The organism is Janthinobacterium sp. Ant5-2-1 (genome assembly GCF_001445815.1).
Taxonomy (GTDB): domain Bacteria; phylum Pseudomonadota; class Gammaproteobacteria; order Burkholderiales; family Burkholderiaceae_D; genus Janthinobacterium; species Janthinobacterium lividum_E.
Window position 1 is genome coordinate 1 of sequence record NZ_LNCE01000033.1, and the last position, 57,117, is coordinate 57,117.

The 57,117-nt window shown below is 63.1% G+C and carries 51 protein-coding genes and 1 tRNA gene (1 of these 52 only partly in view); 19 read left to right on the forward strand and 33 right to left on the reverse strand.

The genetic code is table 11. The annotated features are described in order from the left end of the window. Positions 1–153 precede the first annotated feature (153 nt). The 4 genes from ASN89_RS11585 to ASN89_RS11600 form a co-directional block, all read right to left on the reverse strand. A tRNA-Ser gene (locus ASN89_RS11585) sits at positions 154–243 on the reverse strand. A gap of 77 nt (positions 244–320) precedes the next feature. Beyond that, the gene (gene serS, locus ASN89_RS11590; RefSeq protein WP_058049376.1) at positions 321–1,610 is read right to left on the reverse strand and encodes a serine--tRNA ligase; all 1,290 of its coding nucleotides are present in this window, start codon (positions 1,608–1,610) and stop codon (positions 321–323) included. Between the two features lie 147 nt (positions 1,611–1,757). After that, complete coding sequence (locus tag ASN89_RS11595; RefSeq protein WP_058049377.1) at positions 1,758–1,961, reverse strand: hypothetical protein; 204 nt, start codon at positions 1,959–1,961, stop codon at positions 1,758–1,760. 149 nt (positions 1,962–2,110) lie between these two features. Beyond that, a complete protein-coding gene (locus ASN89_RS11600) occupies positions 2,111–3,532 on the reverse strand; it encodes a PLP-dependent aminotransferase family protein (RefSeq protein WP_046682542.1) in 1,422 nt (473 codons plus the stop codon). A 180-nt stretch (positions 3,533–3,712) separates the two neighbouring features. Between ASN89_RS11600 and ASN89_RS28990 the strand changes: the two genes are divergently transcribed. Then, positions 3,713–4,003: a DUF2917 domain-containing protein gene (locus ASN89_RS28990; RefSeq protein WP_052755530.1), complete on the forward strand. Its 291-nt coding sequence runs from the start codon at positions 3,713–3,715 to the stop codon at positions 4,001–4,003. Continuing rightward, on the forward strand, positions 4,000–4,737 hold the full coding sequence (locus tag ASN89_RS11610; protein ID WP_046682498.1) for an NAD-dependent epimerase/dehydratase family protein: 738 nt from the start codon (positions 4,000–4,002) through the stop codon (positions 4,735–4,737). The genes ASN89_RS28990 and ASN89_RS11610 overlap by 4 nt, the downstream gene beginning before the upstream one ends. A 2-nt stretch (positions 4,738–4,739) precedes the next feature. On the opposite strand, the gene ASN89_RS11615 is transcribed toward ASN89_RS11610, so the two are convergent. The 3 genes from ASN89_RS11615 to ASN89_RS11625 form a co-directional block, all read right to left on the reverse strand. After that, on the reverse strand, positions 4,740–6,047 hold the full coding sequence (locus ASN89_RS11615; protein ID WP_058049378.1) for a replication-associated recombination protein A: 1,308 nt from the start codon (positions 6,045–6,047) through the stop codon (positions 4,740–4,742). Positions 6,048–6,118: 71 nt separating this feature from the next. Next, positions 6,119–6,775: an outer membrane lipoprotein chaperone LolA gene (gene lolA, locus ASN89_RS11620; RefSeq protein ID WP_046682496.1), complete on the reverse strand. Its 657-nt coding sequence runs from the start codon at positions 6,773–6,775 to the stop codon at positions 6,119–6,121. A gap of 5 nt (positions 6,776–6,780) precedes the next feature. Continuing rightward, entirely contained in the window at positions 6,781–9,141 is a 2,361-nt protein-coding gene (locus ASN89_RS11625; RefSeq protein ID WP_046682495.1) for a DNA translocase FtsK, read from the reverse strand. Between the two features lie 215 nt (positions 9,142–9,356). Here ASN89_RS11625 and trxB point away from each other — a divergent pair, with 215 nt between their 5' ends. The 3 genes from trxB to ASN89_RS11640 all read left to right on the forward strand — a co-directional run bounded on the left by trxB (position 9,357) and on the right by ASN89_RS11640 (position 11,745). Continuing rightward, a complete protein-coding gene (trxB, locus tag ASN89_RS11630) occupies positions 9,357–10,310 on the forward strand; it encodes a thioredoxin-disulfide reductase (RefSeq protein ID WP_034758671.1) in 954 nt (317 codons plus the stop codon). A 7-nt stretch (positions 10,311–10,317) separates the two neighbouring features. Next, positions 10,318–10,992, forward strand: coding sequence for a Smr/MutS family protein (locus ASN89_RS11635; protein ID WP_058049379.1), 675 nt, complete (start codon positions 10,318–10,320; stop codon positions 10,990–10,992). A 123-nt stretch (positions 10,993–11,115) separates the two neighbouring features. Continuing rightward, entirely contained in the window at positions 11,116–11,745 is a 630-nt protein-coding gene (locus ASN89_RS11640; RefSeq protein ID WP_034758680.1) for a trimeric intracellular cation channel family protein, read from the forward strand. A 143-nt stretch (positions 11,746–11,888) separates the two neighbouring features. Here the strand turns inward: ASN89_RS11640 and ASN89_RS11645 are convergent, their stop codons facing one another. After that, a complete protein-coding gene (locus ASN89_RS11645; protein ID WP_034758685.1) occupies positions 11,889–12,227 on the reverse strand; it encodes a P-II family nitrogen regulator in 339 nt (112 codons plus the stop codon). 41 nt (positions 12,228–12,268) lie between these two features. Next, positions 12,269–13,885, reverse strand: coding sequence for an NAD+ synthase (locus ASN89_RS11650; RefSeq protein WP_058049380.1), 1,617 nt, complete (start codon positions 13,883–13,885; stop codon positions 12,269–12,271). Between the two features lie 91 nt (positions 13,886–13,976). Here ASN89_RS11650 and ASN89_RS11655 point away from each other — a divergent pair, with 91 nt between their 5' ends. Then, positions 13,977–15,110 carry a GNAT family N-acetyltransferase gene (locus ASN89_RS11655; protein WP_058049381.1) on the forward strand — a complete coding sequence of 378 codons (1,134 nt, stop codon included), beginning with the start codon at positions 13,977–13,979 and terminating at the stop codon, positions 15,108–15,110. 51 nt (positions 15,111–15,161) lie between these two features. Here ASN89_RS11655 and ppa read toward each other — a convergent pair whose 3' ends face one another. Continuing rightward, a complete protein-coding gene (gene ppa / locus ASN89_RS11660; protein WP_034786159.1) occupies positions 15,162–15,704 on the reverse strand; it encodes an inorganic diphosphatase in 543 nt (180 codons plus the stop codon). Between the two features lie 611 nt (positions 15,705–16,315). Between ppa and ASN89_RS11665 the strand changes: the two genes are divergently transcribed. Next, the gene (locus ASN89_RS11665; protein ID WP_058049382.1) at positions 16,316–18,751 is read left to right on the forward strand and encodes a membrane-bound PQQ-dependent dehydrogenase, glucose/quinate/shikimate family; all 2,436 of its coding nucleotides are present in this window, start codon (positions 16,316–16,318) and stop codon (positions 18,749–18,751) included. A gap of 65 nt (positions 18,752–18,816) precedes the next feature. Here ASN89_RS11665 and ASN89_RS11670 read toward each other — a convergent pair whose 3' ends face one another. The 4 genes from ASN89_RS11670 to hemC are packed head-to-tail and all read right to left on the reverse strand — an operon-like array spanning position 18,817 to position 22,942. Next, positions 18,817–20,013 (reverse strand): heme biosynthesis protein HemY, encoded by a 1,197-nt coding sequence (locus ASN89_RS11670; RefSeq protein ID WP_046682490.1) that lies wholly within the window; start codon positions 20,011–20,013, stop codon positions 18,817–18,819. A gap of 4 nt (positions 20,014–20,017) precedes the next feature. Then, positions 20,018–21,166: a uroporphyrinogen-III C-methyltransferase gene (locus tag ASN89_RS11675; protein WP_058049383.1), complete on the reverse strand. Its 1,149-nt coding sequence runs from the start codon at positions 21,164–21,166 to the stop codon at positions 20,018–20,020. Beyond that, on the reverse strand, positions 21,163–21,945 hold the full coding sequence (locus tag ASN89_RS11680; RefSeq protein WP_058049432.1) for a uroporphyrinogen-III synthase: 783 nt from the start codon (positions 21,943–21,945) through the stop codon (positions 21,163–21,165). Before ASN89_RS11680 ends, ASN89_RS11675 begins: the two co-directional genes overlap by 4 nt. Next, positions 21,938–22,942: a hydroxymethylbilane synthase gene (gene hemC, locus ASN89_RS11685; RefSeq protein WP_082654532.1), complete on the reverse strand. Its 1,005-nt coding sequence runs from the start codon at positions 22,940–22,942 to the stop codon at positions 21,938–21,940. Before hemC ends, ASN89_RS11680 begins: the two co-directional genes overlap by 8 nt. 243 nt (positions 22,943–23,185) lie before the next feature. Here hemC and ppc point away from each other — a divergent pair, with 243 nt between their 5' ends. The 3 genes from ppc (at position 23,186) to ASN89_RS11700 (ending at position 29,202) form a co-directional block, all read left to right on the forward strand. Beyond that, positions 23,186–26,035 carry a phosphoenolpyruvate carboxylase gene (ppc, locus tag ASN89_RS11690; protein WP_058049384.1) on the forward strand — a complete coding sequence of 950 codons (2,850 nt, stop codon included), beginning with the start codon at positions 23,186–23,188 and terminating at the stop codon, positions 26,033–26,035. Positions 26,036–26,210: 175 nt separating this feature from the next. Beyond that, positions 26,211–28,007, forward strand: a complete 1,797-nt coding sequence (locus tag ASN89_RS11695; protein WP_058049385.1) for a PAS domain S-box protein — start codon at positions 26,211–26,213, stop codon at positions 28,005–28,007. 55 nt (positions 28,008–28,062) lie between these two features. Further along, positions 28,063–29,202: a hypothetical protein gene (locus tag ASN89_RS11700; protein ID WP_058049386.1), complete on the forward strand. Its 1,140-nt coding sequence runs from the start codon at positions 28,063–28,065 to the stop codon at positions 29,200–29,202. 57 nt (positions 29,203–29,259) lie between these two features. Here the strand turns inward: ASN89_RS11700 and rpoD are convergent, their stop codons facing one another. Beyond that, positions 29,260–31,818, reverse strand: a complete 2,559-nt coding sequence (gene rpoD, locus ASN89_RS11705; RefSeq protein ID WP_058049387.1) for an RNA polymerase sigma factor RpoD — start codon at positions 31,816–31,818, stop codon at positions 29,260–29,262. A gap of 569 nt (positions 31,819–32,387) precedes the next feature. On the opposite strand from rpoD, the gene ASN89_RS11710 reads away from it, so the two are divergent. From ASN89_RS11710 to ASN89_RS11720, 3 genes are read left to right on the forward strand one after another with little or no spacing between them, the layout of a single operon-like run. Beyond that, entirely contained in the window at positions 32,388–32,897 is a 510-nt protein-coding gene (locus ASN89_RS11710; protein WP_058049388.1) for a ProQ/FINO family protein, read from the forward strand. 9 nt (positions 32,898–32,906) lie between these two features. Beyond that, on the forward strand, positions 32,907–33,554 hold the full coding sequence (locus tag ASN89_RS11715) for a 3'-5' exonuclease (RefSeq protein WP_058049389.1): 648 nt from the start codon (positions 32,907–32,909) through the stop codon (positions 33,552–33,554). Positions 33,555–33,574: 20 nt separating this feature from the next. Then, on the forward strand, positions 33,575–34,000 hold the full coding sequence (locus ASN89_RS11720; protein ID WP_058049390.1) for an SMI1/KNR4 family protein: 426 nt from the start codon (positions 33,575–33,577) through the stop codon (positions 33,998–34,000). Positions 34,001–34,021: 21 nt separating this feature from the next. On the opposite strand, the gene ASN89_RS11725 is transcribed toward ASN89_RS11720, so the two are convergent. Next, complete coding sequence (locus ASN89_RS11725) at positions 34,022–34,369, reverse strand: DUF4870 domain-containing protein (protein WP_046682483.1); 348 nt, start codon at positions 34,367–34,369, stop codon at positions 34,022–34,024. A 90-nt stretch (positions 34,370–34,459) separates the two neighbouring features. Continuing rightward, on the reverse strand, positions 34,460–35,881 hold the full coding sequence (locus ASN89_RS11730) for a PLP-dependent aminotransferase family protein (protein ID WP_046682482.1): 1,422 nt from the start codon (positions 35,879–35,881) through the stop codon (positions 34,460–34,462). A 152-nt stretch (positions 35,882–36,033) separates the two neighbouring features. Between ASN89_RS11730 and ASN89_RS11735 the strand changes: the two genes are divergently transcribed. Further along, entirely contained in the window at positions 36,034–36,735 is a 702-nt protein-coding gene (locus ASN89_RS11735) for a c-type cytochrome (protein WP_235501953.1), read from the forward strand. Continuing rightward, entirely contained in the window at positions 36,732–38,006 is a 1,275-nt protein-coding gene (locus ASN89_RS11740) for a c-type cytochrome (RefSeq protein ID WP_058049392.1), read from the forward strand. Before ASN89_RS11735 ends, ASN89_RS11740 begins: the two co-directional genes overlap by 4 nt. A 52-nt stretch (positions 38,007–38,058) precedes the next feature. Here the strand turns inward: ASN89_RS11740 and ASN89_RS11745 are convergent, their stop codons facing one another. Further along, positions 38,059–38,694, reverse strand: a complete 636-nt coding sequence (locus ASN89_RS11745) for an SAM-dependent methyltransferase (protein WP_046682538.1) — start codon at positions 38,692–38,694, stop codon at positions 38,059–38,061. 186 nt (positions 38,695–38,880) lie between these two features. Between ASN89_RS11745 and ASN89_RS11750 the strand changes: the two genes are divergently transcribed. Next, positions 38,881–39,675: a head GIN domain-containing protein gene (locus ASN89_RS11750; protein ID WP_058049393.1), complete on the forward strand. Its 795-nt coding sequence runs from the start codon at positions 38,881–38,883 to the stop codon at positions 39,673–39,675. 60 nt (positions 39,676–39,735) lie between these two features. Here the strand turns inward: ASN89_RS11750 and ASN89_RS11755 are convergent, their stop codons facing one another. From ASN89_RS11755 to ASN89_RS11765, 3 genes are read right to left on the reverse strand one after another with little or no spacing between them, the layout of a single operon-like run. Next, positions 39,736–40,278, reverse strand: coding sequence for a YaeQ family protein (locus ASN89_RS11755; RefSeq protein ID WP_034786185.1), 543 nt, complete (start codon positions 40,276–40,278; stop codon positions 39,736–39,738). Positions 40,279–40,317: 39 nt separating this feature from the next. After that, on the reverse strand, positions 40,318–41,199 hold the full coding sequence (purU, locus tag ASN89_RS11760) for a formyltetrahydrofolate deformylase (RefSeq protein ID WP_034786194.1): 882 nt from the start codon (positions 41,197–41,199) through the stop codon (positions 40,318–40,320). Positions 41,200–41,237: 38 nt separating this feature from the next. Beyond that, positions 41,238–41,456 (reverse strand): hypothetical protein, encoded by a 219-nt coding sequence (locus ASN89_RS11765; RefSeq protein ID WP_058049394.1) that lies wholly within the window; start codon positions 41,454–41,456, stop codon positions 41,238–41,240. Positions 41,457–41,558: 102 nt separating this feature from the next. Here ASN89_RS11765 and ASN89_RS11770 point away from each other — a divergent pair, with 102 nt between their 5' ends. The 3 genes from ASN89_RS11770 (at position 41,559) to ASN89_RS11780 (ending at position 43,176) form a co-directional block, all read left to right on the forward strand. After that, entirely contained in the window at positions 41,559–42,056 is a 498-nt protein-coding gene (locus tag ASN89_RS11770; RefSeq protein WP_235432830.1) for a phasin family protein, read from the forward strand. Positions 42,057–42,104: 48 nt separating this feature from the next. Next, positions 42,105–42,485 carry a KGG domain-containing protein gene (locus ASN89_RS11775; protein WP_058049395.1) on the forward strand — a complete coding sequence of 127 codons (381 nt, stop codon included), beginning with the start codon at positions 42,105–42,107 and terminating at the stop codon, positions 42,483–42,485. A 178-nt stretch (positions 42,486–42,663) separates the two neighbouring features. Then, on the forward strand, positions 42,664–43,176 hold the full coding sequence (locus ASN89_RS11780) for a YgjP-like metallopeptidase domain-containing protein (protein WP_058049396.1): 513 nt from the start codon (positions 42,664–42,666) through the stop codon (positions 43,174–43,176). A gap of 198 nt (positions 43,177–43,374) precedes the next feature. Here the strand turns inward: ASN89_RS11780 and ASN89_RS29485 are convergent, their stop codons facing one another. The 12 genes from ASN89_RS29485 to ASN89_RS11840 form a co-directional block, all read right to left on the reverse strand. Continuing rightward, a complete protein-coding gene (locus ASN89_RS29485) occupies positions 43,375–43,971 on the reverse strand; it encodes a PEP-CTERM sorting domain-containing protein (RefSeq protein WP_052755526.1) in 597 nt (198 codons plus the stop codon). A gap of 347 nt (positions 43,972–44,318) precedes the next feature. Continuing rightward, complete coding sequence (locus ASN89_RS11790; RefSeq protein WP_058049434.1) at positions 44,319–44,864, reverse strand: TIGR00730 family Rossman fold protein; 546 nt, start codon at positions 44,862–44,864, stop codon at positions 44,319–44,321. Positions 44,865–44,875: 11 nt separating this feature from the next. Further along, positions 44,876–45,649 carry a hypothetical protein gene (locus ASN89_RS11795; RefSeq protein ID WP_058049397.1) on the reverse strand — a complete coding sequence of 258 codons (774 nt, stop codon included), beginning with the start codon at positions 45,647–45,649 and terminating at the stop codon, positions 44,876–44,878. 41 nt (positions 45,650–45,690) lie between these two features. Then, entirely contained in the window at positions 45,691–46,362 is a 672-nt protein-coding gene (locus tag ASN89_RS11800; protein WP_034758777.1) for a TetR/AcrR family transcriptional regulator, read from the reverse strand. Positions 46,363–46,500: 138 nt separating this feature from the next. After that, positions 46,501–47,118: a phasin family protein gene (locus ASN89_RS11805; RefSeq protein ID WP_058049398.1), complete on the reverse strand. Its 618-nt coding sequence runs from the start codon at positions 47,116–47,118 to the stop codon at positions 46,501–46,503. Positions 47,119–47,269: 151 nt separating this feature from the next. Continuing rightward, positions 47,270–50,908 (reverse strand): EAL domain-containing protein, encoded by a 3,639-nt coding sequence (locus tag ASN89_RS11810; RefSeq protein WP_058049399.1) that lies wholly within the window; start codon positions 50,906–50,908, stop codon positions 47,270–47,272. Positions 50,909–51,209: 301 nt separating this feature from the next. After that, on the reverse strand, positions 51,210–52,166 hold the full coding sequence (locus ASN89_RS11815) for an esterase/lipase family protein (RefSeq protein ID WP_058049400.1): 957 nt from the start codon (positions 52,164–52,166) through the stop codon (positions 51,210–51,212). After that, the gene (locus ASN89_RS11820; RefSeq protein ID WP_058049401.1) at positions 52,163–53,803 is read right to left on the reverse strand and encodes a GMC family oxidoreductase; all 1,641 of its coding nucleotides are present in this window, start codon (positions 53,801–53,803) and stop codon (positions 52,163–52,165) included. Before ASN89_RS11820 ends, ASN89_RS11815 begins: the two co-directional genes overlap by 4 nt. 7 nt (positions 53,804–53,810) lie before the next feature. Next, the gene (locus ASN89_RS11825) at positions 53,811–54,338 is read right to left on the reverse strand and encodes a hypothetical protein (protein WP_058049402.1); all 528 of its coding nucleotides are present in this window, start codon (positions 54,336–54,338) and stop codon (positions 53,811–53,813) included. 72 nt (positions 54,339–54,410) lie between these two features. After that, positions 54,411–55,607: an MFS transporter gene (locus ASN89_RS11830; protein ID WP_235501954.1), complete on the reverse strand. Its 1,197-nt coding sequence runs from the start codon at positions 55,605–55,607 to the stop codon at positions 54,411–54,413. Between the two features lie 91 nt (positions 55,608–55,698). After that, a complete protein-coding gene (locus ASN89_RS11835; protein WP_058049403.1) occupies positions 55,699–56,601 on the reverse strand; it encodes a LysR substrate-binding domain-containing protein in 903 nt (300 codons plus the stop codon). Next, positions 56,598–57,117, reverse strand: the 3' portion of a protein-coding gene (locus tag ASN89_RS11840) for an RNA methyltransferase (RefSeq protein WP_034758797.1). It continues 245 nt past the right edge of the window; the window shows 520 of its 765 coding nt (coding positions 246–765); the start codon falls outside the window, past its right edge; it ends in the stop codon at positions 56,598–56,600. Before ASN89_RS11840 ends, ASN89_RS11835 begins: the two co-directional genes overlap by 4 nt.

Here is a 57,117-nt window from a genome sequence, read left to right on the forward strand (position 1 = left end):
CAAGTAAATCAAAACCTAGTTGGACGATTCGGAGAGCCCCGCGCAAGTATGCGCGGTGCTTCGAATCCCACGCGTACGCCCCGCAGGGGGCGTACTCCTTTCCGCCGCCACAAATAAAAAAAGCTCCCTTTCGGGAGCTTTCTCTATTTGTTCTGGCGGAGAGGGTGGGATTCGAACCCACGGTACGATTTAACGTACGCTTGATTTCGAGTCAAGTACATTCGACCACTCTGCCACCTCTCCATTTGCTGCGGTCTTTCCCCGCATTGCTGCGAGAAGGCAAGATTATAGCAGCCCGCGGCGAAAAGAAAAGGACTATTTTAGGCCTTCAGATGCGTCAGACCGCCCATGTACGGGCGCAGCACGGCCGGGATCTCGACGCTGCCGTCTGCCTGCTGGTAGTTTTCCAGCACGGCCACCAGGGTGCGGCCCACTGCCAGGCCGGAGCCGTTCAGGGTGTGCGCCAGTTCCGGCTTGCCGGCGGCGTTGCGGAAACGCGCCTGCATGCGGCGGGACTGGAAGGCTTCGCAGTTCGACAGCGACGAAATTTCGCGGTAAGTGTTTTGCGCCGGCAGCCACACCTCCAGGTCGAAGGTCTTGGTGGCGCCGAAACCCATGTCACCCGTGCACAGCGACATCACACGGTATGGCAGGCCCAGGCGTTGCAAGATGGCTTCCGCATGGCCGACCATTTCATCGAGCACCTGGTACGAGGTGTCCGGATGCACCACTTGCACCATTTCGACTTTATCGAACTGGTGCTGGCGGATCATGCCGCGCGTGTCGCGGCCATAGCTGCCCGCTTCCGAACGGAAGCATGGCGTGTGCGCCGTCATTTTCAGCGGCAGTTGGTCGAGCGCGAGGATTTCATCGCGGGCGATATTCGTCAGCGACACTTCCGACGTCGGGATCAGGTAGAAGGTCTCGCCCTCGCCTTCCGCGCCGCCTTTTTTCACCGAGAACAGATCGGCTTCGAATTTCGGCAGCTGGCCCGTGCCGCGTAGCGAATCGGCGTTGACCATGTAAGGGGTATAGCATTCCGTATAGCCATGCTCGTCCACGTGCGTGTTGAGCATGAACTGCGCCAGCGCGCGGTGCAGGCGGGCGATGCCGCCCTTCATGACGGAGAAACGCGAACCGGTCAGCTTGGTGGCCACTTCGAAGTCGAGGCCCAGCGGGCCGCCCACGTCGACGTGATCCTTGACTTCAAAGTCAAAAGTCCGCGGCGTGCCGACCTTGCGCACTTCCACGTTGCCCGACTCGTCCGTGCCCAGCGGCGACGATTCATGCGGCAAATTCGGCACGGCCATGATGAAGTCGCTCAGCTTGGCTTGCACCACGCTCAAGGCCGCTTCGTCGGCTTTCAATTCATCGCCCAGGCCGGCCACTTGCGCCATCACGGCCGAGGTGTCTTCCCCCTTGCCTTTCAACATGCCGATTTGCTTGGACAGCGCATTGCGCTTGCCCTGCAGCTCTTCGGTGCGCGTCTGGATCGCCTTGCGTTCGGCTTCGAGGGCATTGAAACCTGCCACGTCGAGCTGGAATTTGCGCGTCGCCAGGCGTTCTGCGACGGTGGCGATGTCTTTACGGAGAAGTTGGATATCTATCATGGGTGGATGGCGGTGCCGATGTATCGAAAGCACTCATTGTACCAAGACCCGTTCAGTTCTTTAGGAGTTTTGCACATGGCTGGCCATCGTCATGGCGGTATGGCCGGGCACTCGCGCCCGCTTTGCGGCGACTGCTTAGTTTAATACTTAGATAAAGGCGGCTTTTTCGGCGGCGCTCAAGCGACGGGCGCTGACGGTGACGACAGGCATCGTGCTGTCGGCAGCCTGGGCGATCACGGTGCTGCTGGCGCTCACTTCCACGGTACTCGCGCCGGCGGTGGCGAAGCTGGCGCCGATGGCGATGATGGCGGCGGCGACAAAGGTGATTTCCATGTTTTTCAGTGCGTTCATGATGTGACTCCTGGTTGGTTTGTTTCGTTGACTGCTGCTGGTATGGTGGTACTTTAGCCAACGGCCACAAACAAGGCCACCGGCTTGCGACCAGCGGCGAAAAACAGGGAGCGAACGGTGAAAAACGGGGACTGAAGCGCGCAGAATAGTTACAAGGCGTCCTTGACGAGGCGACCAAGGCGGCTGATAGCCTGCTCGATGCGCGGCGTCCACGCATTGCCACAATTGAGGCGCAGATAATTGCCGAACTTGCCCGAGGCCGAGAACAGCTGGCCCGGCATATACGCCACGCCGTCCGCGATGGCAGGGCCATGCAGGGCCAGCGCATCGATTTGCGGCGGCATCTGCACCCACAGCACGAAACCGCCCTGCGGCTCGGACAGCATGCAATCCGCCGGAAAGCTGGCCGCCACGGCGTCGGACATGCGGGCGATGCGCTGCACCAGGGTGCGTCGCATCTTGCGCAGTTGCTGGTCGTAGCTGCTGCCCTCCAGAAAATCGGCCAGCACGGCCTGGAAGAAATGGCTGGTGGCGCCGCTCGACACGGTTTTCAGCAAAGCCACTTCCTGCGCGAAGCGCCCGGCCAGCACGTAACCGACACGGGACGCGGGCGTGATGGCCTTGGAAAATGAGGAGCACAGCAACACGTTGCCGCTCGTGTCGTAGGCTTTCACGGGCCACGGCCGCTGCGGCGCAAAGCACAGGTCGCCATATACATCGTCTTCCACCAGCGGAATATTGAATTCCGACAGCAGCCCCGCCAGCCGCTTCTTGTTTTCCTCCGGCATGACGCAACCGAGCGGGTTATTTGCGTTCGGCACGAACAAACACGCTTGCACGAGGCCGGCGCGCAGGGCCAGCTCGAGCGCATCGAGCGACGGCCCCGTCTTCGGGTCGGTGGGAATTTCCAGCGCCTTCATGCCCAGGCTTTCGATCATCTGCAGCAGCACGAAATACGTGGCAGACTCGATGGCAATCGTGTCGCCGGGCTTGGCGACGGCGCGCAGGCACAGGCTGATCGCCTCCGTGCAGGAATTCGTCACGACGATCTCGTGCGGGTCCAGCTTGCCCCAGTCCAGCGCCCGGCGCGTCACCTGGCGCAAAAAATTGCTTTCGCTGACGTCGTAACAGCTGACCTTGCTCAATAAAGCGGGCTCGCGCCGCGCCACGGCGCTGATGGTGCGCTGCATGCGTTTGATGGGTAATATCTCGTCGGGCGGCCAGGCCGTGCCCAGCTGCACGATATCGGGCGCCTCGTTTTCCTTCAGCACGCGCATCAACAGATTATTGATGCCGACAAAGGCCGGCTCCTTCAAATGCTGGGCGTCGGCGCTGCACGGCCGGCGCGGCGCGCGGTGGCGCACGAAATAGCCGGACTGGGGCCGCGCATCGACCTGCCCCCGGTCTTCCATCAGGCGCAAGGCTTGCATCACGGTGCTGACGGAGATGCGCTTTTGCTGCGCCAGGTGGCGGATCGACGGCAGGCGGTCGCCGGGCGCGAACACGCGCGAGTCGATCAAGGCGCCCAGCTCGTTGGCCAGGTGCTCGTACAGATTCAAATGCGCGCTCATGTTCATCCCTTCAGTATGCGGCTGGCGCACGTGGCCGGCACAGATACAGTTGCCGAGTTTTTTGACAAGCACAGTGTACGACAAGGGACACTGTATGCATCACAATTTCGTTTTCCTGCATCTGTCATGGTTCACCGCAAGGGCCTAAGCTGTTCCTGTCAGCACAACAGGAGCGATGCCATGCATACCGACCACGAATTACGCAGCGAACGGCCTTTGCGCCTGGAAAAAGCGCACGCCAGGGTCATCGAATGCCTGTCCGGCACGGCGTGGATCACGGCCTACGCCCAGTTCGAGGATTGCGTGCTGCGCAGCGGCGAACGCTATACGATACCGAATGACGGCCTGGTGCTGGTCGAAGCCGTGGGTAGCGGACACATCCGTGTGCATGGCACAGCCGCCCCCCGACCTGCCCTGCTGCGCTGGCTGAACCTGGCACGGCCCCACACACTGATCATAAGGAATACATGACACAAACTCTACTGCGCGTCCTCGTCACGGGCGCCGCCGGCATCATCGGCACCGCTTTCTGGAAGAGCCGGCACGGGGAATTCTCCCTGCGCCTGGCCGACCTGCACACAGGCAAGCTGGCCGAAGCGCCCTGCCCATCCATTCAGCTTGACGTGGCCGACTATGCCGCCTGCCTGGCCGCCTGTGCCGATATCGATGTGGTGCTGCACCTGGCCGGCGTGCCGCACGCCAGCGCCGATTTCGATGCGCAATTGCTGCAGCCGAACATTGTCGGCACGCACAATATCTTCCGCGCGGCACAGGAACAGGGAGTGAAAAGAGTCGTGCTTGCCAGCAGCGCGCAAGCCATCGAAGGCTATCCGCTCGACGTGCAAGTGCAAGAGCACATGCCGGCCCGGCCCGCCAACATGTATGGCGCCAGCAAGGCGTTTGGCGAAGGCGTGGCCTCGGCCTTTGCGCACCAGCATGGCATGACGACGATCGCCGTGCGCATCGCCAATGTGGCGCAGTTTGAACAAGGCCAGCAACACAGCGCGCGCGACATCGCCGCCTTCATCAGCGAACGCGACGTGGTGCAACTGCTGGCCCGCTGCGTGACGGCGGACGTGCCAGCCGGCTACCACGTCGTGCATGGGGTGTCGGACAACCGCTACAAGCGGCTGTCGATTGCCGCGACGCGCCAGCTGGTGGGCTATGCGCCGCAGGATGACGGTTTTACCCTCCTGGGACTGTAGCCTCAGCCCTTCCCTGCTTTTCTGTCCAGCTCGCGCAGCCACGCCAATTTATCGGCTATCTTGCTTTCCAGGCCGCGCGGCACGGGCTGGTACCAGCCCGGTTCGGCCATGCCGTCCGGAAAATAGGTTTCACCGGCCGCATACGCATCGGGCTCGTCGTGCGCGTAGCGGTAGGCGTGGCCGTAACCGAGTTCCTTCATCAGCTTCGTCGGCGCATTACGCAAGTGCACGGGCACTTCCTTCGACTTGTCTTTCTTCACGAACGCCATGGCCGTATTGAACGCGTTGTAGCCGGCATTGCTTTTCGCGGCGATCGCCAGGTAGATCACGGCCTGTCCCAGCGCCAGCTCGCCTTCGGGCGAACCGAGCCGTTCATACGTTTCCGCCGCATCATTGACCATGGTCAAGGCGCGCGGATCGGCCAGGCCGATGTCTTCCCAGGCCATGCGCACGATGCGCCGCGACAGATAGCGGGGGTCCGCGCCGCCATCGATCATGCGGCAAAACCAGTACAGGGCCGCGTCCGGGTTCGATCCGCGCACGGACTTGTGCAGGGCGGAAATCTGGTCATAGAAATTGTCGCCACCCTTGTCGAAGCGGCGCGAGTTCAAGGTCAGCGCATTGTCGACGAAGGCCGCGTCGATCTTGGTCGTGCCCGTCGAGCTGGCGGCCGTCTCGGCCTGTTCCAGCAAGTTCAAAAAGCGGCGCGCATCGCCATCCGCATAGCCGATCAGGGTGTCGGCGGCCGCCTCGTCGAAGGTCAGGTGCGTCAGGGCCGTGGATTGCGCCTTGGCCAGCAACTGTTTCATCTCGTCTTCGTTGAGCGATTTCAATACATACACTTGGGCGCGCGACAGCAGCGCCGAATTCACTTCAAAGCTGGGGTTTTCCGTCGTCGCGCCAATAAACGTCACCAGGCCCGATTCGACGAACGGCAGCAAGGCGTCCTGCTGCGACTTGTTAAACCTGTGGATCTCGTCGACGAACAGCAAGGTGTGCTTGCCGAACTGGTCGAGGCTGTGGCGTGCCTGGTCCATGGCCGCGCGGATATCTTTTACGCCCGCAAACACGGCCGACAGGGCGATGAACTCGCTGTCGAACGCGTTCGCCATCAGGCGCGCCAGGGTCGTCTTGCCCACGCCGGGCGGCCCCCACAAGATCATTGAATGGGCCTTGCCCGCCTCGAACGCGAGGCGCAGCGGCTTGCCCACGCCCAACAGATGCGTCTGGCCGATGACTTCGTTCAGGGTGCTCGGCCGCAAGGCTTCGGCCAAGGGCTGGCGCGGTGCGGTGGAAAAGAGATCCGCCATAATGAGTTACCTAATAAGAATGCAAAAGCCCCGCATTGCTGCGAGGCTGGTCAACAGCAAGACGTCAACAATCAGTTATTAATGACGTCCGCGCCTTTTGGCATCACGAATTTGAAATGGTTCGCGGCCAGCGCAGGATTCTTCTGGAAGTTCTTGAACGCCAGCACCGACGTCTGGCCGAACGAGTCGCGCAATTCCATCGCTTCCGGCACGCCGTTGCGCAAGCCGATGGTGATTTCGTCGAACGTCGTGTCCTTGGCTTTCGGTGTCGCTTTCAGCCATTCCAGGCCATCGCGCGTACCGGCTTCGGCCAGGGTGAAATTCTTTTCCAGGTCGTTGCTGCCGAACAAAATCGCCGCTGGCGAGGAACCGAGCGCGTCGCCCAGTTTCTTGACCGTCACCTGGCTCAAGTCCTTGTCGTAGATATACAGCTTGTCGCCGTCCGCCTGCAGCAGTTGCTCATACGGCTTCAGATAGGTCCAGATGAACTTGCCCGGACGCGCAAACTCGAACGTGCCGCTGGCTGGCGTCGACACTTTCGCCTTGCCGCTGGCGTCCGCCTTCTTGACCTGGCGCTGCACGAACTCGCCCTTGGCCGACTTGGTGCCGGCCGCAAAACTCTTGAATTGCTCCAGCGCGCTGGCCGAGGCGCTGGCCGCGAACAGCAGGCTGCAGGCAACGCTGGCCGCGCCGATCATCATTTTTGCTGCGAAAGTCGTGTTCTTCATTCTGTTTACCCTTGTTCACTACTGGCCGCAGGCACCAGGATTTCCCGGTTGCCATTGGATTGCATGGTTGATACCACCCCGCTCTGCTCCATCTGCTCGAGCAGACGGGCGGCGCGGTTGTAGCCGATGCGCAAATGACGCTGCACCAGCGAAATCGAGGCGCGGCGGTTTTTCAGCACCACCGCCACCGCCTGGTCGTACAGGGCATCGGCCTCGCCGCCACCCTCGCCCGGCGCGCCGCCCTCGGCGCCATCGCCTTCCAGGGTGCCGCCTTCGAGGATGCCCTCGATGTAATTCGGTTCGCCCTGCAGCTTCAGATGGCTGACGACTCTGTGGACTTCTTCATCGGACACGAACGCGCCGTGCACGCGCATCGGCAAGCCTGTGCCTGGCGGCATGTACAGCATGTCGCCCATGCCCAGCAGGGTTTCCGCGCCCATCTGGTCGAGAATGGTGCGCGAGTCGATCTTCGACGATACCTGGAAAGCGATCCGCGTCGGAATATTTGCCTTGATCAAGCCCGTGATTACGTCTACAGATGGGCGCTGCGTGGCCAGAATCAAGTGCAAGCCGGCAGCGCGCGCCTTTTGCGCGATACGCGCGATCAATTCCTCGACTTTTTTACCCACCACCATCATCAAGTCGGCCAGCTCGTCGATGATGATGACGATGGTCGGCAGTTTTTCCAGCGGCTCCGGCGAATCCGGCGTCAGGCTGAACGGATTCGGGATGTGTTCTTCGCGCTTTTTCGCGTCGGCAATCTTGGCGTTGTAGCCGGCCAGGTTACGCACGCCCATCTTGCTCATCAGCTTGTAACGGCGTTCCATCTCATTGACGGCCCAGTTCAGCGCATGGCCGGCCTGGCGCATGTCGGTCACGACGGGCGCCAGCAAGTGCGGAATGCCTTCGTAGACGGACATTTCCAGCATCTTCGGATCGATCAAAATCAGGCGTACGTCGAGCGGGTCGGATTTGTACAGCAGCGACAGAATCGTTGCATTGATGCCGACCGATTTACCGGAACCGGTGGTACCGGCCACCAGCAAGTGGGGCATCTTCGCCAGGTCGGCCACGACGGGCTTGCCCGCGATATCCTTGCCCAGCGCAATCGTCAGGCTCGACACGCCATCGTTGTAGACCTTGGAGCCGAGGATTTCCGTCAGGCGCACGATCTGGCGCTTGCTGTTCGGCAGCTCCAGCGCCATGTAATTCTTGCCAGGAATGGTTTCCACCACGCGAATGGAAGTCAAGGACAGCGAACGGGCCAGGTCGCGCGCCAGGCCGACGATCTGGCTACCCTTCACGCCCGTGGCCGGCTCGATTTCATAGCGCGTGACAACGGGGCCGGGGTAAGCGGCCACTACCTTGGCATCCACGCCAAAGTCGGACAATTTCTTTTCGATCAGGCGGCTCGTAAATTCCAGCGTTTCCACGGACACCGTTTCCACCACGGGCGGCGCTTCATCGAGCAGCGACAGCGGCGGCAGCTTGCCATCGCCCAGGTTCTCGAACAAATGGGCCTGGCGTTCCTTTTCCACGCGCTCCGATTTCACCACGGTCACCACCTGCGGCTCGATCTTCACGGGCGGCGCGGCCACATGTTTTTCTACATGCTTGGCCCGTTCGATGACCACCACTTCGTCGCGGCGCACGGCGGCCACTTCGCCCTGGCGGCGGTCTTCGCGGTCCTGGTAACGCAGCACGAACCAGTTGAAGGCGTCTTCGATGGCGCCGCCGATGCGTTCGGCCACTTGCAGCCACGACACGTGGAAGAACAGGGAAAAGCCCAGGCCGAACAGCAGCAACAGCAGCAAGGTCGCGCCAGTAAAACCAAAAGCCACGTGGGCCGAGTGCCCGACCAGCTGGCCCAACACGCCGCCCGGATCGCGCGGCAGCTGCACGTGCAGGCTTTTTGCCATGCGCAGGAATTCGAGGCCCATGCTGCCGATCAGCATGATGGAGAAGCCGACGATGCGGATCAGCATCTCGACATGGTGTTCGCGCTCCACCTCTTCCTCTTCCAGCAGGAAGCGCTTGCTCAGGCGGCGATAGCCATGCCACACCGTGCGCAGCAGCCACACGCACCACCACCAGGCGGAAAAGCCGAAGATATACAGCAACAGGTCGGAGAAGGTCGCGCCGAGCTTGCCGCCCAGGTTAGCCACCTTGTCGACGTTGGTGGCGTGCGACCAGCCGGGATCGAGCTTGTTGAAGCTGGCCAGGATCAGCACGAAATACAAGGCAAACGCGGCCAGCGCGAACCAGCGCGCCTCGGACAGCAGCCGCACCAGCCGGTTGGGCAGGGGCCGGCGTTCGACCGGTTTTCGGGTGTAGCTATTTTGATTGGCCTGGGCTGGTTTAGTCATTCTGGGAAGCGCTGCAAGGTGAAAAATGTTTCTGAAAGGGAATTTCCCATAATAAGGAAGTATTCTAAGCCATATATGCCCCGGACGGCCCCACGATTCGTCGCTACAGGCGGCTTGGTCTATAATCGTGGATTGATTGCGCAAGCGCAATACGCCCTTGTTCTTCGCGCGTATGCCCCCAATTCGGATAGACCCCACTCATAGAGAAGCTTCCCATGACCACTACCAAACACGCCCGCGTTTTGATCCTCGGCTCCGGCCCAGCCGGCTACAGCGCCGCCGTCTACGCCGCCCGCGCCAACCTGAACCCGATGCTGGTCACCGGCGTGGAACAAGGCGGCCAGTTGATGACCACCACCGACGTGGAAAACTGGCCCGGCGACCCGATGGGCGTGCAAGGCCCGGACCTGATGCAGCGCTTGCTGCAGCACGCCGAGCGTTTCAATACGGAAATCGTGTTTGACCACATCCACACCACGTTCCTCAATGAAAAGCCGATCCGCCTGAAGGGCGACAGCCACGAATACACGTGCGACACCCTGATCATCGCCACGGGCGCGTCCGCGCAATACCTGGGCCTGCCATCGGAAGCGGAATTCATGGGCAAGGGCGTGTCCGCCTGCGCCACCTGCGATGGCTTCTTCTACCGCAACCAGGAAGTGGCCGTCGTCGGCGGCGGCAACACGGCCGTCGAAGAAGCGCTGTACCTGTCGAACATCGCCAATAAAGTCACGCTGATCCACCGCCGCGACAAGTTCCGCGCGGAAGCGATTTTGATCGACCGCCTGAACGCCAAGGTTGCCGAAGGCAAGATTGTGTTGAAATATAACCACACTCTGGACGAGGTGACGGGCAACGAAGGCGGCGTGACGGGCCTGAACATCAAGTCGACCATCGACGGCAAGGTCGAAGCGCTCTCCGTGCATGGCGTCTTCATCGCCATCGGCCACAAGCCGAACACGGGCATCTTCGAAGGCCAGCTGGACATGCACAACGGCTACATCAAGACCAAGACGGGTCTGGAAGGCATGGCCACGGCCACCAGCGCACCGGGCGTGTTTGCGGCCGGCGACGTGCAAGACCACATCTACCGCCAGGCCATTACCAGCGCCGGCACGGGTTGCATGGCAGCACTGGACGCCCAGCGCTACCTGGAAGGCCAGGAGTAAGCGTCGCATGGCGTCGATGAAAGACTTTGCCGACCTGAAAGCGGTCAGCAAGCAGCTCAAGGAGCAGGCGGATGCGCGCGCCCAGGCTGAAGCGGAGCGCGCCAAGCAGGTCAAGGTGCAGGCCGTGGAGAGCAATCTGTTCAAGGCCAGCATCGGCGGCGTCAAGCGCTTGCCCGAGTCGGACCGCTACGTGCCCAGTCTGCCCAAGACGGGTACGGCCAGCGCCCAGCAGCCGGCGCGCAAGTTGTCTCCGGAAGAGGATGATGCGGCCGTGCTGCGCGAATCGCTATCGGACTTGTTCGAAGTCGACCATTACCTGGAAAACGATCCGGCCCTGAACTACGCCCGTCCCGGCGTGGGACCGGACGTGGTCAAGAAGATGCGCAAGGGCCACTGGCCCATCCAGGATGAGCTGGACTTGCACGGCTTGCGCCGCGACGAGGCGCGCGACGGCATCGGCGCCTTTTTGAACCAGGCGACGCGACGCAAGCTGCGCTGCGTGCGCGTGATCCACGGCAAGGGTTTTGGCTCGAAAGGCCAGGAACCGGTCTTGAAATCGATGGTGCACAGCTGGCTCGTGCAAAAGGATGAAGTCATCGCCTTTTGCCAGGCGCGTCGCTCCGAAGGGGGCGATGGTGCCCTCGTCGTATTGCTTTCTTCCGCCCTGCAGCCCACCCGCTGAGCACCGCAGCAAGAAATTACAATTCAGTAACAAGTTAGCCCACGCACACGGCCCCGTTTGTCACCATTCGGGGCCGTGTCATGTTAACCTGTGACAATTATTTCCTGCTCAAGCGCTCCACCCATGATGCCACCCCAATTGCCGCCTGGCTCGCTGATCAAGATCATTGAGGTCATCGCCATCCTGGTGGGCGCGTTTTCCGGCTTCATCGAAGCGCGCCGCAAGCGCATGGACCTGGTCGGCGTGTTCGTCGTGGCATTCATCACGGCATTCGGCGGGGGGACGTTGCGCGACATCCTGCTCGACAAGCGACCGTTGTTCTGGGTTTCGCACCAGGAATACGCAATACTCATCTTCGTGCTGGCCCTGACGGCCGCGCCCTTGATCCAGCACTTGCGCCAGATCGTCTCGGAACGCCTGATCGTCATTGCCGACGCCATCGGCCTGGGCATGTTCGCCATCGCGGGCGTGGCCGAAGCGACGCGCGCCGGCATGCCGCTTTTCATCGCATCGATGATGGGGGTGATTACGGGGATTTTTGGCGGCGTGATGCGCGACATCGTCTGCAACGAAGTGCCGATGGTATTTCGCGACGGCAAACCGTACGCGATCTGCGCGTTCTTCGGTTGCTGGGCTTATTTATTGCAGATGCACTTCGGCGCCGAGCACGACTTCGCGCTGTGGACCAGCGCCAGCGGCATCACGATTCTGCGCCTGATATGCTGGAAATTCGATATGCGGCTGGGGCGCTGAAGCGTCAAGCGGCAACGTTGTTGGCGGCGCATGTCGGCTTACGCGCTGGCGCGCTAAGCCGACCTACGGCATGACACACGTTGCTACGGGTAGGTCGGATTAGGTCCGGAGGACCGTAATCCGACAACATTGTTAGCCCAGACTTACACCGCGTCCGGCCCCGTCTCACCGGTACGAATGCGTATCACCTGCTCCACATCGCGCACGAAAATCTTGCCATCGCCGATCTTGCCCGTGCGGGCTGCCTTGATGATGGCGTCGACCACCAGTTCCGACACGCTGTCGTCCACCACCACTTCCACTTTGACCTTCGGCAAGAAGTCGACCACGTACTCGGCGCCACGGTACAGCTCGGTATGACCCTTCTGGCGGCCAAAGCCCTTCACTTCCGTCACGGTCAAGCCCGTCACGTTCACGTCGGCCAGGGCCTCACGTACTTCGTCGAGCTTGAATGGTTTGATGATAGCGGTAATCTGTTTCATGGCTACTCCTTAAAATTGTTGGATTGTGGACAGATGGCTGTTTATTCGTAGAACTTCGACGTAATCGGATAACGCCAATCGCGGCCGAAGCCACGGTGCGTGACGCGGATGCCCACCGGCGACTGACGCCGCTTGTACTCATTGATCTTGATCAGGCGCGTGACCCGAGCCACATCGGCCGGCGGATAGCCAGCCTCGATAATCTCGGCGATCGGCCGGTTTTCTTCCATGTACAGCTGCATGATGCCGTCGAGCACGTCGTATGGCGGCAAGGAATCCTGGTCCAGCTGGTCGGCGCGCAGTTCGGCCGACGGTCCGCGCGTCAGGATGCGCTCGGGTATCACGTCCGACACGCTGTTGCGCCAGGCGCACAGCCGGTACACGAGCGTCTTGGCGATATCCTTGATCACGGCAAAGCCGCCCGCCATGTCGCCATACAGGGTGCAGTAACCAACCGCCATCTCGCTCTTGTTGCCCGTCGTCAGCACGATGCTGCCATGCTTGTTCGACAGGGCCATCAGCAAGGTGCCGCGGATGCGCGCCTGGATGTTCTCTTCCGTCGCGTCTTCCGCCAGTCCGGCGAACTCGTCAGCCAGGGTAGCGCGGAAGGCGTCGAAGGTTTGCTTGATCGGAATTTCATCGTAGCGCACATTGAGGCGTTTTACCATGTCGCGCGAATCGATCCACGAGATATCGGCCGTAAATTGCGACGGCATCATGACGGCGCGCACCTTGTCGGCGCCCAGCGCATCGACGGCAATCGCCAGGGTCAGGGCGGAATCGACGCCGCCCGACATGCCGATCAGCACGCCAGGGAAGCCGTTCTTGCCGATATAGTCGCGCACGCCCAGCACCAGCGCCTGGTACACCTGCGCCTCGGTGGTCAATGGCGCGGCCAGCGGCTGCGGCACGGGCGTGGCGCCGTCGAACTCGACCAGCTGCAAGTCTTCCTCGAAGTGGCGCAGCTGGGCGCACATCGTGCCGGCCGCATCCATGACGAAGGAGTCGCCATCGAAAATCAGTTCATCCTGGCCGCCGACCAGATTGGCGTACACGAGGGCCATGCCTTGCGCGCTGACATTCCTGCGCATGGTTTCATAACGCAGATGCTGCTTGTTCATGTGGTAGGGCGAGCCGTTCGGCACCAGCAGCACTTGCGCGCCGGCCGCGCGGGCGCGCGCAGGTGCATGCTCGAACCACGTGTCTTCGCAGATATTGATGCCGAAACGCACGCCCTTCACGCCAAACACGAAAGCCTGGTCCGACGACGTGAAGTAACGCTTTTCATCGAACACGGTGGTGTTCGGCAAATCGTGCTTGCGGTAGGTGCCCAGCACTTCGCCGTTCAGCAACACGGAGGCGGCGTTGTGGCGCACACCCTTCTCGTCTTGCAGGGGCAAACCCACCACCACGTGCAAATCCTTGAACTGGGCCAGGTCGGCAGCCAGTCCCGCAAACGCTTCCTGCGTTTTTGCGTAGAATGCATTGCGCAGTAATAAGTCCTCGGGTGGATAGCCGACCAGCGACAATTCCGGCGTGAGCACGATATCGGCGCCCGCTTCAAAGGCGCGGCGGGAAAGGTCGAAGATCTTGGCACGGTTGCCGGCCAGATCGCCGACCGTACTATTCATTTGAGCAATTGCGACTTTGACTGTCATGATGATGATGGATATTTTCGTTCTATTAAACAAGACAGGGGCGCGCAGGCCGATGGCGGCGCCCCGAGAGTGATGAATGCACACTACAACAATGAATTATCGCACGGCTATCGTCACTACCCTGGCTGAAATTGGCGAAGCGGCCTGGTCTGAACTGCTGGCCAGCCAGGCGGAGGCCAATCCCTTCCTTTCCTACGCCTTTTTGCACGCGCTGCACGAGTCCGGCTGCGCCAGCGCGGACACGGGCTGGCAGCCGAATTACCTGGTGCTGTGGCAAGGCGAATCCTTGGCCGCCGCCCTGCCCCTGTACCTCAAAATGCACTCGTATGGCGAATACGTGTTCGACTGGGCCTGGGCCGACGCCTATCGGCAGCATGGCCTTGAATATTACCCGAAACTGCTGTCCGCGATTCCATTCACGCCTGTGAGCGGCGCGCGCCTGCTGGCCCGCGACGGCGAGGCGCGCGCCGCACTGCTGGCATTCCTGCAAGCCCAGCAGCAAGCGGCCGACGTGTCGTCCTGCCACATCCTGTTCCCGCCGGAAAGCGAAGCGCGCCAGCTGGAGGAAGCTGGCTATCTGATGCGTAGTGGCGTGCAGTTTCACTGGCTCAATCCCGGCTACTCGGATTTCGAACAATTCCTCGCCACCCTGGAGCACAAGAAGCGCAAGAATATCCGCGCCGAGCGGCGCAAGGTGCGGGAAGCAGGCGTCACCATGCGCCAGGTACGCGGAACGGAGGCCACGGACGCGGACTGGCAGCTGTTCCACCGCTGCTACAGCAATACCTATGCGGAACACCGCTCCTCGCCCTATCTGTCGCTGGACTTCTTCCGGCGCATAGCCGCCAGCATGCCGCAGAACATTCTCCTGGTGATCGCCGAACGCGAAGGACGGGCCATTGCCGCCTCGCTGGTGATCCACACGGCTGACACCCTGTACGGCCGTTACTGGGGCGCGCTCGAGCACGTGCCCTGTCTGCATTTCGAGACGGCGTACTACCAGCCGCTGGAATTTTGCATCGCCAACGGCATCGCCACCTTCGAAGGGGGCGCCCAGGGCGAGCACAAGATGGCGCGCGGCTTCCTGCCGCAAAAGACGTGGTCCGCCCACTGGCTGGCGCACCCGGCCTTTGCCGACGCCGTGCAGCGATTCCTTGAACGCGAACGCGGCGGCATCGATGCCTACCTCGATGAATTGAACGAACACAGTCCTTTTCGCGCATAAAAAAACGCTCCCGGCCATGACTGGCGGGGAGCGTTTTTTTACCGGGTGTTCTTAGGCTTTGGCGGCGTCGGTCTTGAAGGCAGCGACGCCGTTCAGGATTTCTTCCTTGGCCACTTCCGGGCCATACCAGCCGTCGATCTTGACCCATTTGCCTTTTTCCAGATCTTTGTAGTGCTCAAAGAAATGCTGGATCTGGCGCAGACGCAGTTCGTTCAAGTCTTCCGGCTTTTGCCAGTGGCTGTAGATCGACAGGACCTTGTCGACTGGCACGGCCAGCACTTTCGCGTCTTCGCCCGACTCGTCGGTCATTTTCAGCACGCCGATAGGACGGCAGCGCACGACTACGCCAGGGATCAGCGGGAATGGGGTGATGACCAGCACGTCAACCGGGTCGCCGTCCGGCGACAGGGTGTTCGGCACGTAACCGTAGTTGCACGGGTAATGCATGGCGGTACCCATGAAGCGATCGACGAAGATCGCGCCGCTTTCCTTGTCGACTTCGTACTTGATCGGATCGGCATTCATCGGGATTTCGATGACGACGTTGAAATCGTTCGGCAGGTCGCGGCCGGAAGAGACGTTATTCAAACTCATGGGGTTCCTCATTAGCGGGTGGTGTTTTAACCGCGCAATTATAGCGAAGTACAGGCCGCTTGTGCGATGCAGCAGCAGCCCGCCGGCGTTTTGCGCGTCCTGCCAGCAACAGTGGCGCGCCCCGTCCGCCGAACCCCATAGCCTGCCACCGGAAGTATAAACAGGCCACCAAAAATAATAAGTAGAAACACTTAAGCATTACTACGGTCAGTCCCGAGTTAATACCGTCAATATCCACCTATTTTCATTTCAATATCACCATGCGACAAACATGGTTATTATATTTAATATTGCATTTTATGCAGCCACTTATAACAACAGCGTCACCCTTATTCTCTCCGCGATGCTTGCGCATGAGGACGCAGCCGCGTCAATACACCCTCCAGCCCGTGAATATGCTCTTCCAGCATAATATTTGCGTTTATTTGAAGCATTTATTGATTCAAATAGCGGCCCCTCCAAAAAATGGCGCGACCAGAAGACAATCATCAATTCTGATAAACTGTCACATTCTGGTGTTTCCAAAACTTCGCATACTCTGCAAACAAAGCCTGCGCTAGATTCAATATGGCGCTTCCACGCGCCACCGATAAATCCTTGCAAAAAGGAATATGATGATTCCCTCTTTCCGGCCCGGGCCTTTATTAAAGGTCACCGGCGTTATTTTCATTCTGTTCGGCCTCGCCCTGCTGGGCGGCGGCATCTGGCTGGCCTCTCTGGGCGGCTCCTGGTACTACCTGCTGGCCGGCATAGGCATGCTGATCGCAGGCGTGCTCGTCTTCAAAGGCAAGCGCAGCGCGCAGCCGTTCATGGCGCTGCTGCTGATCGCCACCCTCATCTGGTCCGTCATTGAAGTGAAATTCGACTGGTGGCAACTGCTGCCGCGCCTGGACATCTGGTTTGCCGCCGCCGTCTGGCTGCTGCTGCCCTTCGTCAGCCGCCGCCTGGCACCACCCGCTGCCGCCGCGGCGAAACAGGGACAAGCGGGCAAGACGGCGCTCTCCGCCGCCGTGGCCCTGACCGTCATCGCCGGCGTCATCGCCCTGTTCCAGGACTACCATGACCTGCATGGCGACGTGCCGGCCGAAAACATGGCCGCCACCGCCACGGGCGACCTGGCGCCCGGCGTCGAGCACAATGACTGGTCCGCGTATGGCCGCTCCGGCTATGGCGACCGCTATGCCCCTGCCGCGCAAATCACGCCAGCCAATATTTCCGGTCTGAAAGAAGCCTGGACCTACCACACGGGCGACTTCAAGGGACCGAACGACCCGGGCGAGATCGCCAACGAAGTCACGCCGCTGAAGGTCAATGACATGCTGTATTTGTGCACGCCGCACAATATCGTCATCGCCCTGAACCCGGACACGGGCAAGGAAATCTGGCGCCACGATCCGAAGATCAACCGCGATGCGGCCAGCTACCAGCACATGATCTGCCGCGGCGTGGCGTACTGGGACGTGAACGCGGGCCGCGCCAAGAACAATCCAGCACCGGAAGCTGCCGGCATGGAATGCCCGCGCCGCATCCTGGCGCCCACCATGGACGGCACCATGATCGCCGTCAACGCCGATACGGGCGAGTCGTGCAAGAGCTTTGGCAACAACGGCGTCGTCAACCTGTATAAAAACATGGCCATGATCAAGCGCGGTTTCCTGATGCCAACCTCGCCGCCAGCCGTGTCGCAGAAAATGGCCGTGATCGCCGCCAGCGTGACGGACAACCATTCGACGGAAGAGCCGTCGGGCGTGATCCGCGGCTACGATCCCGTCACCGGCAAGCTGATGTGGAACTGGGACCCGGCCACGCCGGAAGATACCGCGCCCTTCCCTGAAGGCAAGAACTACACCAACAACTCGCCGAACTCGTGGGGCGTGGCCAGCATCGATGAAAAGCTGGGCATGGTCTACATTCCGATGGGAAATGAAACCCCCGATACCTGGGGCGGTAACCGCAACAAGAATGGCGAGAAATTCAACAGCGCCATCGTCGCGCTGGACTTGGCAACGGGTAAAGTGCGCTGGGTCTACCAGACCGTGCACCACGATATCTGGGATATGGATATCGGCGGCCAGCCTAGCCTGGTCGACATCGACACGCCGAAAGGCAAAGTGCCGTCCGTCGTGGCCACCACCAAGCGCGGCGACATCTATGTGATCGACCGCCGCGATGGCAGCCTGGTCGTGCCGGCGCCGGAAAAACCCGTGCCGACGAGCAATCCTGCCGCCGGCGACACCCTGTCGCCCACGCAGCCGTTCTCGGCCCTGACGTTCTTGCCTGAACGCAATATCAGCGAAGCGGACATGTGGGGCACGACGCCGTTTGACCAGCTCGCCTGCCGCATCATCTTCAAGGAGCGCCGCTATGAAGGCCCGTTCACGCCGCAAACGGCTGGCAAGGGCGCCGTCATTTCCCCGGGCCCATTGGGTATCTTCGAATGGGGTGGCGCGGCCATCGATCCCGTGCGCCAGTTGTTGATCGTCAACCCTGACTACATGGGCTTCCTGGAAAAACTCGTGCCGCGCGCGGAAACGACGGCCAAGGGCGGCACCGGTGGCGAAATGGGCTTGCAGCCGCAGACGGGCGTACCATTCGCCGTGGAAATCAAGGCATTCCTGTCGCCGCTGGGCTTCCCATGCCAGGCACCGCCATGGGGCTATGTGGCCGCCGTCGACCTGCGCACCATGAAAAAAGTGTGGATGCACAAGAACGGCACCACGCGCGACAGCGGTCCCGTGCCGATCCCGCTGCCACTGGGCGTCCCTAGTCTGGGCGGCATGGTCACCACGGGTGGCGGCGTGACCTTCCTCAGCAGCACGCTCGACTACTACATCCGCGGCTACGATGTCAGCAACGGCAAAGTGATCTGGAAAGCCCGCTTGCCAGCCGGCGGCCAGGCTACACCGATGAGCTATGTGTCGAACAAGTCGGGACGCCAGTTCGTCGTCGTCATGGCCGGCGGCCACGGTTCGCTGGGCACGAAGATGAGCGACACCCTGGTCGCGTATGCCTTGCCGGAAGGCACTGCAGCAGTACCGAAGAAGTAAAGTAGCAGCGCAAAAAAAAGCCGTTCAGTCTGCACTGAACGGCTTTTTTACGTCTGAAGAAACAACTACAGGATGGTCGCCAGCGCGCACTGCCGGTAATGGGCGGCAGCCTGTTCCGTCTGCTGCAAGGCGTCGTGCATCTGCGCCAGCTTCAGGTGGGCGTCGCGCACCATTTGCGGCTCGTTCGCATCCGACAAGGCCTGCTCCAGGTGACGCTGGGCCTTGCCCCACAGTTTTTGCTTGAGGCACAAGGTGCCCAGGGTCAGCGCCAGTTCCGCATCCAGCGGACGCTGTTTCATCCATTGCTCGCAGTGCTCGATCTGCAGCAGCAGGGCCGGCGTGCCGCTTGGCGCCGCCGCTTCGCGGTAGGCGCGCACGACGCGCTCGTCCCAGTCGGCGGCCAGCGACTCTTCGCACACGAGGCGCGCTTCATCGTGCAGACCGCGCGCATTCAGGGCCGTGGCGGCGCGGCAGGCGATATACGGCTTGACCCGGTCGCTGCTGGGCACGGTGGACCACACGCGCATCAGGGATTCGGCGTCATGCGATTGGTCGGACAGCAAATGGTCGTAGGCCAGTTCGCGCAGGCGCGACGACAGGGCCGGATGCAGGGCGCGGTGCTTGTCGAGCGAACGCACGAGGCGCAGCACTTCCGGCCAGTTCTTCGCCTGCTGCTCGGCCTTGAGCGACCATTGCAGCGCGTGGATATGGCGCGTGCCGCTGGCATTGAGTTCGCGCACGGCGGCCAGGGCCGCTTCCGGCTGGTGGTCGTCGACCAGCAATTCCGTCACCGTCATCAAGCGGGCCGTCTTCAGGCTGGCGTCGCCTTCGACGCGGGACAGCCAGCTGTCGCGGCGTTCGGACTGGCGCATGCGGTGCGCGGCGCGCGCGCCGATCAGCGCGGCCAGGCCGGCGTTTTCTTCCAGCTCGGCGGCCCGCAAGGCGGCTTTTTCCGCATGACCGAAACGGCCTTCGAACAGGGCTTTCAAGGCTTCGCGCAAGCCCTTGTTGCCGTCGCGCTCACGCTTGCGCTGGCGGTAGGCCGCCACTTGCGCCGGCATGCGCACGGTGGCGCGCACGGCGCGCACCAGCAGGTACAGCAGCACGAACAGCACGACCTGCAGCAGCAGGAAGAAGTTCAGCGACAAATCGATGCGGTAAGGCGGATAGAACAGCACCACGTTGCCGGGATTGAAACGGGCCGTCACGGCGATACCGATCGCCGCGGCCATCAGGGCGAGTAACCAGAGGAATAGACGCATGGGCTCAGGACTTCGCTTTGTAGTTGCGCACAGCCGTCAGGCTGTCGGACAAGGTTGGCATTTCGATGGCCAGGTTGCTGCCCTGCACCTGGCGCAGCAGGGCTTGCGCCGTCTGCGTGCTCTTGGCACGGGTGTCGAAATACTTGGCCAGCGCATCCTGCGCAGCGATCAAGTCGTTACGGAAAGCCGTTTCATTGCGCGACAACAAGGCCATGCGGGCATTGAGCAGGCGCAGCTTGACGTTTTCGCGCAAGAAATACGATTGCGTCGGCGACAGCATCAGCGCTTCCGGCGTATCGACGCGGCGGATACGGATCAACTGGCGCACGTCGGCCCACATGTCGCCGCTCCAGGTATTGAAGCCGTCGCGTACTTTTTGCAGCATCGGTTCCGGCGCAGGCGGACCCACCAGCTTGCCGGCGGCATCGCGCACGGGCTTGGCCTTGCCCGGTTTTTCCGGCGCGGCCGGCAAGGCCGGCGTTTCGTCGGACAGCATCGGAAGCGAATCGATCTGGGCGATCACGGCGTCGAGGCGCAGGGCTACGCCCGTCGAATCGACGCTAGGCAGGGCCTTGAGTTTTTCCATGTCGCGCCCGATGGCGCGGCGGATGGTGATGAATTGCGGTTTGTCCGAGCGCGACAGGCTGCGGTCCGCATTTTGCAGGGCGATCAGCGCGCCGGGCACGTTGCCGGCCAGTTGCAGCTGCTGGCTGGCCGTCGACAGCACTTGCTCGATTTCCGTCAGCGCCCACTCGTCGCGGTTCTTCGACAAGTCGTTATACAGTTGTTCCAGGGCCAGCTGCTGGCTTTGCGTTTCGCTCTGGCGGTTTTCCAGCGCGCCCACCTTGATTTCCAGCTCTTTCGTGCCTTCTTGCACGTTGCGCGCCAGCACGCCCGTTTCGGCATTGCTGACATCGCCCTTTTGCAGGCGCTTGGCCACTTCTTCGCGCAGGTTGCGGATCTGCTTGCTGGTCGACCAGCTTTGCGCAGCCAGCAGCACGGCCAGCACGATGACGGCGATGCTCATGGGCTTTTGCAGCTGTTCCAGCAAGGTCGGCGCGCGGCCAGCAGGTTGGTCGGCCGCCTGCGGCGCCGTCTTCACGGCGCTGCCAGGCGTTGCATTCGGTTCGGAGAGTGTAGGCATTTCGTTCATGGTCGTGATTGTAACGCGGCGAGCACTCCTGCGTCGCCTGATCCTGTCAGGGTGACACGGGCAAAACCCAGGGCCGCCGCCGTTTGTGCAATGCGGGCGTGCGGCACGATCAGATGCTGCTGTTGCATTTTCACAACAGCCGTCTTTTCAACATCCATTTCGCCCAGCAGCGCCAGCAAACCGCGCAGCGCTTCCGAGCTGGTGATGATCCAGTCATTATTATGCTGCAACAGCTTTTCCAGGGTCGCCCGCAAGGCCGGCGTCAGCGTCGGCACCTTGCGGCGGTAGGCGGTGACGAACTCGACTTCGGCGCCGGCCGCGCGCACGCCGTCGGCCAGGTAATCGCGTCCGCCATCGCCGCGCACGATCAGCACGCGCTTGCCGCGCAAGGCCGGCAAGTCCAGCGCCAGCAACAGATGTTCGGAATCGCTGCGCGCCGTGTCCAGCGGACTGGTGATGGTAGCGTTGGCGTCCGTGACGCCATGCGCGGCCAATGCCATCTTGCTGCCCTCGCCCACCACGGCCAGCGGCACACCTGGCGGCCAGGCGGACAAGTGCGCAAAGACGCAATCGATGGCGTTGGGCGAAACGAAGGCCACCAGGTCAAACTCGCGCAGGCGCGCCAGCACGGCTTGCAAGTGCGCGCATTCTTCCTCGCCGTCAAGCGCGTGGATTTCCAGCAGCGGCAGCAGTTGCACGGGCAAGCCCAGCGCCGCGATGTGGGCGGCCAGCGGCCCCGCTTGTTGCGCGGGCCGCGTGATCACCACGGTGTCAGGCATGCGGCGCCAGGCCTTCATGGTTGTCGGGCGTGACGGCGCACGAGGCGAGGATGCCGGCGGCATCTTGCCCGCGCAGCAGTTCGGCCACTTGCTCGCCCAGCAGTTCGGGCGCCGCGGCCGGGCCACTGACGTCGGCGCTGGCCATGCGCGCGCCGTCCGGCGTGGCGACCATGGCGCGCAAACGCATCTGCTCGCCCTCGACCGTGGCGAACGCGGCCAGCGGAATCTGGCAGCTGCCGCCGAAAATCTTCGACACCTTGCGCTCGGCCGTGACGGCTTGCGCCGTGGCCGCGTGGTTCAGCGGCGCCAGCAGGCGCACGAGGTCGGCGCCGTCCGCACGCCCGCTGCGGATTTCGATCGCCATGGCGCCCTGGCCTGCGGCGGGCAGGCTGTCTTCCGGCGCCAGCACGGCGCGGATGCGCGATTCGAGTCCCAGGCGTTTCAGGCCGGCGGCGGCCAGGATGATGGCGGCGTAATCGCCACGGTCCAGCTTGCCCAAACGCGTATCGAGGTTGCCGCGCAGGGGCAGGATCGTCAGGTGCGGATAACGGGCGGCGATCAGCGACTGGCGGCGCAGGCTGCTGGTGCCGACGACGGCGCCATGCGGCAGATCGGCCAGGCTGGCGTAATCGTTCGACACGAACGCGTCGCGCGGGTCTTCGCGCTCGAGGATGGCGGCCAAGGAAAATCCTTCAGGCAACTCCATCGGCACGTCCTTGAGCGAATGCACGGCCAGGTCGGCGCGGCCTTCTTCCATCGCCACTTCCAGCTCCTTGACGAACAGGCCCTTGCCGCCTACCTTGGACAGGGCGCGGTCCAGAATCTGGTCGCCGCGTGTGGTCATGCCGAGAATTTCAACGCTACACTGCGGATACAGGGCGGCCAGGCGCGCACGCACGTGTTCAGCTTGCCACATGGCAAGACGGCTCTCGCGCGTGGCGATCACCAGGCGGGCAGGAATATTCAATTCGTTCGGGGTCAATTCGGATGCTTTCAAAACAAGTTCTTTCGCTGTGGCTGTCGTTGTCATTATCGTTGCCAATTCGCCCGTCCGATATCAATTTGTATCGGAATGGTGGCCGGCGTCGCTATAATCGTTATCCCTTGGCCTAGAAGGCCAAGTCAGGCTAGCGTCCATGTTGAAGACCACAAATTTTATCATGCGCCCCCTCCCCTCTGCGGCCAAACGCCCGGTGCGATCCACATTCCCTTGCTTTTACACTTACTTTGGTTCTTTATTATGCTCAATGACGCAGTAGCACCAGAAATAGTTCCAGCGGCCGGCTCCGACAAGGATGCGCCGCTGAAAGAAGACATCCGCCTGCTGGGCCGCCTGCTGGGCGACGTGCTGCGGGAACAGGAAGGCGACGCCGTCTTCAATGTGGTGGAAACCATACGCCAGACGTCCGTGCGCTTCCGCCGCGAAGCGGACGCGGACGCGGCCCTGGAACTGGACGCCATGCTCAAGGAACTGAGCCGCGAACAGACGATTTCCGTCGTGCGCGCCTTTTCCTACTTTTCGCACCTGGCCAACATCGCGGAAGACCAGCACCACATCCGCCGCCGCCGCGCCCACCTGCTGGCAGGTTCCCCTGCGCAAAAGGGCAGCGTCAGCTTCGCGCTGAAAAAACTGCGCATGGCCGGCGTGCCGCGCAAGACCGTCGACACCTTCTTCCAGGACGCCCTGATCGCGCCCGTGCTGACGGCCCACCCGACGGAAGTGCAGCGCAAGAGCATCCTCGATGCCGAGCACGACATCGCCCGTCTGCTGGCCGAGCGCGACCTGCCGCAGACGCCGAAAGAGCGGCAAGCCAACATGCAGCTGCTGCGCTCGCGCGTGGCCACCCTGTGGCAGACGCGCATGCTGCGCTATTCGAAGCTGACGGTGGCCGACGAGATCGAAAACGCCCTGTCCTACTACCGCATCACCTTCCTGCGCGAACTGCCGGGCCTGTATGACGACATCGAGGAAGACATCGCCGCCGAGTATCCGAACGGCGACGGCACCATCGAGCCGATCAACGCCGCCTACGTGCAGATGGGCAGCTGGATCGGCGGCGACCGCGACGGCAACCCGAACGTCAACGCGGGCACCATGCAGCACGCGCTGGCGCGCCACGCCACCACCATCCTCGACTTTTACCTCGACGAAGTGCACGCGCTGGGCGCGGAATTGTCCGTCTCGACCCTGATGGTGGGCGTCAGCGCCGAACTGCAGGCGCTGGCCGACCAGTCGCCGGACGCCTCGCCGCACCGCAGCGACGAGCCGTACCGCCGCGCCCTGATCGGCATCTATGCGCGCCTGGCCGCCACGGCCCGCGCCCTGGGCGCCACCAACATCCTGCGCAAGGAAGTGGGCGCGGCCGCGGCCTATCCTGACGCGGCCGCCTTTGTCGCCGACCTGCGCACCATCGTCGCCTCGCTCGAATCGCACCACGGCGCGGCCCTCGTGCGCCCCCGCCTGGCCACCCTGGCGCGCGCGGCAGACATCTTCGGCTTTCACCTGGCATCGCTCGACATGCGCCAGACCTCGGACGTGCACGAGCGCGTGCTGGCCGACCTGTTCGCGAAAAGCGGCGTGGCCGCCGATTACACGGCCCTGTCCGAGGAAGACAAGCAGGCGCTGCTGCTGAACGAACTTGCCCAGCCGCGTTTGCTGTATTCGCCCTACATCGCCTACGCCACGGAAACGGATTCCGAGCTGGCGATTTTGCGCGCGGCGCGCGACATCCGCCAGCGCTATGGCGCGCGGGCCATTCGCAACTACATCATTTCGCACACGGAAACCGTGTCCGACCTGCTGGAAGTATTGCTGCTGCAAAAGGAAACGGGCTTGCTGCGCACCGACTGGAAAACCGGAGGCGACGGCGACAGCACGTGCGAACTGATGGTCATCCCCCTGTTCGAGACGATCCCTGACCTGCAGCGCGCGGCCGGCATCATGAGCCAGGTCATGGCCTTGCCACTGGTCAAACAGCTGATCGCCAAGCAGGGGCAGTTGCAGGAGGTCATGCTCGGCTATTCCGACTCGAACAAGGATGGCGGTTTCCTTACGTCGAACTGGGAACTGTACAAGGCGGAACTGGCGCTCGTGTCCGATTTCCGCAAGGCCGGCGTCAAGCTGCGCCTGTTCCACGGCCGCGGCGGCACGGTGGGCCGTGGCGGCGGACCCAGCTACGAAGCCATCCTGGCCCAGCCGCCGGGCACCGTCAACGGCCAGATCCGTTTGACGGAACAGGGCGAGATCATCGCGTCGAAGTTTTCCAACGCGGAAATCGGCCGGCGCAACCTGGAATTGCTGGTCGCCGCCACCCTGGAAGCGAGCCTGGCGCCGCAGGAAGCCAATCCGGCCCGCAACAGCCAGCTGGCACAGTTCGAAGCCGTGATGGCGGAACTGTCGGACCTCGCCTATCACGCCTACCGCCACCTCGTGTATGAAACGCCGGGCTTTACGGAGTATTTCTTCTCGGCCACGCCGATTGCGGAAATCGCCGAACTGAACCTCGGTTCCCGTCCCGCCTCGCGCAAGGCCAACCAGCGCATCGAAGACTTGCGCGCCATTCCCTGGGGCTTTTCCTGGGGCCAGTGCCGCTTGCTGCTGCCGGGCTGGTTCGGCTTCGGCAGCGCCATCGAGGCCTGGATCAACCAGGCCGACGGCGCCGCGAAGGACGACAAGATCGCCACCCTGCGCGCCATGCATGCCGAATGGCCATTCTTTGCCACCCTGCTGTCGAACATGGACATGGTGCTGGCCAAGACGGACCTGGCGATTGCCTCGCGCTATGCGGAACTGGTGGCGGACCAGGACTTGCGCGAACGCATCTACAAGCGCATCACGGACGAGCATGGCAACACCTTGCGCTGCCTGGAGCTGATCACCGGCAATACCGAACGCCTGGCGGGCAATCCGCTGCTGGCCCGCTCGATCCAGAACCGCTTCGCCTATCTCGACCCGCTGAACCATTTGCAGGTGGAATTGATCAAGCGCAACCGCGCGCTGTCCAGTGCCAGTAAAGTGGATGAACGGGTGCACCGCGGTATCCAGCTGTCGATCAACGGCGTCGCGGCAGGCCTGCGCAACACGGGCTGATCACGTCAAACTGCCATCGGCAGGCAGGGGCCGGCACCGCAAGGGCCGGCCTTTTGCTTTCCCAATGGAAAAATATTCTCAAGAAAACAACATTTGGTATTACACTGGCGGCTGACACTCCCCCTCTCCGGCGCCAGGCGCACGGCAGCGGCCAACCATGACGCCAGGAACGCGGATGAGCAAATGGTCGATTGAAACGCTGAGTGCGGCATGTGCCGCCCTCATCCTGATCATGCTGGGCTGGCTGGCGGGCGCGGCCTGGCAGGAGCTCGACTTCTGGGAACATGTCTGGCTGTCGCTGCTGCTGGCGACGTCCGCCAGCACAGCCATGTGGCTGATGCGCAAGCTGCGCGCCCACGTGGCCAACACGCGACTGCAGCTCGACGCCAGCGTCATGCGCTACCGCGACCTGAGCGAGACGGCGCAGGACGGCATGTGGCAAACGGACGCGCAAGGCACGATATTGCATATCAACCAGCGCCTGTGCGACATGCTGGGTATCCCGGCGGAAAAGCTGCTGGGCCACAAGATGAGCGAATTTCACGACGAAGCGACCTTGCTGCGCCTGTGCCCGCTGATGCGCGAGCAGGAGCGCAGCTGCATGGGCGAGCTGCAATACCGGCACGGCGACGGCTCGGAACGCTGGGCCATGATCAGCGGCCGCTGCCTGTACGACCAGCTGGGTACCCTGACGGGCGCGCTCGTGCTGGCCAGCGACATCACGGAACAAAAGCGGGCCGAACACGCATTGAGCGTGGCCCATGCGGAGCTTGAAAACCGCGTGGCCCTGCGCACGGCCCAGCTGCTCGACGTGAATATCCAGCTGTCCGCGGAAATCGCCATGCGCGCGCAAACGGAAGCAGCCCTGGCGCGCAGTGAAGAGCGGCTGCAGGACATCATTTCCATGATGCCCCTGTCGCTGTTCCTCAAGGATGCCGATTCGCGCATCGTGCTGATGAACCAGGCCTGCGAACAGCAATGGGGCGTGCGCCAGCAGGACATCGCCGAGGGACGCGACCTGCAGCATTTCCCAAAGGAACAGAACATGGGCTTCCACGCGGCGGACCAGGAAGCGTTTGCCAGCCGCAAGGTGGTGATCCGCGAAGAATTGGTATGGAACGCGCAGTTGCAGGAAAACCGCCTGGTGCAGACGCACAAGAAACCCGTGTTTGACGCCGACGGCCGGCCGCAGATGATCATCGCCATGGCCATCGACATCACCGACAGCAAGCGCAACGAGGAAAACCTGGAGCGCACCCTGGCCCAGCTGCGCGAACTGACCGACCACCAGCAAACCATCAAGGAAGAGGAGCGGCGGCGCATCGCGCTCGACATTCATGACGACCTGGGCCAGAACCTGATGGTGCTGCGCATCGATGTGTCGCTGCTGCACGCGCGCACGGCCAAGGCCCACCTGCGCCTGCACCGCCACGCGCAGCGCGTGCTCGACACCATCGATGCCACCATCCGCTCGGTGCGCACCATCATCAATGACTTGCATCCCAGTACCCTCGAGCTAGGACTGGGCCCCGCGGCAGAATGGCTGATCCGCCAGATGGAGGGCCGCGGCGCCATCCGCTACCGGCTCTCGCTCGACAGCGAGGCGCCCGACCTGGGCCTGGACCAGCGCCAGACGTCGGCCATCTTCCGCGTGCTGCAGGAATCGCTGTCGAACATCGTGCGCCACGCCCAGGCCAGCGAAGTGGAAGTGGCGCTGGCGCAGGATACGGACGCCATCGTGCTGCGCATCAGCGACAACGGTATCGGCATGCAGCCGGGCGACCACGGCAAGCGGGCCGCGTTCGGCCTGAAAAGCATACGCGAACGTGTCCACGCGCTGGGCGGCGAACTGCGCATCGACAGCCAGGCCGGCCAGGGCACGGTGCTGGCCATCCACTTGCCGCAACCCAGGAAAGGCGCGCCGGCCGAGAATGACGAAATACAAATATTAGTAAAAAAAGTAGCAAATTAAGTATCAATTTTGAACATAAAAAAGTATATTAAGTTTTTTCTTTGAGGAAACTATCATGCTGCCACGGTTCTCCCGCTTCCCCGCTCCACTGCTCGGCCTGTGCCTGCTGGCCGCCGTCTCCACCGCCAGCGCCACCATCTATGCCGAACGGGGCTTTGGTGAAAGAGATGGCAACGGCAGCATCGCGTCCGACCTGAACCCGGCCGGCCTGGTGGCCGGCATCATCATGGAAGAGGAAGGACGGCGCCGCGCCGTGACCTACCAGAATGGCCGTATCCGCGAGCTGGGCACCCTGGGCGGCGATGAAGGTTTTACCAAGGCCATCAATACCCACGGCGTGGTGGTCGGTTCGGCGCAGACGGCCAGCGGCGCCTGGCACGCCTTCCGCTACGACGCGGCGGGCGGCATGCGCGACCTGGGCACCCTGGGCGGCACCAGCAGCTATGCCACGGCCATCGCGCGCGGCGGCCAGGTGGCCGGCTATGCCGATACGAGCGGCGGCGATTTCCACGCCTTTGTGACGCAAGCCGACCACAGCCTGCAAGACCTGGGCACCCTGGGCGGCGCCAGCAGCTATGCCAGCGGCCTGAACAGCCATGGCGTGGTGGTGGGCACGGCCCAGCGCGGCGACGGCTACCGCCGCGCCTTCGTCTACCGCCCCGGCACGGGCATGCAGGAAATCGGCACCCTGCCCGGCGGACGCATCAGCTCAGCCACCGCCATCAATGACGCGGGCTTGATCGTGGGCGCCTCGGAAACGGAAAAGCGCCGCTGGCACGCGTTTGCCTGGGACGGCAAGCGCATGCTCGACCTGGGCGCCATGATCGGCCAGGGCGACAGCTACGCCACGGCGGTCAACGCTGCCGGACACGTCGTCGGCAGCGTCAACATCAACGGCTATGAACCGATGACCTTTGTCTACAAGGAAGGCGTGATGACGGTGCGCCGCCGCGACGACGGCCTGTACCTGACCAACAAGATCACGGACGCCGGGCTGGTGGTGGGCGCCGTCTACACGGGGCATAAATTCCAGGCCTTCGCCGTGCCGTCGCAAGCGTCGCCGGCACCCCCGCGCCGCAACCCGCTCGACTGGTTCTTCATGACCGTTATCGTCGCCGCCTGCGGCGCGGCGCTGTACCGCGCGCGGCGCCACTTCCGCACCGGTCTGCAAGGCCAGCGCACGTATTTCATGTAAGCCAACGCTGGGGATGGACGAAAAAAAAGAGGCTTGCGCCTCTTTTTTTGTGACCACTTAGTTTTGCGTCAAGAACGTTTTCAGCTTGTCCGAACGCGAAGGCTGGCGCAGCTTGCTCATGGCTTTCGCTTCGATTTGGCGGATACGCTCGCGCGTCACGTCGAACTGCTTGCCCACTTCTTCCAAGGTGTGGTCGTTCGACATTTCCACGCCGTAACGCATGCGCAGCACTTTCGCTTCGCGCGGCGTCAGGGAATCGAGCACTTCCTTGATCACGTTGCGCATCGATGCGTGCAGCGCGGCATCCAGCGGCGCCAGGGTCGTGTTGTCTTCGATGAAGTCGCCCAGTTGCGAATCGCCATCTTCGCCCATCGGCGTTTCCATGGAAATCGGCTCTTTCGCGATCTTCATGATTTCGCGCACCTTGTTTTCCGGCATTTCCATCTTGACGGCCAGGGTCGCCAGGTCCGGCTCGCTGCCCGTTTCCTGCATGATCTGGCGCGAGATGCGGTTCATCTTGTTGATCGTTTCGATCATGTGCACCGGCACGCGGATGGTGCGGGCCATGTCGGCGATCGAACGCGTGATGGCCTGGCGGATCCACCAGGTGGCGTAGGTCGAGAACTTGTAGCCGCGGCGGTATTCGAATTTGTCGACGGCCTTCAGCAAGCCGATGTTGCCTTCCTGGATCAGATCGAGGAATTGCAAGCCGCGGTTGATGTATTTCTTGGCGATCGAAATGACCAGACGCAAGTTGGCGACCGTCATTTCGCGTTTCGCGTGACGGGCACGCTTTTCGCCGGCAGCCATCTGCTTGTTGATCTTGCGCAAGTCAGCCAGCGGCAGGGCCACGCGGGCTTGCAGGTCGATCATCTTCTTTTGCAGTTCCTTGACGGCAGGCACGTTGCGGCTGAGGATGGCGCTGTACGGATACTTGCAATCAACTTCGCGGTCGACCCATTCCAGGTCGCATTCATTGCCCGGGAACACCTTGATGAAGTGGGCGCGCGGCATGCCGCATTTGTTCACGCACAGTTCCAGCACGGCGCGCTCGATGTGGCGCACTTCTTCCATCTGGCCGCGCAGGGTGTCGCACAGCTTTTCCACGACCTTGGCCGTGAAGCGGATGCCCAGCAATTCCTGCGAAATGGCTTCCTGCGCCTTGATGTAGGCTTTCGAGTTGTAACCCTCTGGCGCCTTGCGCATCTTGTCGTACTGCGTCGAAATGACGTTGAATTTCTCCAACGCATTCTTTTTCAGCTGGGCCAATTGCTCGCTGGAGAAACCGGCCGCGCCGCCATTGGCGTCGCCGTCCTCTTCTTCGGCTTCTTCTTCCTCTTCCTCGTCGTCACCGCTGGCGGCGGCAGGCGCGGCGACAGCGGCTGGCGCCGGGGCATTGCTTTCGTTCAAATCGACGAAGCCGTCGACCACTTCATCGACCTTGATTTCGTCGCGCGCGATTTTTTGCGACAGCGCAACGATTTCGCCGATCGTGGTCGGGCAAGCGGAAATGGCCTGGATCATGTCTTTCAGGCCGCCTTCGATGCGCTTGGCGATCTCGATCTCGCCTTCGCGCGTCAGCAGCGCCACGGCGCCCATTTCACGCATGTACATTCGCACGGGGTCCGTGGTGCGGCCGAAGTCGGAGTCGACGGTCGACAAGGCGGTCGCGGCGGCCGCTTCCACTTCATCGTCGCTGGTGACGGTGGCGACGTTGTCAGTCAACAACAGGCTTTCCGCGTCAGGGGCGCGCTCGTAGACGGCGATACCCATGTCGTTGAAGGTGGCGATGATGCCTTCGATCGCTTCCGGATCGATGATGTTTTCCGGCAATTGGTCATTGATCTCGGCATAGGTGAGGAAACCGCGTTCCTTGCCCATGTTGATCAAGCCCGTGATCTGCTTGCGGCGGCGTTCCAGGTCCGCTGCCGATGCTTCCGGATCGCCCAGTGCATCGGCCAGGCCGCCCTTGGCCTTGCGGTCGCGCGCTTTCGACACAGCCTTCAGTTCGGCGCGTTCGACGGCGTTCAGTGCTGCCACTTCATCGTTTTCCGGCGTGAATTCGCTTGGCTTGCGGCCACGGCGGCCCGGTACCTTGACGGTTGGCAGGAAGTAATTCGACGTGTCGATGGCGGCCAGGGCATCGGCGTCCGTGGTCTTGCTGACCACTTGCGCGCCGGTGATGATGGTCACGGGCGCCGCTTCAGGCTTGGCGCGCACGACTTTCGAACGGGCCGCCGTCACCACCTTATTCGTGGCGGCGCTTTCGCTGACCTTGCGCGGCGCGGCCGGAGCCTTGGCGCCAGGGGCGATCTTCACGCTTGGCGTCTTGGCCGGCGCGGCTTCAGCGGCCTCGGTCACGTCGGCAACGGCCTCGGCGGCCGGCGCGCTGACGGCCGCTTCCGCAGCCGCATCGGCTGGTGGCACGGCGGCCAGGCGCGAGCGGCTTTTCTTCACCACGGTGACGACGGTGGGCGCCGTCGTGACGGTGGCTTCCGGATTCGCTTGCGCATTATCGATGAAGTAAGATAAAGTCGTTTTGGGTACGGCAAGTGGTGCCGCGGCTGGGCGTGGCGCCTTGGCGGACAACGTTAAAGTTTTTGGCGTATTCTTCATGAGATATCTCTTAATGCGAGACCAGATGGTGTCGGCGCGAAGTGAATGATTCCACCTAAGCCTGCGAAACCGGACTCGATGGAGCGTATTGTTGCGGCTGCCGTGTTAACGGCAGCGGCGCCTGTCTATCGGGACGTTCAAAGCCCGCGCATCCGTCATGCGGAGCGGCGGGGCCGAAGCCGGGTCAGATAAATAAGCGATGTACATTGCGGAATGAAAAAAAGCCCGTACCAGAACGGGCTTGAATCTATTGTTGTTCAGTGAAGACACAGCGGAGAGCAAGATTATGCACGAAGGCCAGTTATCTGGATAATTGATAAGAGGAATATCCGATATCAAAAATACTAATAATTGGGGTCTTGTACCGCACTGCTCCTATCCCCTGCACACCTGAGCCAGACCGTCAAAAACGGGGTCCAGTCATCAGCGCAAGCCGACATTATACACATTTCCCGTATTTCGCGCTGCGTCCGCTGTAGTGCGAAGCCGCTTATCGCAGGTCAAGTTGCCAAAAAAGACAATGCACTTGCCTGTGGCGCGTGCTATGCTCCCCTTTTATAGCCCAACCAATGATGTCGATGACCAGCTCCACGCCAGACCAGCAAGCCCCAACTCCTGACACGCCAGTCGATGCAGCCCCAGCGGCGGCACCGGCCGCAGCGACCACGCCGGCGCCTGCCGGCCTGACCGCGCGCGCGCTGCTGAAGCAGTTCCAGGAGCAATTCCCGCCATTCCGCGATTGCCTGCCCTTGTCGATCGGTATCGACAAGCAGATCCTGGCGCGCCTGCCGGACCTGGACCGCAAGCTGATGCGCACGGCGCTGGGCATCCACACGGGTTCGCTGCGCTACCTGCGCGTGATGGAAAAAGCCAAGGTACGCTACGACCTCGACGGCACAGCCGGCGCGGAAGTGACGCAAACCCACCGCGACCATGCCACGCAAGTATTGCAGCAGCGCTTCAAGAAGGAAGCCGAGCGCAAGAAAGCCGAGCGCGACGCGGCCGCCGCCGAAGAAGCGAACCGCTTGCGCCTGGAAAAACTGAATCAGCTGACCGCGAAATTCTCGCGCAAAGGCTGATCCGGTTTCATGGACACAGCTGCCGCACCGCCACTGCCCCCGTATCAAGGCATCGCCCTCGAGCACGTCAAGCTGGTACGCACCAGCGACGATGCAAAAGCGGCCATGGCCGCCCTGCTGGCAGCGGACGCCATCGGCTTCGATACGGAATCGAAGCCGACGTTCGTCAAGGGCGAGTCTTCCACGGGACCGCATTTGATCCAGCTGGCCACCGACGACATCGCCTACCTGTTCCAGGTGGGCAGCACGCCGGCGCCGGCCCTGGCCGAACTCAAAGCCATCCTCGAATCGACCACCACCCTGAAGGTGGGCTTCGGCCTGTCCGACGACGTCAAGCGCCTGCGCAACAAGCTGGGCATCGCGCCGGCCCAGGTCCTCGACCTGTCCGTCGCCCTGCGCGGCGGCCAGCGCAACGACCTGGGCGCGAAGACGGCCGTGGCCAAGTTCTTCGGCCTGCACCTGCAGAAATCGAAAAAGATCTCGACCACCAACTGGGCCACCTCGCGCCTGACGGAAAAGCAGATACTGTACGCGGCCGACGATGCCCAAGTGGCCCTGCGCGTGTACCGCCGCTGGATCGCCGAAGGCGGCAAAGTCACGCCGCAAAAAGCCCCGCGCGCCAGCACGCCGCCTGCCCCGCCGCCCGCACCCGCCTGAAACCGGCGCCCTCCCGCAACATGAGCAAGAGCAAGTCCATCGGCACCACGCTTGACGCAATCGCCGCCGCCGAACAGGCGCTGGGGCGAGCGCTGCCCGCGTCCTATGTGCAATGGTTATTGGAGAACAATGGCCGCGCGCTGGGCGCCTTGAACGTATTTCCCGTGTACGACGCGGCCAATGCGCGCAAGACGTGGGAATCAATCGAGCGCCACTACAACACGGGCTGGCAGGAATGGCTGGAAAACGTAGATGGCGGCAACGATGCCGCCAGCCTGCTGCCCTTCGCCCAGTTCGGTACGGGCGATTACTATTGTTTTGACTATGCGCACGCGGGGCCATCGGGCGAGCCGGTGGTCGTGCTGTGGTCGCATGAAACAGGCGTCACCAGCGCGGTGACGCCCGACTTTGCTTCATTCCTCATACTACCCGGCCGCCCGGGCTGAAACCCGGCGACCGGCGCAGCCTTATTTGACGAGGCGCAAAGTCAGCGGATAGCGGTAAGTGATGCCATTGCTGGCCTTGACGGCCGCCACGATCGAGCACACCAGGTTGGCCAGCGCCACGATCCAGAACAGGAACAGGCCGATCAGCACGAACGACAGAATGAAGCAGACGAAATACCAGATGATCAGGGTGATCTGGAAATTGAGCGCTTCGCGGGCGTTCTCGGCCGAGAATTTATCCGCGTCATCTTTCTTGATCAAGTAAATGATCAGCGGCGCCACCCAGCTGGTGAACAGGCCGCCAACGTGGGACAGGATGGCGATCGTCGTATCTTGCGTACGACCCACTTCCGGCTGCGTGTTATCCATTATCATTCCCATCATTAGTTATAGATACTTCAATATAACAGCAATATTTCTTTTTGGAATGAAACATGTGCTACCGCAAGGGACTTTTTTTCATGTACCGCTTGTTGCCGCCTGCGCCAGCCGCCCCAGCGTGGCAATCGCCTCTTCCAGTTGCAGACTCCACGGGTGGCCGTAATTGAGGCGGATGCAGTGGCGAAACGCGCGCGTGGCGGAAAAGATGGGGCCGGGTGCGATGCTGATGCCGGCCGCCAGCGCGCTGCGGTGCAAGGCCAGCGCATCGATACCGGCAGGCATCTCCACCCAGACGAAATAACCGCCCTGCGGCCGCGTTACCCGCGTGCCGGGCGGAAAATGCACGGCGATGGCTTGCAGCATGGTGTTTTGCTGCGCCGCCAGGGTCAGCCGCAGCTGGCGCAAATGGCGGTCGTAGCCGCCCTGCGCCAGGTAATCGGCCAGCGCCATCTGCAGCGGTATCGGTGCCGACAGGCTGGTCGTCAGCTTCAGGCGCTCGACCTGGCGCGCATAACGGCCCGCCACGGCCCAGCCCAGGCGAAAGCCGGGCGCCAGGGTCTTGGAAAACGAGCTGCAATGCATCACCAAGCCCGCGCTGTCGTGGCTTTTCGTCAGGCCGGGGCGCTGCTTGCCAAAGTACAGCTCGCCATACACGTCATCCTCGATCAGCGGCACGCCATGGCGCGCCAGCAGTTCGACCAGCGCGCGCTTCTTTTCCGGCGGCATCAGGCTCCCCAGCGGATTCTGGAAACTCGTCATCAGCCAGCACGCCTTGGGCTGGTGGCGCTGCAGCAACTCTTCCAGCGCGGCCAGGTCGACGCCGTCGCGCGGGCTGGTGGCAATTTCCACGGCCTTGAGTTCCAGCCGCTGCAGCGCCTGCAGACACGCATAGAAGCTGGGCGACTCGATCAGCACCGTGTCGCCGGGCCGCGTGACGGCTTGCAGGCACAGGTTCAGCGCTTCCAGCGCGCCATTCGTGATGACGATGTCCTCGCTGGAAACGGGCACGCCGTCGAGCTGGTAGCGCAAGGCGATCTGGCGGCGCAGCTCGGCATTGCCCAAGGATAAATCCGTGACGGTGCTCCACGGGTCGAGGCGGCGCATGCTGGCCGACACGGCCCGCGCCAGCCGTTCCATGGGGAACAGAAGCGGGCTGGGAAACGCCGAGCCGAACGGCACGATATCGCGCGCGCCCACGGCGCCCAGCACTTCGAACACGAGGTCGCTGACGTCGACCGTGGTACTGGCGGCCAGCGGATGCGAACTGTCCGGCTCGGGCGCCAGCGCGGCGCGCTGCGGCGCCACGTAGTAGCCGGAGCGGGGACGCGAGACGATCATGCCGCGCGCCTCGAGCAAGTAATACGCCTGGAACACCGTCGACGGGCTCACGCCCCTGCGCGCATGCTGCTGGCGCACGGACGGTAATTTATCGCCTGGCAGCAACAGCTGCGTGCTGATCATGGCGCCGACTTCTTCCGCCAACTCTTCATATCGTTTCAACCCTGCTCCTCAAACTGATCCGTGGTTTTATGGCACAACTGATCCTGTCACAGTGACAGCACCCGGTATATGCTAGGGTAACAACATCCGGGCAGCAACACCGGCACGCGACACAGACCGACGAGACAGGTGATTTCCCCATGCGACTTTCCATGCTACTGCATTCCCCCCTCGTGCTGATGCTGGCCATAGCCGCGCCCGCTGCCATCGCCGCCAGCCACGACAGCCTGGAGCAGCGCATCAAGGCGTGCACGGCCTGTCATGCGCAACAGGAAAAGCACGATGCCTTCTTTCCCCGCATCGCCGGCAAGCCTGCCGGCTACCTGTACAACCAGCTGCTGAACTTTCGCGAGGGCCGGCGCCAGTATCCGATGATGAACTATATGGTCGAGCACTTGCCTGACGATTACCTGCGCGAAATCGCCGAGTATTTTGCGGCACAGCACCCTACCCCGCCGCCGGCCCAGCCCAGCGGCGCCGGCACGACGGCCCTGGCGCGCGGACAGCAACTGGTGCTGCGCGGTGACGCCGACAAAAAGATACCCGCCTGTATCGCCTGCCACGGCCAGCAACTGGCCGGCGTGGCGCCCGCCATCCCCGGCTTGCTGGGCTTGCCGCGCGACTATATCAATGCCCAGCTGGGCGCCTGGAAGAACGGCATCCGCCGCGCCCACGCTCCCGACTGCATGGCGCAAGTGGCGCAGCGCCTGTCGGACGCGGACGTGGGCGCCGTCTCGGCCTGGCTGGGCACGCAGGTGGCCAGCGCCGACGCGCGGCCCGCCAGCAGCATCGCCCTGCCCTTGCCGCTGCATTGCGGCGGCGTACCCGGCTCCAGCGCGCAGGTGGCGCCATGAAAAAATGGATGATCGCGGCCGGCTTGCTGCTGATTGCCGGCGGCAGCGCTAAATTCATTCTGTGGCCGGCGGACGACCTGGGACCGCCCGCCGTGGCCAGCACCCTGAGCCAGGAACAGCTGGTCGCGCGCGGCGCCTACCTGGCCAAGGCGGGCGACTGCATGGCCTGCCACACGACGCGCGGCGGCGTGCCGTATGCGGGTGGCCGGGCCCTGCAGACGCCGTTCGGCAAGGTGCTCTCGCCCAACATCACGGCCGACAAGGAAACGGGCATCGGCAGCTGGACGGCCGACGATTTCTGGCGCGCCATCCACAACGGCAAGTCGAAGGATGGCAGGCTGCTGTATCCGGCCTTTCCCTACACCAGCTACACCAAGGTGCAGCGTGAAGACAGCGACGCCCTGTACGCGTATTTCCAGAGCGTGCCGCCGCACAAGCAGGCGAATGCGCCGCACGCGCTGCGCTTCCCCTACAACCAGCAGATCGCGCTGGCCGCCTGGCGCGCCCTGTATTTCAAGCCCGGCGTGTACCAGCCGCTCACAAACAAAAGCATGGAATGGAACCGCGGCGCCTATCTGGTCCAGGGCCTGGGCCACTGCAGCGCCTGCCATAGCAGCCGCACGACCCTGGGCGGCAGCGACGACGGCCTGTCGGGCGGCCTGATCCCCGTGCTGGGCTGGTACGCGCCCTCGCTGACGTCGGATGCGGAAGCGGGCCTTGGCGACTGGGACACGGCGCATATCGTGGAATTGCTGCAAACGGGCGTCTCGCCGCGCGCCACCGTCTTCGGCCCCATGGCGGAAGTCGTGCGGCAAAGCTTGCAGCACATGAGCACGGCCGACGTGCAGGCGATGGCCGTCTACCTGAAGAGCCTGCCCGGCCCCGCGCAGCCCGCACAACGGGCGCCGCGCGATACGTCGGAGCAAGCGAGGCAGCAACTGGCGCTGGGCGCGAAACTGTATGAGGCGCAATGCGCGAGCTGCCACCAGGCCGATGGCAAGGGCGTGCCGCCCGGCTATCCGCCGCTGGCCGGCAACCGCGCGCTGACGACGCAGTCGGCCGTCAACGCCATCCGCCTCGTGCTCAACGGCGGCTTCGCGCCCGGCACCCGCGGCAACCCGCGCCCCTACGGCATGCCGCCGTTCGGCCCCGTCATGGATGACGCGGAAGTGGCGGCCGTGGTCACGTATCTGCGCGCGTCGTGGGGCAATGATGCGCCGGCCGTGTCGGCGCTGGAAGTCAATAAATACCGCAGCGTGCCGCTGGAATAGGAGACATGAAAAAGCCGGCTTGCGCCGGCTTTTTCATGAACCACAGCAATCCTCAGCGGAACTTGCTCTTGTGCCCCGTCTTCAAATCCAGCGCATAGCGCACGCCATTGTCCGTCAGCATGACTTCATCGGGAGGCTCTTCGCCGGCCAGGGCGCCGTCGATCAAAGGCAAGCCTTCGCCCTTGCGCATCAGGTCGTCGCAGCGCTCGTACACGTTGACGCAGCCGGTGGAGGCCATCAGCGATTGCACGATGGCCACTTTCCACGCGTCGACGCCGCCGGCGTTGAATTCGCAGATCAGATAGCCTTGCACGCCGCCGAACAGCTGCACCACCAGGCCGGGCAAGCCCTCGTCCTCGCCCTTGATCAGCGTCAGCAACTGGTTTTCACCGGCCTTCTTGATGGCTGGCAGTTTCTTCTCGATGGCGGCCTTGACCCGGCGTTTGATCAGCGCGTGGTCGACGGGTTCGTCTTCCTTGAAGCTCCAGATGCGCGCGCGGATCTGCGACTTCGAATTGTAGGCGGCACGGGCGATAAATTGCTTAGCGGAGCTTTGCACGATGGCCGTCGAGCCAGGCTTCATTTTTTCCTGCGGCTTGCCTTCGACTTTTTCAATTGCGGACGCGTAAATCCACGATTGGCCCAGCAAGCTCTTTTCCTTGCCCTGTTTGATGGTGATGATCAGCATGTAATTCCAGTAGTGTGAGCGGCGCGTGCCGGTCGTCGTATGTCCCACCGACATGATACCTCATGCCATCCTGTCGCAGCCTCCTGCATTCCATGCCGCCGCTGGCGCAGTCTGTCGCAGGGCGGTACGCAGGCGCGGCCGGCTGACATACCATGCAAGTATACCAATTCAAAACAGGGAGCAAGAATGACACAGCCACTTTTCCACCCGCGCCACCGCCGCCACGCCAGCGCCGCGACCGCCCTGCTGCTGGCCGCCTGCGCGCTGGCCATCCCGGCCGCGCCGGCGCTGGCGTCGCCGCTCGACTGGATTTCCGGCAACAGCATCCAGGGCAGCGGCAAGCTGCAAAAGCAGGCGCGCGACGTGGGCAGTTTCCATGCCGTGGCGCTGAACGTGCCGGGCACGGTCGAACTGCGCATCGGCAACACGGACAGCGTCACCATCGAAGCGGACGACAATATCCTGCCGCTGATCGACACGGCCGTGGAAAACGGCACCCTGCGCATCCGCCCCGCCAAGCGCAACGCCAATTTCCGCCAGAGCAGCCTGACCATCGTCATCCAGGCACGCCAGGTGGAACGCGTCAGCGTGGGTGGCTCGGGCAACATCACGGCGACGGGCTTGCGCGCCGAGAACCTGCGCTTCGACGTGGGCGGTTCCGGCTCCATCCATGCGCGCGACCTCGACAGCCGCCAAGTCTCCATTGCCATCGGCGGCAGCGGCAGCTTCAAGGCCAGCGGCAAGACGGAGCAGCTGACGGCGTCGATCGGCGGCTCGGGCAATATCCAGGCCGGCAAGCTGGCGGCGCGCGAGGTGCAGGTAAGCATCGGCGGCTCGGGCGAAGCGCAAGTGTGGGCCAAGGACGACTTGACCATCAGCATCGGCGGTTCGGGCGAAGTAAGCTACTACGGCGACCCGCGCATCAGCCGCAGCATGCAGCGTTCGAACAGCATCCGCAGCCTGGGCGCGGCACCGAATTGATCAATCACAAGGAAAAAAAGCCCGGATCGTTCCGGGCTTTTTGCGTTTCCAACAGTCAAATCAGCGGGCCGGCTTGACCGGTTCGCGGTCGATCAGGACCGTGTTGACGCTGTCCGTCAGCCAGATCTGGCCATCCTGGATCGTGCATTGCAGCTGCATGCTGCGCTGCGCCAGCTTGCTCATGTCTTGCGCCGCCTCGGATGGCAGGTTGATCACGGTCAGGTTCTTCGCCCGTTCCAGTTTATTCGCGATCTGCTTCCACCAGATGTGGCTGGTTGCGCCATAGCTGTAGACGATGACCTGCTCCGAACGGCCGCACGCCTTGAGGATGCGCTTTTCGTCGGGCTGGCCCACTTCGATCCACAGCTGGATGGCGCCCGTCAGGTCTTTCTGCCACAGGTCCGGCTCTTCCGTGTCGAACAGGCCCTTGGTGAAAGTCAGCGCCTCGTCGGCGTGGATGGCGAACGCCAGCAGGCGCACCATCATGCGCTCGTCCGTCTCGGACGGGTGGCGCGCCAGGGTCAGCGCGTGATCCTGGTAGTAATTGCGGTCCATGTCGGCGATCTGCAGATCGGCTTTGAAAATTGTTGCTTTGAGGGCCATCGTGTTTCTGTCTCGGTAAAGTGAATAGTGAAGTCGGTATCAGCGGAAAACCACCGTCTTGTCGCCATTTTTCAAAATGCGGTGCTCGACGAACCATTTCACGGCGCGCGCCAGCACCACGCACTCGACGTCGCGGCCGATGGCCGTCAGGGTTTCCGCATCCATCGCATGGTCGACGCGCTCGACGTCCTGCTCGATGATCGGGCCTTCGTCCAGGTCGCCCGTGACGAAATGGGCCGTCGCGCCGATCAGCTTGACGCCGCGGTGATGCGCCTGCGCATACGGCTTGGCGCCCTTGAAGCTGGGCAGGAAGGAATGGTGGATATTGATGGCGCGGCCGTCGAGCGCCTGGCACAGGCCGGGCGACAGGATTTGCATGTAGCGCGCCAGCACCACCAGGTCGATCTTGTGCGTGTCCATCAGGTCGATGATCTTCGCTTCCTGCGCCAGCTTGGCCGCTTCCGGCGCGCCGGCCGCCAGCGGCAAGTGGTGGAAGGGAATATTGTAGCTGGCCGCCAGCTGGTAGAACTCCATGTGGTTCGACACGATGGCGGGAATTTCCACGTTCAGCAAGCCGCTCTTGTAGCGGAACAGCAAGTCGTTCAGGCAATGGCCGATCTTCGACACCATCAGCATGACGCGCGGCTTGACGCGCGCATCGTGCAACTGGCCGTGGAAGGGGCCATTCAACTGCATGGCTTGCGACAGGTCGGCGAAGTCGCTGCGCAACTGGGCGTCGCTGACGGCGCCGTCTTCCAGCGCGAAATGCACGCGCATGAAGAACAGCTGGGATTCCTGGTCGCCGAACTGGGCGGAATCGAGGATGTTGCAGCCGCGTTCGGCCAGGAAGCCGGAGACGCGGTGCACGATGCCGCGCTGGTCCAGGCAGGACAGGGTCAGGATGTATTCGGGATGCGTCATGGTCGCGGAATCAGGTAAAAAGTAAGGCGATGCTCGGCTCAGCCACGCGCGCCGGCCATCGGCTGCGCTGCCGCGAGCCGGCTATTGTCGCACGGCCGGGCCTGTAAACATGCATTTTCCACACAAGCGGCATGGCTGCCCAGTGCGCCGACCTGATTGGCATTCATTTGATCCAGCACAAAGTCATCACGTTTTTCCACCTGCCAGACCCCATTCTCGCGCCAAACCGGCATCTGCCATGGAACCTGGCGCGCCATTGGGCGTCTATCCCTTTGCTTGTTTCACCATACGCCGCATCCGGTGCACCGGGTGTTTTCTGGATCCGCTTTTCATTGAGGTAGAACATGTTCCCAAACAGTATGTCCCCCAGTCTCAGCCCCGCCCTGAAGTCCCATCTCGAGGCCCAGTGCAACTTCGCCACGGAACTATCGCGCAAGATGTTCGATACGGTGCAGCAATTAAGCGAGCTGCATCTACGGCTGGCGCAAGACTTGCTGCAGGAGTGGAGCAGCGCCAGCCAGCAACTGCTGTGCGCGCGCGACACGGGCGAGCTCATGTCGCTGGCCGCCGGCCAGTTGCAACCAAGCGGCAACACACTGCGCCAGTACCAGCAGCAACTCGGCAATCTCGTCGCCAACGCCAATGTCGAAATGAACCGCACGGCAGAGAACCACCTGCCCGAAGCGAGCCGCACGGCCGTGGCCTTCGCTGACGAAGTGGTGCGCAAGACGGCCGAAGAAACGGAAAAAGCCACGCAGCGCCAGCGTGAAATGATCGAAAAAATGCACGCCACGGGCCACCGCGACGGCGCGGGCAGCAACCGCGATACCAGCAGGCAATCCGATCAGGCGCATTGAGCGCCTGTATCGACCACTTGATCCCCACTCGACAGCAAGGAGAGCGACATGGCTAGCAATCAAGGTAATGAACAGGGCAAAGGCACTGGCAGCAGCCAGAAAGCCAGCGAATCGGGCAGCGCCAAAGGCACGAGCAAGCGCGGTTTCGCCGCCATGAATGAAGAGCAGCAGCGCGAAATTGCCAGCAAGGGCGGCCAGGCAGCCCATCAAAAGGGCACGGCGCATGAATTCGACTCGGAAGAAGCACGCCGTGCCGGACAGAAAGGAGGCGAAGCCGTCAGCCGCAACCGCGAACACATGGCGGAAATCGGCCGCAAGGGCGGCGAAAGCCGGCAATCGGCCCAGCGCGCCAATGAAAACCGCGGCAGCACGACGGCGCGCAGCAGCACTGGCCGGCAGGGCGGCAAGGACGAAGACGACAAGGGCTGACCGGGGCTGGCGGGACCGGCCGGGCTGAGCGAGTTGGCCCGGCCGCGCGCGGCTTGACGCAGGAAGGCACGGGGCGGCCCTGGCGGCCCCGTGCAAGGCCTGGCGCAGCGCGGGGGGCGGCGGTATGGTACATTCTCGCCTTACCGACACCTCCGCGCCCCGTCCCGCCCTTCCCCGCATGCAGCCATCCCTGAAATACCTGAGCGCCTATTCCGAACAAACGCAAGCGCAAGTACAGCAACTGATCGCACAGGACAAGCTGGGCGACGTCCTGTTGAAACGCTATCCGAACGCACACGATGTGCGCAACGACAAGGCTTTATACCAGTATGTGCAGGATTTGAAGAATGAATTCCTGCGCAATGCCGAGCCCATCAACAAAGTGGCGTTCGACAGCAAGATCCATGTGATCCAGCATGCGCTGGGCTTGCATACCTCGATCTCGCGCGTGCAAGGCGGCAAGCTCAAGGCCAAGCATGAAATCCGCGTGGCCACCATGTTCAAGGAAGTGCCGCTGGAATTCCTGCGCATGATCGCCGTGCACGAACTGGCGCACGTCAAGGAAAAGCAGCACGACAAGGCCTTCTACAAGCTGTGCACGTATATGGAACCGCAGTACCACCAGTACGAATTCGACGTGCGCCTGTACCTGACCCAGCTCGACCTGTCAGGCCAGCGCCTGTGGCCGTAACGTCCTGTTCGTAACGTCCTGGTCATGCAGGCAGGGTTATGAAGTCAGGGGAAATCAGGTCATGAAGTCCACGTAACAATGCCGCCCGGCATCCACCGGGCGGCATTGTTCGTGTGCGCTGGCTTGTCAGCATCGCCGCCCCGTAAAACGGGCGGCTTTTTTACATGCGCGCCGGCATGGCCGGCACCATGTTCAGGCTCAGGCGGCGTTCTTGCGGCGAAGCATGAAGCCCAGCAGGCCCAAACCGCCCAGCAGCATGCCGTAGGTGGCCGGTTCCGGCACGGCGCTGACAGTGGCGGCGATATTGTCGACCTGGAAGGTGTGCAAGGCGCCCTCCTTCCACGTTGCCGACAGCAGATTGCTGAAACCCGTAAACGTGTAATCGGCAAAGGTGTGGCCGCCACCGAGGGTGAAGGTCTGGCTCACCGTGCCGCCGCCTACCTGGTGGCCGACGAACGTCACGTCAAAGGAACCGGGCAAGCTCACGAAGTCGGCCAGGCTGATCGAGCTCAGCGAGAAAGCGGCGCCATCGGCACGGCTCAGGGTGGTCGTCGACAGCGGTGTCGCACCGAGACCGGCCGAGCCGGCATAGGCGAAGCTATCCTGGTGTGCCGAGCTCAGCAACCCGAGGAAGCTGCTGTCGAAGTTGTAGCCGCCTTCGGAGTAGGAATTGAACACGGAACCGAAGTAGCCCGGTTGTTCCAGCGAATCGAAGCCGATCGTGGTGGTTTGTGCCTGGGCGCCGCCAGCGGCAGCCAGAATGGCGGCGACGGCGGCCGCTCGCATGAAGGTCATAGGTTTCAAAATAGCATCCTTTCGAGATGATGAAGTAGCGTGGTTGGGGCAACTTGAAACGGGTCGGCACCTTTTTTAGGGAGTCTGTACAACGCTCGTCGGTGTCCGACATTCCTAACTTTTGAACCATGACAGTAGACCACACCAATGCTTAAAAAGCATCTTCATTTTCAAAAAAACATGCTATCACGGCAATTTTATGGCCATATTTTTATTAATTAAGTCAACCAGCCCGATCAATTTTCCTGTGTGGAAATAAAAAAGCCATGCAGTGCGCACTGCATGGCTTTTCAAGCGACAGGAAACAGCTGACTGGCGGCGCGGCGACCATCCAGCCAGACATGGAACTACGGCGCGCACTCCTTCAGGCGCTGCACCAGCGCCGCAGGATCGGCGTCGGCATTCAGGAAGGCCGCGTGCGGCGGGCGGATGAAGCCCTGTTCCTTGCCGTTTTGCACGAAAGCAATCAAGCCGTCATAAAAACGGTCGACATTGAGCAAGCCGATGGGCTTGGCGTGCAAGCCCAGCTGGGCCCACGTGAGCATCTCGAACAGCTCTTCCAGAGTGCCATAGCCGCCGGGCATGGCGATGAAGGCGTCGGACAGGCTGGCCATCATCGCCTTGCGCTCATGCATGTCCTTCACGATGAACTGGCGCGTCAAGCCCATGTGGCCCACTTCGCGCTCGACCAGCTGGGTAGGGATAACGCCCGTCACCTCGCCGCCCAGGCGCAGCACTTCATCGGCGATCACGCCCATCAGGCCCACCTTACCGCCGCCATACACGAGCGAAATATTTTCCGCCACCAGCACGCGCGCCAGTTCGCGCGCCGCCACGGCATAGTCCGGCGAGACGCCCGCATTGGCGCCACAGTACACACATAAAGCCTTGATCACAGTAATCCCTACCCTTTCAATTCGTCGATCGCCGCCTCGACCTCGAGGCGTTCCTTGGCGTCCAGTGCCACGCACTCGGCCGCCTTTGCATACAGTGCCAGCGCTTCCGCCAGCTTTTTCTTTCCATCGAGCATGTTCAAGGCGCGCGCATATTCGCTGTGCGCCAGTGCCGAATACGGCGTCAGGGCCAGCGCCGTCTTGAAGTGCTGGTAGCCGTCTTCCTTGTTGGCGCCGTAGGTCAGGCCGCCTATCATGGTGCCGACCTTGTCGATAATTTCCGTATGATAAATCCCAAATGCGATATGCGCTTCCGCATGCATGGGCGCTATCGTCATCGTGCGGTCCAGGCTGTTGCGCACGCGCGCGCCCATGCCCTGCGCCAGGGCCTTGACGACGGACGTGCCCAGCGCATAGCGGCCCAGGCTGTAGGCATGCCAGTAGTAGCCGGCCGGATTGTCCGGCTGCTCGCTCTGCTGGCGCTCGCAGCGCTCGGCCACTTCCTCGTACATGTCGAGTTTCTGGCTATCATCCACTTCCAGGTGCGTGGCATAGATGCAGGTCGCCTTGTGCGCCACCGCATAGCCGGGCACGCCGACGGCCAGGCCCAGCTTCACGGCGCGCTCGAAGTCGCCCGCATGGAAGGCCAGCCAGGCTTGCACCAGCGCAGGGTGCGTGGGAAACGGTTCCACATCGCCCGCATGCAAGCGCGCCCAGGCCGCTTCCAGGGTTTGCGGCGTGTAACTATATGCTTCGTCCGGATTGGGGAATTGTTTCCAAGCCATCTCTCTCTCCTGTAATTGACGACGTGGCGCCAGCAGCCGCGTCAGTCGTTCTTGAGTTTGGTCACATACTCTTCCGACAGTTTGCGAAACAGCAAATGCGTTTCATTGCGCAGGTACGGTCCGATCAGCGACAGCACCTGGTAGCAGCCGCGCGCCAGCGCATCGGACATCGATTGCTGCTCGCTGTACTTGCGCGGATTGCGCACATACTCGTACGACAGCCAGTAGGTGGCGACGACGACCATATTCGTCGCCATGGCAGCCACTTCCATGTCCGACGCTTCAAGCGACTGTTCGCTGCGCAAGTCTTCGCACAGCTGCGTGGCCACCTTGATCTTGTGCGCCAGGATCAGCTTGAAGTGCAGTTCCAGCTTGCGGTTGCGCGACAGCAAATCGTTGAGGTCGCGATAGAAAAAGCGGTAGCGCCAGATCAGTTCGAACATCAGGTGCAGGTACAGCCAGACGTCCTCGATATTCGAACGGCGCCCGTCGGGCACGGTCAGGATGCGTTCGATTTCCGCCTCGAACTGGACGAAGATCGAGTTGACGATGTCGTCCTTGTTACGGAAGTGGTAATACAGGTTTCCCGGCGAAATGTTCATCTCTTCCGCAATCACGGTCGTCGTGATATTCGGCTCACCAAACTCATTGAACAGGCGCAGCGACAACTCCAGGATGCGTTCGCGGGTACGGCGTGGTGCTTTTTGTAGCATGGCGGGCAATCTCTCTGTGTTCTGCCTCAAGCATACCACCTAAGATAGCCGTAATGAAACACTCCGCCCACTGGCGCCGGCGAAAACCGCGGGCAAAAAAAAGCCTGCGCGAGCAGGCCGGAGGAATGCGGCGCCAGCTCAGGCGGCCGGCGCTTTTTTCTTCGCCGCCGGTCTCGCGGCGGGTTTGCTCACCGCTTTGCTCGCGGGCTTGCTCACCGGCTTGCTTGCGGCGCGCGGCGCGGCCTTGGCCGCCGGCTTGGCGGCAGCTGCTTTCGGCGCAACTTTCGGTGCGGCTTTCGGTGCGGCTTTCGGCGCCGCCTTCACGGCGGGCTTGGCGGCAGCCTTCCGCTTGGACGCCGGCGCGGCCTTGACCGACAGCGCCGCCACTTGCCGGCTCAAGGCATCGATCTGCGCGTGCAACGCGGCGATGTCCTGCTGCGTGGGCACGCCGATGGTGGCCAGCGCGCGCGCGACGCGCTCTTCAAACACCTGTTCCAGCTTGTCCCAGGAACCGCTGGCCTGCTTGCCCACGCCATCGGCCAGTTTGCCGACGCTGTCGCTGACGTTGGCCACCTTGTCTTCGGCCCGCTTCTGGAATTCCGTGCCTTCCTTCACCAGCCGGGAAAACACGCGTCCCCCCTCTTCCTGCGCCTTCGCAAAAGCGCCGAGGCCCGCTTGCCAGATCTGCTGCGCGGACGAGCGCGCGGCGCTCGCCAATTCCGTGTCTTCCGTCAGCTCCTTCAATTTCTTCACCATCGCCAGCTCCCGTCATGTGAAAGGCCATGCCACTTCATGGATGCGTTTTATTCTAGAGAGCAAAACTAGAGACGGGAGTCTAATTCGATGGAAAGCTGCTCCCCAACGTGCGCCAGCGCACGCGGGGGCCAATTGCCTGTGCGGCAAGCGCCTAGGCTGCCGCTTTCACCTGGCCATGCAGCAGCTTGTGCAGGCGGAAGCCTTCGCGGATATTCTCGCGCAGCACGGCGCCTTTCCACGGCTTGGTATAGAAGCGGTCGACGGCGCCGCGGTTGATGGCCGCCATGATGGGCGTCAGGTCGGCAAAGGCGGACAGCATGATGCGGAAGGTATCGGGGCACAGGTGCTTGACCCGCTCCATGAATTCGGTGCCGCTCATGAGCGGCATGCACTGGTCGCACAGGATCACCTGCACCTTGTGACGCGCCAGGATGTCGAAGCCCTCGGCGGCCGTCTGCGCCGTCAGGATGCGGTAGCCGTCCTGCGCCAGGAAGTCGCTGAGCACGTCGAGCATGAAGACATCGTCATCGACGATCAGCAAGGTTTGCTGCTCTTCGCTGCCGGCATCCTGCGGCGCCTGCAGCAGCTTGCCGCCCATCAGCATCTGCTCGAATTCTTCCTGCGGCACGGGGCGGCTGAAATAATAGCCCTGCATCTCGTCGCAGCCGTGGCGCCGCAGGTAGGCCAGCTGCGCATCGTTTTCCACGCCTTCGGCGATCACTTCGAGCTTCATGCTGTGCGCCATGCTGATGATGGCCAGCACGATGGCCGCGTCGTCCGGGTTGCTCGTCACTTCGCGCACGAAGGCGATGTCGATCTTCAGCTTGTCGATGGGGAAGCGTTTCAGGTAGGCCAGGCTGGAATAGCCGGTGCCGAAATCATCGATGGAAATCTGGATGCCCAGCGCCTTCAGGTTGCGCAGCACGGCGATGGTTTCCTCGGCATTCGACATCAGCGAGCTTTCCGTCAGCTCCAGCTCCAGCAGGTCGGGCGCGATATCGTGCTTGCGGATAGCCTTGAGCACCTCTTCTTCCAGGCCGCCGACGAAGAACTGGATGCCCGACACGTTCACCGACAGGTGCACGGGGCCGATGCTGCTGGCGCCCCACTCGCTGATCTTCTTGCAGGCCTCGTCGAGCACCCAGTTACCGACGCGCACGATAAGACCCGTTTCTTCCAGCAGGGGGATGAACAGGGCCGGCGAGACCATGCCGTGGCCGGGACGGCGCCAGCGTATCAGCGCCTCGGCGCCGCTGATGCGCCCCGAGATGATATTCACCTTGGGCTGGAAGAACAGCACGAATTCCTCGTTGTCGATGGCGCGCCGCAAGGCATTTTCCATGTCCAGCCGCGCCATCGACTGCGCGTTCATCTCCGCCGTGAAGAAGCGGAAGGCGTCGCGGCCCGCTTCCTTGGCGCGGTACATGGCCGTGTCGGCATATTGAATCAGGGTGTCCGCATCGGCCGCGTCATCGGGGAACACGGAAATGCCGATGCTGACCGTCACCGTCACCTCGTGACCCTGCAAGTCGAAGGGCTTGCGCATCGCCTCGCGGATCTTGTCGACCACGCCCACGGCATGCTGGGCGCCTTCGGGCAGCAGCAGGATGGTGGCAAATTCGTCGCCGCCAAAGCGGCCGATGGTGTCGCGCACGCGCAGGCAATCGACGAGGCGGCTGGAAAACTGGCGCAGCAGGTCGTCGCCGATGGTGTGGCCCAGGGTGTCGTTGATATTCTTGAAGCGGTCGATATCCATGAACAGCACGGCCACGGCCCACTGGTGTTCGGACGCCTGGGCCAGCGAATGGGTCAGCGAGGCGTAGAACTGGCTGCGGTTCGGCAAGCCCGTCAAGGTATCGAAATGGGCCAGCTTCATCAGGCGCTGTTCGGCATCCTTGCGTTCCGTGATGTCGCGCGCCACGGCCACCAGGATCCAGCTCTGCCCCGAACGCAAGGTACGCCGCTGCACTTCCACCGACAGGGGCGAACCGTCCTTGCGCTGCAGCTGCAATTCCGTCATCGGGCCGCCCTGGTCGCCGGCCAGCAGCTTGTTGTACAGCTCTTCCAGCTGGGCTTCGCCCTCGTGCGCGCGGCCCGGGCCCACGCGCAGGAAATCCTCGCGCTCGAAACCGAGCATGCGGCAAGCCGTCTGGTTGACGTCGACGAAGCACATGCCGGCGCGGTCGACGAGGAAAATCGCATCGGCTGTGGCGTCCATCGCCAGGCGGAAGCGGCGCAGGTCTTCGTCGAGGCGGATGCGCGCCGCCATGTCCAGGGTCAGCTGCTCATGGTGGCGCTTGATTTCGTCGTACAGCAGCAGGTTGTCGTAGGCGACGGCGATCTGCGCCGCCACCGTGGCGGCGACCCGCTCGTCGACTTCGGAAAATTCATTCGCGCCCAGCTTGTCGACCAGGTACAGCCAGCCGTGGCTGCGCTCGCGCGAAGCGATGGCCACCCCCAGGAAGGAGTGCACGGGCGGGTGCGTGTCGGGCAGGCCCAGCGCAGCGGGGTCGCCCTTCAAGCCGTTGACCCGGTAGGGCTGGCGCTGCTCCAGCAAGCGGTTCAGGATGCCCATGCGCGGCGTGCTGGCGATGCGTTCGAGGTTTTTCTCGGTACCGCACGAGGAAAAATAGCTGAGCTTTTCGGCGCCCTCTTCCAGCACGCCGATGCAGGCGTACTTCGAGACGCAGATATTCTGCGCCACCTTGCAGCCCGCCTCGATCAGGGCGCGCGGATCGCGTTCGGCGCCCAGCTCGATACCTAGTTCGATCAGGGCCGTCAGGCGCAGGCTTACCGCCTGCAAGCTCGACAATGAGCGCGACAAACGCTCCGTCATGACACCGAGGTCTTCGGGAATGACGGCCTGGCCCTCGCGCTGGCTGGCCAGTTGCGAAATCTGCTGGCTGCTCGATTCGAGTTCGTCGAGGTAGCCGCTGACCTGGTGCTCGATACCGGCCAGCTTGCCCGTGGCGGGAAGGGCCGCAGCGCCGCTGTCGCCCGACGGCGCCGGCACCTGGGCCGTCGCCGGCATCAGTCCCAGCGCCTCGTTGACGGTGCGCACGATAACCTCAGGGTCGGACGGCTTGGGCAGCACCCAGCGCACGCCGCACGCCTGCGCCAGCAAGATCGCTTCCTGCTCGCGGTAGGTGGCCGTATAAAAGATGATGGGCACGTCGGTCAGCGCGGGGTCGGCATGCACGCGCGTGACGAATTCGTAGCCGTCCATGTTCGGCATGAGGATGTCGGAGATGATCAGGTCCGGCCGCTCGGTGCGCAGGATTTCCAGCGCGTCGGCGCCATTGGCCGCTTCCAGCAGGCGGTGGCCGCCGTAGCCGAGCAGCGCCGTCAGGAACTCGCGGTTCAGCACATGATCATCGACGATCAGGATGGTGGCTATGTCGTTTTTAACTGGCGTCGACGGCGCCCCGGGTAAAAAAGACTCCAGCTCCGCGACGAACAGATCGGGCTCGATCGGCTTGCCGATGTAGCCATTGAAGCCCGCTTCGAGCAGGCGTTCGCGGTCGCCCACCATGGCCAGCGCCGTCACGGCCAGGGCCGGGATCTTGCGCAGCTGCGGGTCTTTCTTCAATTCAGCCACCACGCCATAGCCGTCAAGCTTGGGCAAATGCACGTCGCAAATGATCAAGTCCGGCAATTCGCTGCGCGCCATGCGCACGCCCTCTTCGCCGTCATAGGCGGCCAGCGGCGTGTACCCGAAGGCGCGCAGCAAGTACACCATCAATTCCATATTGGTGGCGTTATCTTCGATAATCAGGATACGTGCGGACAATTAGCGCCCCCAATAAAAACTGCATGAATCATTTTCCGCCTGCGTTCATCTTTCCGCATGCGCGGCCAACATAACAATCCTATAACATCTTGCCATACATTCAGAGAAATATCTGGCTACCGTGCGCCTGCTGAACGGCGCAAGCGGCCTCAAGAACAAACTTTTTCCGACTGTCTTCCGACGTTAGCTTAATACAGTACGCCAGTGGAAAACAGCATTTTCTGCCCATTGCTCTGTTAAACACGAGCAACAGCAGAGTCAAAAGAGACAGTCTTGCCATGCAGACAAAACACAACAGGACTCAGGCGAAATGGGGAGCGGAGGGGGGCTGGACGACTTCGTTCTTGATAGTGATTTCTTCCAGCAGCTGGCGCAGCACGCGCGCATCGCTGGCCAGCGCCACGTGGCCGATGCCGCCGAAGGCGATATTGCGCGCGCCGGGCAGCTGCGCGGACGCTTGCGGCGCGACGATATTGTCGTGGTGCGAATACATCGAGGTGATCAGGGCGCGCGTCTCCGGCGTTTCGCTGGCGGCCAGCTGCGCCAGCCAGGCGCTCGGTGCGCCATCGACACGGCTCATCTGCCGCGCATTGGCGCCCGCCGCCAGGTTGGCCAGCACGGTGCCGTGGTGCGGCGTGCCGATCGTGACGATGCGCACCACGCGGGCCGCGCCATGGCGGCGCAGCCAGGCGCGCGCCACCAGGCCGCCCATGCTGTGGGCGACGAGAATCACGCGGTCGCTGCCCGTGCGGGTGCGCAGCTCGGTGATGGCTTGCTCGACCTGCGGCACGAACGCCTCGATGTCGCCGTTGATCGGTTCCAGATCGATCGCCTTGTGCACGATACCGGCCCGTGCCAGCTGCAGGCTCAGCTTTGTCCAGTAGCCGCCGTTGCACACATAGCCGTGCACCAGCAGCACGGGCAGGCCCTGGCCAGTGATGGTGTCGGCCGCATGCAGGCGCGGACGCACCATGCCCCATGAAGAAGTCCACAGGGTGGCGCGCAATTCGCCAAAAAACAGGCACGCCGCGCCCATGGCGCCCAGCTGGTATTCAGGCGGCACGGGGCTGCCCAGGCGCCGGCTCTCCCAGAAATTGCGCACGACGATCAGCGCGCGCACGGCCAGCAGTATGGCCAGCGCCAGCAGCACGGCCAGCAGCGGCGACGCGATGCCCCACGCCTGCATGGCCAGGTACGCCAAGCCCAGCACGGCCAGTACTTGCAGCAGCATCAGCCACTTGAGGATGCGCGCGATCATGCCGTCGTCGCAGCAGAGACGGGAACGGGCGCGGGCTTGCCCGTCAGCTCCCGCGCCAGGCCGCTGGCCAGGCGCGCGGCCAGCGCATAGATCGTCAATTGCGGATTGGCGCCTATCGAGGTGGGGAACAGCGAGCCGTCGTGCACGGACAGGTTGCGCACACCGTGATAGCGGCCATCGGCGCCCGTCACGCCCAGGCGCGCATCGTCCGACATGGCGCAGCCGCCCATCACGTGGGCCGACACCACGCGCGCCAGCAGCGCCTTCATCGGCAAGTCGCCGATGGCCTGCTTCGCCTGCGCCCAGCTCGTGTAGTGACTGGCCATTTCATGCACGGGATAGACGCTCCTGGCGCCGGCGGCGAACTGGATTTCCGCCATCGACAGCAGCGCACGCCGCACGCCATCCCAGATGAATGGCGTGAGCGGATAGTCGAGCACGGGCGCGCCGAAACCGTCGATGGACACCATGCCGCCGGCCGCATCATGGTGAAAGCCGTCGCGCAGCAGCGCCAGCAAGGCATGCGCATGGGGGAATTCGCGCATGGTGCGCGCATGCTCGTCGCCGAAGCCGCCCATGGTGGTGGCCATCAGCAGCGGGTGCAAGGGCGGCGCTTCGAGCTTGTAGCCGATGGGACCATCGATGGGCGCCATGTGCAGGAAATGGTCGGAATAAATCGTCTGCGGCGCGCCCGCATAGGCGTCGACCCTCTGCGTGAACAGGCCCGCCGACACCACGGTCGGATGCAAGAAGGTGCGCCGGCCCAACAAGCCGTGCGGGTCGGGCGCCTGCGAGCGCAGCAGCAGCGCGGGCGAGTTGATGGCGCCGCCGGCCAGCACAAAGTGTTTGGCGCGCAGCGTCAGGCGCACGCCCGTGGGCGCCTGCCCGGAGGCGTCCAGCGCCGTCACCTGCAGGCTGTCGACGCGCTCGCCCTTGAAGATGAAACGCTCGGCGCGCGCATGCACGAGCAGGCCTGAGCCCAGCGCCAGCGCCGACGGGATCGTCGTCACCAGCATCGACTGCTTGGCGTTGGTCGGGCAGCCCATGCCGCAGTAGCCGAGATTCCAGCAACCGTTCACGTTGCGCCGGATGGCGGCCGTGGGGATGCCCAGCGCCGTGGCGCCACGGCGCAATAAATCGTTGTTTTCATTGGGCGGCGCGGCCCAGTCGCTCACGTGCAGGCGTTTTTCCATCATGGCGAACCAGGGCGCCATGGCATCGACGCCATAGCCGGACAAGCCGAAATGCTTGCGCCAGTATTCAAGGGTGCCGGACGGCGTGCGGAAACTCGAGGTCCAGTTGACGGTGGTCGAACCGCCGACCGTGCGTCCCTGCAAAATATTGATCGCCTTGTCGCGCGTCTTGCGCGCGGCCGAATCCTGGTACAGCGCGGGATAGGCCTGCGCTTCGCGCATCTTGAAGTCTTGCGACGACTTCAAGCCGCCCTCTTCGACGATCAGCACTTTGAGGCCGGCCAGCGCGAGGATTTCCGCCGTCACGCCACCGCCTGCGCCGCTGCCGATGACGACTACGTCCGCCTCGAAAGTGCGGTCGGCGGCCAGGGTGCTGGCGTCGGTGACGTTCCAGCCTGCGGCCAGGCCGGCGGCAATCGGGTCGGGTATGGGGGATGTGCTCATGGTGGCCTTATGCGCTCAGTTCGGGCAGCGGTCCCGGATAGCCGATGGCGGCCCAGTGGGCGGCATCGGCATACCAGGCGCCGAGGATCAGGTCGTGCAGGGCCAGGTAAGCCGTCTGCAGTGTCGCCAGGCGGTGCGTGCGCCACGACTGCAAAAAGGCGGCCACCTGGGCCGGCTCGGCGTCAAGCCAGCCTTTGTCAACGCCGGCGACGAAGCGCCGCGCGGGCGCCAGCGCCAGCAGGCCAAACAGATCCTGCACTTCCTGTTGCGCCGCCAGCGGCAAGCCACGGATGGCCGTGTCCACGCCGGCGATGGCGCCGTCCAGCGCCGCAGCCCGCGCGGTGGCGTCCCGAGTCAGTGCGCTGCCCAGCATGGCCGGCACGATGGCCGCCAACGCCGCGCGCGCCTCGCCATCGAGCACGAATCGTCCCGGTAGCGCCGGTCCGCGCACGAGCCGGTACGCGGCGCCGCCGGCGGCCAGCACAGCGGCGCCGAGCACGCCCAGTTTCAGAAACGATCTGCGTCGCATCCCCATGCCTCCCCTTGTTTTGTACGGCCTTTTGCAGGCCAGTGTACGCCAAAGGGAGCTGCGCTCCGCGCGCAAAAACTAGAGCGACCCGTCTAGTTCGCGCGACGGGAAGCACAGCAGCAGCATGGCCAGCAGCGCCGCCAGCGCGCCGCCGATGGCGATGCTGGGCAAGCTAAAGGCGACGATCAGCGCACCGCCGAGCACGCCACCGGCCGCCGTGCCCGCATTAAAGGCGGCGATGTTCAGGCCCGCCGCCACGGCGTCGCTGCCCGGACAATGCCGTTGCGCCAGGCGCAGCAGCCGCATGGTCGACAGGGTGACGAGGGCAAAGAACAGCAAGCCCAAGGTGCCGCACAGGGCCAGCATGGCCAGGGGCTGGGCGCGCAGCACATAAAACGCCAGCAAATTGAGCGCCAGCGCGGCCAGTGCCAGCACGGTGGAACGCAGCGCGTGGGGCCTATCGGCGCACCAGCCGCCCAGCAGGTTGCCGCCGATGGCGCACGCGCCAAAGCACAGCATGGCGGCGCCCAGCCAGCCCGCATCGAGTCCGCCCAGCTGCAGCAGGAATGGCGAGATATAGGTGAAAAAACTGAAGGTGGCCACGCTGACCAGCGCCGCCACGCCGGCCGCCAGCAGCAGGGGCGGCTGCAAGATGGCGCGCAAGCTGGCCAGCGCCGATACGGCGGCAAGCTGCTGACGCGCGGCGGGCATGGCGAAGCGCAGGCCGGCGCCGCCGCACAAGGCCAGCACGCCGATGGCCGCAAATACCCAGCGCCACGACGAGACGGCGCCCAGCCACGTCCCCAGCGGCACGCCGCCCGCCAGCGCCAGGGTCAGGCCCAGCCAGACGATGGACAGCGCCCTGCCCGCGCGGGACGGGTCGACCAGGCTGGTGGCCGCATGCGAGGCGACGGCCATGAACACGCCATGCGCGAGGCCCACGGCAAAGCGCACACCGAGCAGCGCGCCCAGTGCCGGCGCCGCCGCCATGGCCACGCTGCCGGCCGCCAGCACCAGCATGGTGCCCACCAGCACCTGGCGCGTGGGCCGGCGCGCCAGCATGGCCGTCAGGATCGGTGCGCCGATGGCCGCCCCCAGCGCATACGCGGCAATGGCGCCGCCGGCCGCCGCCACGCTGGCGTGCAAGTCGCGCGCCATGGGGGTCAACAAGCCGGCAGCGATGAATTCGGACAAGCCGAAGGCGAAGCTGCACAGGGAAAGAAGATAAATGGCGGGCGGCAGGGAAGCCGCGGCGCGGACAGAAACAGGGGACATGACGGCTCCAGTACAGGCAAAACGCCATGCTGGCCCCTGGATCACCATCTGTAAAATATCTTATTTATCTCGAAATAAGACCTTGCAAGTCTCAATGCGAGGCAGACAGCCGCAACTGCTCCAGCAGCCGCTCGCACACGGGCAACGTGCGCTGCGGGTCCCACGCCATGTACAGGTCGAGCTGGCGCAGCGCCTCGGGCGCGCTGCTTGCCAGCGGCAGCATGACCACTCCCGCTGGCTTGGACGCCGCCAGGCTGGCCGGCAGCAGGGCCACACCAAAACCGGCCGCCACCAGGCCCAGCACCGTTTGCAAGCAGCGCGCCTGCTGCACCACGCGCGGCACGAAGCCCGCATGCAGGCACAGGCTGGCCAGCTGGTCGTGGAAACCCTGGCCCAGGTCGCGCGGGGAAGCGACGAAATCGTCGTGGGCCAGGTCCGCCAGGTCCACGTGCGTCAGCCCCGCACAGCGGTGGTCCAAGGGCAGCGCGATCACGATGTCTTCGCCCGACAGGCGCTCGAAGCGCAAGCCCGGCGTGCTGCGCCCGGGAGCGCGCAGCAGCGCGATATCGATGTCGCCCCGCTCCAGCCACTCGACCTGCTGCTGCGTCGACGCTTCGCGCAAGGTAAATTGCACGGCGGGCGAGGCAGTGCGAAACGCGCGCAAAGCATCGAGCACGTGGGCGTAGGGCGTAATGTGGATGAAGCTGAGGCGCAAGTGGCCCTCGATGCCCTGGGCCACGCGGCGCGTGGCGGCCACGCCCTCTTCCAGGCTGGCCAGCACCTGACGCGCCGTGGCCAGAAAAGTGCTGCCGGCCGGGGTCAAGGCGACCTTGCGGTTCGTGCGTTCGAAGACTGGGTAGCCGAGCAGCTCTTCCAGCCGCCGTATCGCCTGGGACAGCGGCGGCTGCGCCATGTGCAGCCGTTCGGCCGCGCGGCGAAAGTTCAGCTCCTCGGCGACGGCAATGAACTGGCGCAGCAGCCGGGTCTCGATCATGGGCCTTTTTTGGCTACCGCCAGGATATGCCGGGCGATGCCGCGCAGGATATTGACTTCTTCCGTTTCCAGTCCCGTGCGCGAAAACAGGCGTTTCAAACGGGGCATGAGCTTTTTCGGGTTGTCGGCGTCGAGAAAGTCGATGGCGACCAGCGCCTGCTCCAGATGCGCGTACATGCCGTCGACCTGCGCCAGGCTGGCCGCGTCGCCATGAAAACCGACGGGGCTGGCCATTTGCCCATCGCCGAGCGCCGCCACGCGGCATTCATAGGCGACCACCTGCGCCGCCTGCGACAGGTTCAGCGAGGAATACTCGGGATTGGCGGGGATGTTGATCAGCACATTGCACTGCTCGACGATCTCGTTGGGCAAGCCGAAGCGCTCGTTGCCGAAGATGACGGCCGCGTGCAAGTCTGCGCCGGCCGCCAGCTGGGCCGCAATGGCGCGCGGCGCCGTGACGGGCGGCGAAAATTCGCGCAACCGGGCCGACACGGCGGCCGCGTAATTGCAGCCTTCG

Coding starts and splice junctions, on each gene's coding strand:
- ASN89_RS11710 (WP_058049388.1), top strand. CDS start 32,388: ATGATGTCGATGACCAGCTCCACGCCAGACCAGCAAGCCCCAACTCCT.
- ppa (WP_034786159.1), bottom strand. CDS start 15,704: ATGAGTTTGAATAACGTCTCTTCCGGCCGCGACCTGCCGAACGATTTC.
- serS (WP_058049376.1), bottom strand. CDS start 1,610: ATGATAGATATCCAACTTCTCCGTAAAGACATCGCCACCGTCGCAGAA.
- ASN89_RS11735 (WP_235501953.1), top strand. CDS start 36,034: ATGCTACTGCATTCCCCCCTCGTGCTGATGCTGGCCATAGCCGCGCCC.
- ASN89_RS11655 (WP_058049381.1), top strand. CDS start 13,977: ATGAATTATCGCACGGCTATCGTCACTACCCTGGCTGAAATTGGCGAA.
- ASN89_RS11805 (WP_058049398.1), bottom strand. CDS start 47,118: ATGGTGAAGAAATTGAAGGAGCTGACGGAAGACACGGAATTGGCGAGC.
- ASN89_RS11595 (WP_058049377.1), bottom strand. CDS start 1,961: ATGAACGCACTGAAAAACATGGAAATCACCTTTGTCGCCGCCGCCATC.
- ASN89_RS11615 (WP_058049378.1), bottom strand. CDS start 6,047: ATGGCGGATCTCTTTTCCACCGCACCGCGCCAGCCCTTGGCCGAAGCC.
- ASN89_RS11755 (WP_034786185.1), bottom strand. CDS start 40,278: ATGGCCCTCAAAGCAACAATTTTCAAAGCCGATCTGCAGATCGCCGAC.
- ASN89_RS11740 (WP_058049392.1), top strand. CDS start 36,732: ATGAAAAAATGGATGATCGCGGCCGGCTTGCTGCTGATTGCCGGCGGC.
- ASN89_RS11770 (WP_235432830.1), top strand. CDS start 41,559: ATGTCCCCCAGTCTCAGCCCCGCCCTGAAGTCCCATCTCGAGGCCCAG.
- ASN89_RS11780 (WP_058049396.1), top strand. CDS start 42,664: ATGCAGCCATCCCTGAAATACCTGAGCGCCTATTCCGAACAAACGCAA.
- ASN89_RS11680 (WP_058049432.1), bottom strand. CDS start 21,945: ATGCCTGACACCGTGGTGATCACGCGGCCCGCGCAACAAGCGGGGCCG.
- ASN89_RS11645 (WP_034758685.1), bottom strand. CDS start 12,227: ATGAAACAGATTACCGCTATCATCAAACCATTCAAGCTCGACGAAGTA.
- ASN89_RS11775 (WP_058049395.1), top strand. CDS start 42,105: ATGGCTAGCAATCAAGGTAATGAACAGGGCAAAGGCACTGGCAGCAGC.
- ASN89_RS11750 (WP_058049393.1), top strand. CDS start 38,881: ATGACACAGCCACTTTTCCACCCGCGCCACCGCCGCCACGCCAGCGCC.
- ASN89_RS11665 (WP_058049382.1), top strand. CDS start 16,316: ATGATGATTCCCTCTTTCCGGCCCGGGCCTTTATTAAAGGTCACCGGC.
- trxB (WP_034758671.1), top strand. CDS start 9,357: ATGACCACTACCAAACACGCCCGCGTTTTGATCCTCGGCTCCGGCCCA.
- purU (WP_034786194.1), bottom strand. CDS start 41,199: ATGACGCATCCCGAATACATCCTGACCCTGTCCTGCCTGGACCAGCGC.
- ASN89_RS11820 (WP_058049401.1), bottom strand. CDS start 53,803: ATGAGCACATCCCCCATACCCGACCCGATTGCCGCCGGCCTGGCCGCA.
- ASN89_RS11700 (WP_058049386.1), top strand. CDS start 28,063: ATGCTGCCACGGTTCTCCCGCTTCCCCGCTCCACTGCTCGGCCTGTGC.
- ASN89_RS11715 (WP_058049389.1), top strand. CDS start 32,907: ATGGACACAGCTGCCGCACCGCCACTGCCCCCGTATCAAGGCATCGCC.
- ASN89_RS11610 (WP_046682498.1), top strand. CDS start 4,000: ATGACACAAACTCTACTGCGCGTCCTCGTCACGGGCGCCGCCGGCATC.
- ASN89_RS11650 (WP_058049380.1), bottom strand. CDS start 13,885: ATGACAGTCAAAGTCGCAATTGCTCAAATGAATAGTACGGTCGGCGAT.
- ASN89_RS11640 (WP_034758680.1), top strand. CDS start 11,116: ATGATGCCACCCCAATTGCCGCCTGGCTCGCTGATCAAGATCATTGAG.
- ASN89_RS11825 (WP_058049402.1), bottom strand. CDS start 54,338: ATGGGGATGCGACGCAGATCGTTTCTGAAACTGGGCGTGCTCGGCGCC.
- ASN89_RS29485 (WP_052755526.1), bottom strand. CDS start 43,971: ATGACCTTCATGCGAGCGGCCGCCGTCGCCGCCATTCTGGCTGCCGCT.
- lolA (WP_046682496.1), bottom strand. CDS start 6,775: ATGAAGAACACGACTTTCGCAGCAAAAATGATGATCGGCGCGGCCAGC.
- ASN89_RS11625 (WP_046682495.1), bottom strand. CDS start 9,141: ATGACTAAACCAGCCCAGGCCAATCAAAATAGCTACACCCGAAAACCG.
- ASN89_RS11800 (WP_034758777.1), bottom strand. CDS start 46,362: ATGCTACAAAAAGCACCACGCCGTACCCGCGAACGCATCCTGGAGTTG.
- ASN89_RS11725 (WP_046682483.1), bottom strand. CDS start 34,369: ATGGATAACACGCAGCCGGAAGTGGGTCGTACGCAAGATACGACGATC.
- ASN89_RS11720 (WP_058049390.1), top strand. CDS start 33,575: ATGAGCAAGAGCAAGTCCATCGGCACCACGCTTGACGCAATCGCCGCC.
- ASN89_RS28990 (WP_052755530.1), top strand. CDS start 3,713: ATGCATACCGACCACGAATTACGCAGCGAACGGCCTTTGCGCCTGGAA.
- ASN89_RS11675 (WP_058049383.1), bottom strand. CDS start 21,166: ATGAACGAAATGCCTACACTCTCCGAACCGAATGCAACGCCTGGCAGC.
- ASN89_RS11745 (WP_046682538.1), bottom strand. CDS start 38,694: ATGCTGATCATCACCATCAAACAGGGCAAGGAAAAGAGCTTGCTGGGC.
- ASN89_RS11765 (WP_058049394.1), bottom strand. CDS start 41,456: ATGGCGCGCCAGGTTCCATGGCAGATGCCGGTTTGGCGCGAGAATGGG.
- rpoD (WP_058049387.1), bottom strand. CDS start 31,818: ATGAAGAATACGCCAAAAACTTTAACGTTGTCCGCCAAGGCGCCACGC.
- ASN89_RS11830 (WP_235501954.1), bottom strand. CDS start 55,607: ATGTCCCCTGTTTCTGTCCGCGCCGCGGCTTCCCTGCCGCCCGCCATT.
- ASN89_RS11635 (WP_058049379.1), top strand. CDS start 10,318: ATGGCGTCGATGAAAGACTTTGCCGACCTGAAAGCGGTCAGCAAGCAG.
- ASN89_RS11795 (WP_058049397.1), bottom strand. CDS start 45,649: ATGGCTTGGAAACAATTCCCCAATCCGGACGAAGCATATAGTTACACG.
- ASN89_RS11695 (WP_058049385.1), top strand. CDS start 26,211: ATGAGCAAATGGTCGATTGAAACGCTGAGTGCGGCATGTGCCGCCCTC.
- ASN89_RS11815 (WP_058049400.1), bottom strand. CDS start 52,166: ATGATCGCGCGCATCCTCAAGTGGCTGATGCTGCTGCAAGTACTGGCC.
- ASN89_RS11670 (WP_046682490.1), bottom strand. CDS start 20,013: ATGCGTCTATTCCTCTGGTTACTCGCCCTGATGGCCGCGGCGATCGGT.
- ppc (WP_058049384.1), top strand. CDS start 23,186: ATGCTCAATGACGCAGTAGCACCAGAAATAGTTCCAGCGGCCGGCTCC.
- ASN89_RS11600 (WP_046682542.1), bottom strand. CDS start 3,532: ATGAGCGCGCATTTGAATCTGTACGAGCACCTGGCCAACGAGCTGGGC.
- ASN89_RS11835 (WP_058049403.1), bottom strand. CDS start 56,601: ATGATCGAGACCCGGCTGCTGCGCCAGTTCATTGCCGTCGCCGAGGAG.